Genomic DNA, 57,554 nt, shown 5'->3' on the forward strand with positions numbered 1-57,554 from the left:
GCCGGCATCTGGCACAACTGGGCCACCGACACACCCCGCAAACGATCACTAATCGCCTACGACCACTAACACCAGCTTCACGGAATCATTCATCTAGACTCGCATGCCGTGATGGCATCCGAACACCGACGCCTGCTGCTGATCGACGGCCACTCGATGGCCTACCGCGCCTTCTACGCCTTGCCCAAGGAGAACTTCCAGACCGGTACGGGCCAGCACACCAACGCGGTGTACGGGTTCACCTCGATGCTGATCAACCTGCTCCGCGACGAGCAGCCGAGCCACCTCGCCGTGGCTTTCGACGTGTCCCGCACGACCTTCCGTTCGGAGACGTTCGCCGACTACAAGGCCAACCGCAGCGCCACCCCCGACGAGTTCCGCGGCCAGGTCAGCCTCATTCAGGACATCCTCGGCGCGCTGAACATCCCGGCGTTGAGCAAGGACAACTACGAGGCCGACGACGTGATCGCCACCCTCACCACCCAGGCCACGGCCGAGGGCATTCCGGTGTCGATCTGTACCGGTGACCGGGACGCGCTGCAGCTGGTGACCGATCAGGTGACGGTGCTCTACCCGAGCAAGGGAGTCTCGGAGATGACCCGGTTCACCCCGCAGGCGGTCCAGGACAAGTACGGTCTCAGCCCCGCGCAGTACCCGGACTTCGCGGCGCTGCGCGGAGACCCGTCGGACAACCTGCCCAACATCGAAGGCGTCGGGGAGAAGACCGTCACCAAGTGGATCCAGCAGTTCGGCTCGCTGGCCGAGCTCGTCGACCGCGCCGACGAGGTCAAGGGCAAGGCCGGCGACAAACTGCGTGCCCACATCGCGCAGGTGCTGCGCAACCGCGAGCTCACCGAACTGGTCAGCGACGTGCCACTGGAGGTCACTCCCGACCGGCTGGTGCTGCAGCAGTGGGACCGTGACGCCGTGCACCGGGTGTTCGACGACCTGGAGTTCCGCGTGCTGCGGGAACGGTTGTTCGCCACGCTGTCCACCGCCGAGCCCGAAGCCGACGACGGGTTCGACATCTCCGGCGGGCTCATGGAGCCGGACACGCTGGCCGCGTGGCTGGACACGCACGCCCGGGACGGTGGTCGTGTCGGATTGTCCTTCACCGGAAGCTGGGCACAGGGCCGCGGGGATCTGACGGGACTCGCGCTGGTCAACGCTTCCGGCGTAGGCGCTTTCGCCGACGTCACCGCGCTCACGGAAGCCGATGAGCAGGCGCTGGCGGAATGGCTTGCCGATGCTTCGGTGCCCAAGGCCGCGCACGACGCGAAAGGCCCGTTGCACGCGGTCCGGGACCGGGGATGGTCGCTGGCGGGGTTGACCAGCGACACGGCGCTGGCGGCCTACATCGTGCGTCCCGGACAGCGGTCCTTCGACCTTCCCGACCTGGTGGTGCGCTACCTGCAGCGGGAGCTGCGCGCCGAGCAGGGCACCGGCAGCGGTCAGCTCTCGCTGTTGGAGGACGAGAACCAGGCCAAGGCCGATGCCGCCAGGGCCGAACTCGTCCGTGCCCGCGCGGTGGGTGAGCTCGCCGATGTGCTCGACGCGGAATTGGCAGGCATCGACAGCAAGCAGCTGCTGACCGAACTGGAACTGCCGTTGCAGGGCGTGCTGGGCACGCTGGAGGAAGCCGGAATCGCCGTCGACGCCGACCGGTTGGCCGAACTCGGCACGCATTTCACCGCTCGGGTCGACCAGGCCGCCCAGGACGCCTACTCGGTGATCGGCAGGGAGATCAACCTCGGCTCGCCCAAGCAGCTGCAGGGAGTGCTGTTCGACGAGCTGGGCATGCCCAAGACCAAACGCACCAAGACCGGCTACACCACCGACGCCGAGGCACTGCAGGGCCTGTACGGCAAGACCGAGCACCCGTTCCTGCGGCACCTGCTGGAACACCGGGACGCCACCAAGCTCAAAACCACCGTGGAGGGGCTGGTCAAGGCCGTCGCACCGGACGGCCGGATCCACACCACGCTGAACCAGACGATCACCTCGACCGGGCGACTGTCCTCCACGGAACCGAACCTGCAGAACATCCCGATCCGCACCGAGGAAGGGCGCCGGATCCGCGAGGTGTTCGTGGTCGGCGACGGCTACGCGAGCCTGATGACCGCCGACTACAGCCAGATCGAGATGCGGATCATGGCCCACCTTTCCGGCGACGAAGGCTTGATCGAGGCGTTCCGGACCGGTGAGGACCTGCACAACTACGTCGCCTCGCAAGCATTCGGCGTGCCGATCGACGCGGTCGACCAGGAACTGCGGCGCAGGGTCAAGGCGATGTCCTACGGCCTGGCCTACGGCCTGTCGGCGTTCGGTCTCTCCCAGCAGCTCAACATCTCGGCCGACGAGGCCAGGGAGCAGATGGACGCCTACTTCGCGCGTTTCGGCCGGGTGCGCGACTACCTGAACGAGATCGTGGAACGGGCGCGCAAGGACGGGTACACCTCGACGATCCTGGGCAGGCGCCGCTACTTGCCGGACCTCATCAGCGACAACCGGCAGCGCCGCGAGATGGCCGAGCGGATGGCTCTCAACGCGCCGATCCAGGGCAGCGCGGCCGACATCATCAAGGTCGCGATGCTCGGTGTGCACCGCGCGTTGGCCGAGGCCGGCCTGCGTTCCCGGATGCTGCTGCAGGTGCACGACGAGTTGATCATCGAAGTGGCCGAGGGCGAAAGCGACGAAGTCGAGCGACTGGTGCGCAGGCACATGGCCTCGGCCCACGAGCTGGAGGTCCCCCTCGAGGTCTCGGTGGGAATGGGCGTGTCCTGGGACACCGCTGCACACTGACCGGAGGACAGGAGCCGAACGCGGGCCACCGGCCGGTCGGATGAATCGTTGCGGATAGAGTCCCCTTCCCGGGCTTGCGTCATGAGAGGTCACCAAGACGATTCGAACGCGGAGGGTCGGCGCCTGTGCACAGCCCGCAGGCGCCGCCGTTCCTGAGGAGGGTCATGATCAGCATCGACAGAGTGGACCACCTGGTCCTCACGGTGACCGATGTCGATCGGGCAGTGGACTTCTACGAGCGCATTCTCGGGATGGAAGCGGTCACCTTCCCCGGTGACCGGCGTGCCGTTCGCCTCGGGCACCAGACGATCAAGCTGCACGCGGCCAGCGAGCTGGTGGAACCGACGGCGACGCATCCGGTGCCGGGCGCGGCGAACCTGTGCCTGGTGACGAACAATGCGATCAGCGAGGTTCAGGAACACCTGCGTGCCAACGATGTGCGGATCGAGGAGGGGCCGGTGAGCCGTACCGGCACCGACGGGTCGATCACGTCGCTGTATCTGCAGGACCCGGACGGGAACCTGATCGAGCTCGCCCGCTACGACGAGCCTGCCGAGGGCACCGGCTGAAAACGGTGCGGGTTGCGTGCGTGGGTGAAAGCGGCTGCATGCCGCTTGTCCCCACGACCGCACACAGCCGGCCGCCGATCCCATCCGCGCGGTCATCAAGCCCGAGCTGCCGGCGGTGCGGGACGGGTGGCTGTCGAAGCCACCCACCTCCCGCGAACGCCTACAGCGTGAGTTCGGGCTTGAGGCGCGCGGCAGTCCAGAATCGCTGCCGGAATGCCGCGACCGTGCTCAGTAGCAGGCCCGCGGCGAGATAGCACAGCAGCACTCCGGCCGAACCGATCGCGTTGCCGATCTCGCCCCCGTAGAGCAGGTGACGCAGCCCGTCGACGACATAGCTCAGGGGCAGCACCTGGTGCAGCGGATGCAGCGGTTCGGGAATCGTCTGCCACGGAAACGTCCCGCCCGCGGTGACCAGTTGCAGCACCAGGAACACCAGCGCGATGAACTTGCCCCGCGGCCCGAACGCGGCGTTGAGCGAGTGGACCACGGCGGTGAACGCCAGCGACGTGAGCACGAGGAACCCGAGCGTCCACCACGGGGAGGCCGGTCGGACGCCCACACCGAACACCACCGTCGCGTAGAGCAGCACGGCCTGCACCGTGCCGACTCCGGCGGCGGGGAACCACCCGCCGAGAGCGGTGCGCCACGGTGCGATCCCGGCGGCCAGCGCGCGATGGGACAGCGGGCGCATCAGCAAGAACAGGACGAAGCCGCCGATCCACAGTGCCAGGCCGAGAAAGTACGGGGCCAGGCCTTCCCCGTAGGTGCGCGCGCTGACCTGGGCGTGCTCGTCGACCGCGACCGGGTTGCCGATGGTCCGGGCGGTGGCGGCGCTCGTCTGCTCGTCGGGATGGGGAATGTCCCGGGCGCCGCGGTCGAGCTCGGTTGCCAGCGTCCGGGATCCGTCGGCGAGCTGTTTCGAGCCGCCGGCGAGTTCGTCGGTTCCCGCCGCCAGTCGTTCGGCACCGTCGGCCAGCTCTTCGGTGCCCCGGAGTGCTTGCTGCTGGGCACGGTGGAGGTGGTTCGCCCCGCTTGCGAGGTCGTCCGCCCCCTTGGCCGCCCGACCGGAGCCTTCGGTGAGCCGGGCGATCGCATCGGTCATCGCCGGAGTGGCATCGGCGAGTGTGCGCGCTCCCTCGGCCACCCGGCGCGCGCCGTCGGCCAGAGCGCGTTGCTGTTCCAGAGGTGTCCGCACCGCGTCGTCGGCCTTCTCGAGCGGTGCGTAGGTGCGTTCGAGGCTTTCCAGGGCCGCGTCGACGACGTCGTCGCCGACTCCCAGCCGGCGAAGCCGGTCTGCGAGGCGAGCCGTTGCCTCGTCGCGGTGGTCGGTGATCCGCGCAGAGACCTTCCCGAGGAGTTCGGCGTACCGGGCTTGGCGCTCGACACCGTCGGCGACGCGCTGCGCTCCCTCGGCCAGCGCCGCCGCCCGCTCGGGAAGCGATGCGGTTTCCCGCCGCAGCTTGCGCAACCCGTCGTGCACCTGCGCGGTACCGTCGGCGAGTCGCTCGGCGCCGTCGCGCAGCCGGCCGGCGCCCTCGAGCAGGGCGTGCTGGCCATCGAGGATCCGTTGCGCACCGGTGGAGAGCCGGTCGGCTCCCCGCTCGGCACGGCCGGCGCCGTCGCGCAGCTCGCGGGCCCCGTCGGCGAGTTTTCCGGCGCCCTCGGCCGCCTCGACGGTCTTGCCGTGCACGGTGGTGAACCCGAGCAGGAGCTGCTCGGCGGCCTGCGTCCCGGCATCCTCGGCGATGGCCTCGCGGACCTCGGATACCACCCTGCCTGCGATCGTGCCGACGAGGTAGTTGTTGGCGTCGTTGGTCACCAGCTGCAGACGTGCCCGGCGTGGCTCGAAATCGGCCGGGGAGAGCAGTGCCTCCGAGAACTGCTCGGGCACGATCATCGCGAAGGTGTAGCGCCCTTCGGAGACTCCCCGGGTGGCTTCCTGCCGCTCGACCTCGTGCCAGGTGAACGCACCGGACTGCTCGAGCCGCTCGCGGATCTCTCGTCCGGCATCGAGCCGGCTGCCGTCCTCGCGCGTGGCACCTCGGTCCTCGACGACGAGGGCGGCGGGAACCGAGTCCAGTTTCTCGTGGGGATTCCAGTTCGCGTAGATGTACAGGGCTCCGTAGAGCAACGGCACCAGGGTCACGCCGAGCAGGGCGAGCTTGGGAAGGCGCCCGGAGGTGAGGCGGCGCAGTTCGGTGCGGGCAAGGCGGAACGTGGTCATCGCGCGTCCTCGGTGCGTTGCCGGCCGGATGGGGACGTAGTGCCTGTGCGGCCGGGCGTCCTGGGGTCTGCTGTGGGCATTGCCGTGTCCGGCCGGTGTTCGTCGATGTGGTGTTCGCCGATGTGGTTTTTCCGCCCGAGGCGGGCAGGGGTGACGGACAGCGTGCCGACCGAGTGCGGTGCGCACAGCACGACGACGGCGTAACCGCGGCGGGCCTCCTGCTGCGCGGGCAGGCACCAGTCGAGCGGGTCTCCGCCGTGGCGGTCCGGAGAGTCCAGGACCAGTGCCCGGATGCCACTTCTGTGGCGAGCCAGCTTGATCAGCAAGGAGGTCCGGGTTGCCGTGGGCAGGTTCTCGAACCGCTGGGTCGCGTGGCCGTCGAGACGGTGCTCGGACAGCCACTCGCGTACCGCACGGCGGCCGGAACGGTGACCTGCGAGGCTCAGTTCCTCGGCGACCACGTGGTGAATCGGCACCGACGGCTCCGGTTCGGTGATCTGCGGTGCGTCCACGACCGCGACCGTGTCGCGGAGTGTGGCGGTTCCGGTGGTGCCGTCGAGGCGCACGGTGCCCCGCCGGGGGCGCATGCGACCGGACAGCACCAGGGCCAGGGCCGTGCGCCCGGACTCCGCGCGGCCGGTCACGAAAAGAAGCCGGCCGGATTCCACGCGCAGTGAGGTGGGCTCCAGCAGGGGGCCGTGCGGCCCGGTCACCTCGACGCCGTCAGCGACGATTTCCACGTCCTCGTCTCGCCTCTCCTCGTACGGCCGGCGCCGGCCGCACGAGTCAGCGCAGGGCAGTGGCCGGTCGCACCTCCCATATCGTCCACAGTGGTCGGTACCCCTGCCGGGGCCAGAACACCGAGGACAGCGGGTTGGCCGGGTTGTAATACAGGTAACTGCCGACGACACCGGCGGAAGCGAACTCATTGTGCACCAGTGCCATCAGCTGTTGCCCGACACCGGTGCCGCGTTCCTGCTCACGCACCGACACGCAATTGACGTAGGCCCACTTGCCGCCGGTGAGCCCGGGTCCACTGTGGTTCGCTCCACTGTCGACCCAGCCGCACTCGGCGAGTGCGATCGGTACCCCGTCGCGCTCGGCCAACCACACCGGGACGGCGCCCTCCCGGTCGTCCGCCGGGCGTCCGGCCGAGCGCAGGCGCAGGTGTACGGCATTGCGCTTGAGGCGTGCGGCGTCGGGGCGCAGCACCGAGCCACCGACGAGGGCGGCGTACTCGAGCTCGGCGAGCGCGAGCTCGAGCACGGTATCCACATCGGACGGACCGGCGCGACGCATTTTTACGGTACCACCCGGTTCCGCATCTGTGATGGGGGTCGGTGCCCGCACCGCCAGGCAGGCCAGTGGTGTGAATCCGTGGTCCAGCAGTGCCCGGCTGGCCTGCACGTCCCGGCTCGGCCAGGTGACCGTGCAGGCGGAGTCCGTGTCGGAGACGTCCCGATGTGCGAGCTGCGTGCGCCATGCGTTCAGCAGTGCGTCCATACCGTCGCGTGGACGGTTGCCGACCAGGGGGAACAGCTCGTGGGTCTCCGCGGCGGACCACAGACGTTGCACAGAACCCGGCGGATGACTGCTGCTCACCGTCAACCCGGCCACGGTCTCGCCGCCCGGCAGCGCCGCCATCAGGGGCTCACCGTGCCGGGGAAGCAGGTAGGAGTTCGGCAGCGCGCTGTCCAGGGCGGGAAATCGCACCCGCTGGATCTCCATCAGTTCCTGTGCGAGGGACACGAAAAGTAACTCCCCGAAAGTCGCCGCCTGCTCGGATCCGTCCCGGAGTGAATCCCGCACCCGGGCTCGGCCCGAGCGGATGACCCTCTCCGCATCCCAGTTTGCGGTATTGCCCGGCGGACGGTCGCGCGACGGGCGCAGGGCCGCCCGGTGTGGCCGTGCACCGCCCGCCGGGCCCTCGCGGGAGGACCGAAGCCGCCGGGGCGGCACGAGCGAGCGCCCTCCTGCGTCAGGTTCCCGCCGGGGCCTGCTGATCGAGCAGGCAGCGGAAGATGGCGGTGCCGGGAAACAGCGCACCCCGCAGCGGGCTCCACTGGCCCCACACCTGGGTGTGCCCCTCGGGCCATTCCGGTTCGACGAGGTCGACCAGCCGCATTCCTGCGGTCGTGATCTGGCGGACGTAGTCGCCGAGGGTGCGGTGGTGCTCGACGTAGGTTGCTCTGTCCGCGCCGTCGACCTCCACGTAGGGCGTGCGATCGAAGTAGGACTGCGTCACGGTGAGCCCGTCCGGCCCGGGATCGTCGGGAAACATCCATCGCATCGGGTGAGTGACGGCGAACACCCAGCTCCCGCCCGGCCGCAGCACACGGGCGACCTCACGCATCACCGCGCCGGAATCGGCGACGAAGGGCACACCACCGAAAGCCGAGCAGACGAGATCGAAGGAGTCGTCGGCGAACGGGAGGAGATCCGCACTGGCCTGAACCAGCGGTACCTCGACTCCGCTGCGTTCGGAGTCGGCGGCCGCATGCCGCAGCATCCCGCCCGAGATGTCCAGTGCCACGGCCCGGGCGCCCTGCTCGACCAGCCAGCGCGAACACGAGGCCGCACCGCAGCCCACTTCGAGCACCCGCTTGCCGTGCACCGCACCGAGCAGCCCCGCCTCCTCCTCGCGGAGGCCCTCGGGGCACCACACGAAATCGTCGCGGCCGAGGAACGGCCCGTGCTCGGCCTGGTAGTCGTCGGCGTCGGCGTCCCACCACAGCCGGCTCGCCGTGCGGGACTCGGCCGCACCGGCGGCGCGTTTGGTCGCCCCGGCCGTACCGAGGACCCGTTCCGCCGTGCTGAGGTCCGAACCATCGGGATCCGGCATGGTGCCGGCTCCCTGCTGCGTCTGCGGCGACGTGTCGCCGCTGGGTGCGGGGTGAGCGTTCACCGTGTCCCTCCGGTGGCGTAGAGGCGGCGTCCGGTTGTGGCACGAGCCTGCACCCGGTACGTTCGCAACGGCTGCTCCTCGACTCGATTTGCCCGTCGATTTGCCCGGCGATCGAGAAAACGCGTACGATACCGTCCGCGCCGTGGGTCTTTCATCGTCCCGGTATCTTGCCTGGATTCCCACCTTCGGGGTTTTCCCACCCCCCGGTCGGGTATCCGGAAGGGATGCGAGCGGGGCCAACCAGCAGCTCGCCGGTTTTCCGTCGGCTCGGCGACGGGTGGTCCCGAGCGGCTGGGTACCCCCCGGGGTTCGGGAGATCCCAGGGTGCGCTCACAATGTAGAAACGACAACCGACCTATCCGTACCGGAGCAACCCACCTGATGTCCACCGACACCACCACCGTCCCGACTGCAGCCGCCACCAAGCCGCAGGTCGCAGTGAACGACGTCGGGACGGAGGAGGACTTCCTCGCCGCCGTCGACCAGACCATCAAGTACTTCAATGATGGCGATATCGTTGAAGGCACCATCGTCAAGGTCGACAAGGACGAGGTGCTGCTCGACATCGGCTACAAGACCGAGGGAGTCATTCCTTCGCGTGAGCTGTCGATCAAGCACGATGTCGACCCCGCCGAGGTCGTGGCCGTCGGCGACTTCATCGAGGCGCTTGTCCTGCAGAAGGAGGACAAGGAAGGCCGTCTGATCCTGTCCAAGAAGCGTGCGCAGTACGAGCGCGCCTGGGGCACCATCGAGGAGCTCAAGGAGAAGGACGAGCCGGTGCGCGGCACCGTGATCGAGGTCGTCAAGGGCGGTCTCATCCTGGACATCGGGTTGCGAGGCTTCCTGCCCGCCTCTCTGGTCGAGATGCGCCGGGTGCGCGACCTGCAGCCCTACGTCGGCCGCGAGCTCGAAGCCAAGATCATCGAACTGGACAAGAACCGCAACAACGTGGTGCTGTCCCGCCGCGCCTGGCTGGAGCAGACCCAGTCCGCGGTCCGCAGCGAGTTCCTCAACCAGCTGCAGAAGGGCCAGGTCCGCAAGGGTGTCGTGTCCTCCATCGTCAACTTCGGCGCTTTCGTCGACCTGGGCGGAGTCGACGGTCTGGTCCACGTCTCGGAGCTGTCCTGGAAGCACATCGATCACCCGAGCGAGGTCGTCGAGGTCGGCCAGGAGGTCACCGTCGAGGTGCTCGACGTGGACATGGACCGTGAGCGTGTCTCCCTGTCGCTGAAGGCGACCCAGGAGGACCCCTGGCGCCAGTTCGCCCGCACCCACGCGATCGGTCAGATCGTGCCGGGCAAGGTCACCAAGCTGGTGCCGTTCGGTGCGTTCGTCCGTGTCGACGAGGGCATCGAGGGCCTGGTGCACATTTCCGAGCTGGCCGAGCGGCACGTGGACATCCCGGAGCAGGTTGCCCAGGTCGGCGACGACGCCATGGTCAAGGTCATCGACATCGACCTGGAGCGCCGCCGTATCTCGCTGTCGCTGAAGCAGGCCAACGAGGGCTTCACCCCGGATTCGGAGTTCGACCCGACGCAGTACGGCATGGCTGCCGAGTACGACGATCAGGGCAACTACATCTACCCCGAGGGCTTCGACCCGGATATCGGCGAGTGGAAGGAAGGCTACGAGGCGCAGCGCGACGAGTGGGAGCGCCAGTACGCCGCTGCCATGTCTCGCTACGAGCAGCACATGAAGCAGGTCGCCAAGGCTGCCGAGGCCGACGCGGAAGCCGCTGCGCAGGGCGGCGAGGAGCAGCCGCAGGGCGGCAACTACTCCTCGGAGGGCCAGCCCGCCGAGCAGCAGCAGCAGCAGGAGGAGGAGCAGGGCGGCTCCATGGCCAGTGACGCCCAGCTCGCGGCGCTGCGGGAGAAGCTCTCCGGCGGCGCGTGATCCACACGGCAGCTTCCTCCGGTGGCTGACAAGGGCCCCGCTCCTCGCGTCGAGGAGCGGGGCCCTTGCCGTATGGATTTCGTGTACCGGTCCACGGTCCGCGCAGCCGGAGAGCGGGCGTTTCCGCGCGTGCCCGCGACTGGCAGGATGGCGCGGGTGTTGCGGATAGGACTCAGTGGTGGCATCGGATCCGGGAAGTCCACGGTCGCGAGGCGGCTGGTCGAGCACGGTGCGGTGCTCGTCGACGCGGACGTGATCGCTCGTGAGGTCGTGGCGCCGGGTACGGAGGGACTCGCCGAGCTCGTCGACTGCTTCGGCCGGGAAATCCTGGATGCCGAGGGAGCACTGGACCGGTCGGCCATGGCGCGGCGGGTGTTCGCCGACGACGAGGCGCGTGCCGAACTCAACGGGATCGTGCATCCGAAGGTGGGCGCGCGGACCGCGCAGTTGATGGCCGAGGCCCCTGAGGACGCGATCGTCGTGCACGACATCCCGCTGCTGGTCGAGGCGGGTTACGCGGCCGAGTACCACCTGACCGTGATCGTCGACGCCCCGGTCGAGGACCGGGTGCGCCGCCTGGTCGAGCGCGGTTTGGAGGAGTCCGACGCGCGCGCACGGATCCGCGCGCAGGCCGACGAGCAGCAGCGCCGGGACGCTGCGGATGTGTGGCTCGACAACGGCGGACAGGTCGACGACGTGCTGGCCGAGGTCGACCGGCTGTGGACCGAGCGCCTGGTGCCGTTCGAGTCGAATGTGCGGTGGGGGCAGCGCGCCCCGAAACAGGCGCCGGAGCTCGTCGAGCACGACCCGGAGTGGCCCCGCCAGGCGCGGCGCCTGTGCGCCCGGATCGAGAAGGCCGCAGGTGATCTGGCGCTGCGCACCGACCACATCGGCTCGACCTCCGTGCCGGAACTCGCGGCCAAGGATGTCGTCGATGTTCAAGTGACCGTGCGTTCCCCGGGCGACGCCGACGCGCTCGCCGGACCGCTGGGCGCGGCCGGATTTCCCGTGATTCCGGAGATCCGCGGCGACAACCCGCACAGCGTGGAGCCCGATCCGGCGCAGTGGCACAAGCGTGTGCACGCCTCCGCGGACCCGGGACGCCGTGCCAACGTCCACCTGCGCGTGGCGGGTTCAGCCGGGTGGCGGTATGCGTTGCTGTTCCGTGACTGGCTGCGTGACGACGCGCAGGCGAGGGCGGAGTACGAGACGCTCAAGCGCGAGGTGGCCGGCCGGTTCGCCACCGATCCCGACACCGATCGCTATGCCGATGCCAAGGAACCGTGGTTTACCGAGGCATTCCTGAGGGCGGAAGAGTGGGCGCGGCAGACAGGCTGGACTCCGCCGGAGCTTCCGGAACGGTGATTACCACTGCTCGGCCACTCCACGATGTGCCAACCACTGGTTGAGGTCGTGGTGCAGCCGGAGCTCGTCGAGCGTGCGCAGCACGGTGTGCAGTGCATAGTCGGCCTCGCTGAGACGGATGGTCCCGTCGGAGACGGCGTCGGCGAAGTCCTCGGAGCGGATCACGCGTGTGGCGCCCTGTTCCGGAATCTCCAATCCGAGCAGCAGATCGGTGGTGGTCCACGACCGGGTGTCCCACTCGATGCGAGCCGCGGTCACCAGGCTGGAACCCCGGCGAGCGTGGCGACTGCGCGGCCGGTACTGCGTCAGGCGCAGTCCGAGTTCGGGCAACAGCCACGTGATCTCCCCGGCATGGGCCGGGTCGTCCGGCGTCGGACACTCCAGGGACAAGCCCCAGCGTTGCAGGCGGCAGGCCTCCAGTTGCTGGGTGATCCCGGAGGGCAGGTACCTCTGCGCGTTCACGACATCAACAACATCAACCGGCCGGGAAGCGATCATCGTGCTCACCCCCGTGAGCATATCTCCCGGAAGGCTGAATGTGATCAACATTATTATTTCGTTGTGTAACATTTCGAGCCGGTTCGATGCGCGGTTACCTGCTCGACGGGGTGTCACCCGTGCGGGGCGATATTTTCGGGCTGCCTCGAAAGCGCCTGTGGAGCCGTGCCGCTACGAGGGCTGCCGCCACGACAGCTCGATACCGCTCTCCCGGAGCCACTCGGACAGGTCGTAGCCGTGTCGTGCCAGGCCGTCGAGCGTGGTGTGCGTCGCCGTCATGGCATGCTGAGCGGTTGCATCGTCGAGCAGGCCCGCGCGGAGGGCGGTCAGGAACTCGTCGACATCGAGAACCTCGGCGTATTGCCCGGTTCCCACGGCGATGTCGAGGTAGAGATCCACGCTGCGCCAGCGTGCCTGCCCGGTCTCGATGCTGACGATGTCGACGTAGAAGTCCTGGGCACGTTCGCATCCCGGGCGCCAGCTGAAGTCGGTGATCCGGATGCCCAACTCGGGCAGCAGCCACGACTGCATGTAGGTCAACTTCGGATGATCGACCATCGGTCTGGCCATGTACAGGCCGAACGGTTCCACGTGGTACTCGTCCACGGCGCGTGTCCGCTGCTTGGAATCGGTGTTGGTGCGGGGGCCGAGGTCGAAGGTCTCGATTTTCGGCGGATGGATGGGCAATCCGAGCCGGTCGGCGATCTCGCGTTGAGTCGTCACGGTGTCACTCTATGCGCTTGCCACCGCTGAACCCCAGTGTCGGAGTCGAGATCGAAGGGCGCGACGCCCGTTCGCCGGGCGCCGCGCTTCGTGTGACCGATGTCCGGTGATGCACCTTCTCTCGTCAAGTGGTTTCCGCTGCTTTCGGCGAGAACATCATGGCGGCCATGGCTCCGAGTCCGGTGAGGACGACGACACCGCCGCCGATCACCAGGCTCAGCACCGAGGACAGCGTGAGCACGCTGCCGCTGACGACGAACACCGACACGATCGCCCAGACGCCGAGTAGCGGGCAGGTCCAGGCAATGCCGTATGTGCGGTCGTGGGCGGTCGCGAACGCCAGGGCGAGCAAAGCTATGGCCAAACCGGTGATCAAACTGTTCACCGCCAGGGTTCCCACGCCACTGAATCCCGTGATCCAGGGCGCGAGTGCCACGAACAACCCGGCCAGCATGGTCAACCCGCTGACGAGCTGCACCATGGATGTCCGGGGAGACGGGGCGTAGCGCTGTCGCATCTCCGATAGGTCCGGATGCCCGCTGATGGGCATGCTGCCAGTTGACATCATCCACCTCCACATGGGAGAGCCAGCACTTTCATTATTGACCTGCGCGGCCATGGTCACAGCGGATAAGAATCGGTCCAGATGTTTCGAGTGCGCGCTTTCGTGGGACAGCGACTGCCGTGAGCAGCTTCGCGGGACGGCGGCTGCCGTGAGGTGTCGGGGCAGCCTCGTACGCTGGAGACGTGGCATTCGCGACTGAGTATCCTGTCCTGGCCCATTCGGAGTTCCGGCCGGTCGGCGACATCCCTCGCTCGGACGGCCGTTTCCGCGTGGTCAGCGACTACGAGCCGGCCGGTGACCAGCCCGAGGCGATCGCCGATTTGGAGCACCGGATCAATGCGGGCGAAGGCAACGTGGTGCTGCTGGGCGCCACCGGTACCGGCAAGTCCGCCACCACGGCGTGGCTGATCGAGCGTATCCAGCGGCCGACCCTGGTGCTGGAGCCGAACAAGACGCTGGCCGCCCAGATCGCCAACGAACTGCGCGGGTTCTTCCCGGACAACGCCGTCGAGTACTTCGTCAGCTACTACGACTACTACCAGCCCGAAGCCTACGTCCCGCAGACCGACACCTTCATCGAGAAGGACTCCTCGGTCAATGAGGACGTGGAACGCCTGCGGCACTCGGCGACGTCGAACCTGCTCAGCCGCCGTGACTGCGTGGTGGTCTCGTCGGTGTCGTGCATCTACGGTCTCGGCACCCCGCAGTCGTACCTGGATCGCTCGATCGAGCTGAAGGTCGGTGGTGAGGTCGATCGGGACCTGTTCCTGCGAGCGTTGGTGGACGTGCAGTACCAGCGCAACGACATCTCGTTCCAGCGCGGCACCTTCCGCGTGCGCGGGGACACCGTCGAGGTCATCCCGGCCTACGAGGAACTGGCGGTGCGCATCGAGTTCTTCGGTGACGAGATCGATCGGCTGTACTACCTGCATCCGCTGACCGGCGATGTCGTGCGCGAGGTCGAGGATGTGCGCATCTTCCCCGCGACGCACTACGTGGCGGGACCGGAGCGGATGGAAAAGGCCATCGGCGGTATCGAGGCCGAGCTGGAGGAGCAGCTCGGCAAGCTGGAGAAGCAGAACAAGCTGCTGGAGGCGCAGCGACTGCGGATGCGTACCCAGTACGACATCGAGATGATGCGCCAGGTCGGGTTCTGCTCGGGGATCGAGAACTACTCGCGGCACATCGACGGCCGCGAGGCCGGATCGGCGCCCGCGACGCTGCTGGACTACTTCCCCGACGACTTCCTGGTGGTCATCGACGAGTCCCACGTGACGGTGCCGCAGATCGGTGGCATGTACGAGGGCGACGCCTCCCGCAAACGCACCCTGGTCGACCACGGTTTCCGCCTGCCCAGCGCACTGGACAACCGCCCCCTGACGTGGGAGGAATTCAGTGATCGGGTCGGTCAGACGGTGTACCTGTCGGCCACTCCCGGCTCGTACGAGATGGGGCGGTCCGGGGGCGAGTTCGTCGAGCAGGTCATCCGCCCGACCGGGCTGCTCGACCCCGAGGTCGTGGTCAAACCCACCGAGGGGCAGATCGACGATCTGGTCGGCGAGATCCGCGGGCGCGCAGAGCATCAGGAGCGGGTCCTGGTCACGACGCTGACCAAGAAGATGGCCGAGGATCTCACCGACTACTTCCTGGAACTGGGGATCCGGGTGCGCTACCTGCACTCCGAGGTCGACACCCTGCGCCGGGTCGAACTGCTGCGGCAGCTGCGACTGGGGGAGTACGACGTGCTGGTCGGTATCAACCTGCTCCGGGAGGGGCTGGACCTGCCGGAAGTGTCCCTGGTGTCGATCCTGGACGCGGACAAGGAGGGTTTCCTGCGTTCGGAGACCAGTTTGGTGCAGACCATCGGCCGTGCGGCCCGCAACGTCTCCGGCCAGGTGCACATGTACGCCGACGAGGTCACCGACTCGATGCGGCGTGCGATCGACGAGACCAATCGTCGCCGCGCCAAGCAGATCGCCTACAACACCGAGCACGGCATCGACCCGCAGCCGCTGCGCAAGCAGGTCGCCGACATCCTCGACCGGGTCTACACCGAGTCGGCCGACACCGACGAGAACGTCGCGGCGGGTTCGGCCCGCAACGCCACCCGCGGCAAGAAGTCCACGGGCGAGCCCGTCGCGCAGACCGGTTCCGGTGTGCTGGAGGACCGCGACACCACGTCGATGCCCCGTGCCGAGCTGGCCGATCTGGTGCAGCAGCTCAACGACCAGATGATGAACGCCGCCCGGGAACTGCAGTTCGAGCTGGCGGCCAGGCTGCGTGACGAGATCCAGGACCTGAAAAAAGAACTCCGGGGCATGGACGAGGCCGGCATCGAGTGATGGTGTAAAGGTTCCAAACAAGGTACCTTTACACTATGGCTTTGAACATCAAGGACCCTGCTACCGAGAGTATGGCTACGGAAGTGGCCGAACTCGCAGGCGAAACGAAGACGCAAGCAATCCGGCATGGCCTGGAAGAACGGCGGGAGCGCCTGCTGAAGGAGCGCAGCCGTTCCGAGCGCGGCACTCGGCTGGCTCGTTTCCTGGAGTATGAGGCGTGGCCGCAAGTACCTGCCGACGTGCTCGGGCAGCCGGTGACACGGGACGAGCGGGAAGAGATACTCGGCTACGGCCCGGAGGGCGTGTGATTATCGACAGTTCGGCGATCGTGGCCATCCTGCTCAAGGAAGATGGCCATGAACGTTTGCAGGAGCGAATCGTACAGGCTTCCGAAGTCGGCGTCGGCGCCGCTACTGTCGTCGAAACAGGCATTGTTCTGGTAGCCCGTATGGGGGTGCGCGGGAAGACCCTGCTGGCGCGGTTCTTGCAGGAAGGTGGGATCGAGGTCGTTCCCATGACGCAGGACCACTGGTGGATTGCGGTGGATGCCTACGAGCGATTTGGAAAGCGTAGGCATCCTGCCGGCTTGAACTTCGGTGACTGCTTGACGTACGCGACAGCGAGTGTTGCCGGTGAACCGTTGCTGTGTACCGGTGATGATTTTCCGGAGACGGACCTGGCGTTGGCGTGAGCGGACGAGGAGTGAGCCCGAGGACTACCGGCGGCTCACCGAACTCGAGGCCCGATACGATCCGCATGCCCTGTTCCATTGCCACCACGCGATTCCGTCGTCGGCACGATGACCAATCCGCGGACCCTTTAAACGAAAGCGCTGTGGCCGGTGATGGACTTGCCGACGATGAGGGTGTTCATCTCGCGGCTGCCTTCGAAGGAGTAGACCGCCTCGGCGTCGGCGAAGAACTTCGCCACCTCGTAGTCGAGCACGATGCCGTTGCCACCGAACACTTCGCGGGCCCAGGACACGCACTCACGCATCTTGGTCGTGGTGAAGCTCTTGGCCAGTGCGGCGTGGTCCGCGCCGGCCGAGCCCGCCTCCATCTTCTGCGCCAGCCGGGTCACCAGTCCGAACATGGCGGTGATGTTGCCGAGCATCTTGACCAGCAGGTCCTGGATCATCTGGAAGGAACCGATGGGTTTGCCGAACTGCTCGCGGGTGACCGCGTACTCGCGGGCGAGTTCGTAGGCGCGGATGGCCACCCCCAGGGCCTGCCACGCGACGTTGCCGCGCGTTTTGGCCAGCACCTTGGCGGTGTCGCGGAAGCTGTCGATGTTCTGCAGCCGGTTGCTTTCCGGGACCCGTACGTCGTCGAAGGAGAGATCGGCGTTCTGCACGCTGCGCAACGAGATCTTGCCCTCGATCTTGCTCGCGGAGAAACCGGGCACGCTCTTTTCCACCACGAACGCCTTGACGTTGCCGTCGGCCTCGTCGCGTGCCCACACGACGACGAGGTCGGCGAAGGTGCCGTTGCCGATCCAGCGCTTGGTGCCGTTGAGCACCCACTCGTCGTCCTCGCGGCGAGCCGTGGTGCGCATGCCTCCCGCGACGTCGGAGCCGCCCTCCGGCTCGGTCAACCCGAACGCGCCGATCTTGTTCCACGCGACCATGTCGGGTATCCAGCGGTCCCGCTGCCGCTGGTCGCCGCCGCCGTGGATACTGCCCATCGCGAGCCCGGTGTGGACGCCGGAGGCCACTGCCAGGGACGGGTCCACCTTGTTCATCTCGATGCCGAGGAAGCCGTTGAACAGTGGTCGTCGCTGCTGTCCATCGCCGTACTCGGGATACTGGAATCCCGCGATCCCGAGCTCGGCGAACTTGCCGATGACCTCGAAGGGAAACTCGGCACGCTCCCACGCGTCCTGGGCCAGCGGCTTGACCTCGCGGTGGAGGTACTCGGAAATTCCGGCGAGCTCGTCGCGCTCGGCGTCGGTGAGCAGATCGGCGAAGCCGAAGAAGTCGGGATTCGTGTTGGCCTGCCCGGCCATCGTGATCACCTGGCTACGGTCGAGTGGCTACTGCCACGCGGCTACCCGCATGCGGCGTCGCGCACGCGCCGACCGCGCCGGCGATGGTGAACCGCGGTGCGCGGAAACCGGCCGGGAGGCGACGACGGGTGGTCAGCTCGTGATGTCCTTGCGGTGGAAGCGATACAGCGCGAGCAGCACGAACACCGTCGCATAGGCCATTCCCGCGAATATCCCGCCTGCCGGTGCTGCCCACGCGACCTCGTTGCCGAGCAGGTCGAACCATGCGGTGGAGTGGTGTGTCGGCAGGTACCGTCGCAGTTCGCCGAGCGCGGTGGCCTCGTCGAGGATCTGCGAGCCGATCGCGACCACGACCGTCCCCCCGACGGCTCCGAGCGGCGCGTCGGTGGACACGCTGAGCCACAGGGCGAGACCGGCGATCCACATCAGGTGCACGGCGAGATAGACGACGGCACCGGCGAGGCGGACCACCCCGGCGGGAAAGGGCACGACCTCGCCGCCCGGGGCGTGCAGCGCGCCGCCGCCGTACCACCACACACCGACGACCAGCGCCACCACGGTCAGCAGCACAAGCCCGGCTGTGGTCAACAGCGTGGCCACGATTGCTTTTTGCCGCAGCAGCCTCGCGCGCGGAACCGGTGCGGCGAGCAGGTACCTCAGGCTCGACCACGATGCCTCACCTGCCACGGTGTCCCCGAAGAACAGCGCGACCATCGCGATGAGCAGGACATTCGTGGCGATGAACAAGGTGAACACGGCGAAGTTCAGGCCGCTGGAGGTGGCGTTTTCGAGCAGGCTCTGTGTCTCGGTTCCACCACCGTCGCCGCCACCGCCGAGTTCGAAGGCCACCAGCAGGAACAACGGCAGCGCGGCGAGGAAGGCGAGCATCGATCGCGTTCGACGCCTCGTGAACTGGCGCCACAGCTCGACGGACACCGGCAGTGTCCGCTGGGCGTGGTAGCCGGCAGCGCTGCCGTCCGATCGGCCGCGGACGTCCCCACCTGCGGCTACGTGGCCGGCCACCGGTTCCGGGGCCGTTTCGACGTCGTGCATCAGCGCCGTTCCTCTCCGAGCAGTTGCAGGAAGGTGTCTTCACCTCGGCGCGGGCCGACCCGGCTCACCGAAACACCGGCTTCCACCAGTGCGTTGACCGTGGTCGCAGCGGTGTGTCCGGCGAGCTCGACATGCACCGTGTCGCCGTCGGTTTCCACGGATCCGATCCCTTCCAGTGAGCGCAGTGTCTCCGCGGCGTCGGCCGGTTCGTCCACTCGGAAGGTGATCCGGCCATCGGTGGCCAGCACATCCTCGACACACCCGGCCGTGGCCTGCCCGTCCCGATGTATGGCCACGACGTGAGTGCAGGTCTGTTCGATCTCGGTGAGCAGGCGGCTGGACAGCAGCACGGAGCGGCCCGCGGAGACGTAGTGCCGCAGCACCTCACGTATCCGTTCGCTCTGCGGGGAGTCCAGGCCGTTGGTGGGTTCGTCGAGGACGAGCAACTCCGGCATGCCCAGCATCGCCTGCGCGATGGCCAGGCGTTGCCGCATGCCGTGGTCGTAGGTACCGGCCGGTCGGCCCGCCGCCGATTCCAGCCCGGTGATGCGCAGGGCCTCCTCGAAACACGCGTGTTCCTCGGGCCTGCCGGTGGCTGCCCAGTGGGATTTGAGGTTGTCCATACCCGACAGGTGCGGCAGCAGGCCCGGGCTTTCCACCAGAGCACCGACACGGGAGAGTACCGGTGAGCCGGGTGAGACCCGATGTCCGAACACGCGGATCTCACCGCGGTCGGGTCGGAACAACCCCAGCACCGTCCGAAGAACGGTGGTCTTACCGGCGCCGTTGACTCCGAGCAGACCCACGATCTGGCCACGCTCCACGCGCATCGACAGCTCCCGGACGACGGCTGCCTGGGAGCCACGGGACTTGGACAGCCCGGAGACCACCAGGGGAGTGTCGGCGAGGTCGGTGTCGATATCGGTGCCGAACCGTCTGAAGAGCGAGGTCACCCCCCATCCGAGTGCGATCACCAGCAGGATCGCCCCCATACCGGCCAGTGCCGGGAGAGGTGAGGAGGAGCTGGACGTTGTCGTGCCCTCGACCGAGGGCAGTGACAGGGCACGCTTACCGGTGAGCCCGACGAGATGTACGGCCGGGGCGTCGGGTGTCGCGTAAGCACGGTCGGTGGTCGTCACCGCCAGTTGCAGGTGATGCCCGGTCTGCAGGGTGTGCACCACGCCGGGCAAGGCCACATCGACCTCGATCGGTGTGCCGTCGGAAGGAAGCTCGGTGATCCGCAGCGGCGCGGTGCCGTTGCCGATCAACTCGCGTTGCCCACCCGGTCCCACGTCGTAGAGCTTGGCGAACAGGACGGCTTCGCCCGTGCTCGCCTGTCCCGGTATGGAGGACACCGACAGCCGGGTCTGCGGGACGCCGGTGATGAGTACTCGTTGGTCGACCGGGCTGGTCCGGAAGGTCGCCACCTGCTCCGAGGCGCCTCCGGTGGCCCGATCGTCGACCGCGCCGGCCGCGTCCGGTGCGGTATCGGTGGCGGACAGCGAACCGATCGAGGCGGTGCTGCCGCCGGGAGGGTTGATCACTCGAGCCGGCGCCCCGTACAACGGCAGTGAGCGGCGCCGGGTGGATTGCGTGGACAGACCCGGGTAGGCGGGGGCGACCACGGTGCGCGATGTGGCCTCTCCTGCCGCCTGCCGCCCTTCGACGACGTGGTACTCGAAGGCCGTGCCCGGATCGGGAGCCCGGGGCACGCCGGGACGCTGGAGGTGGTGGGCGAACCAGTCGCCCACGCGGGACCACAGGGCAGGATCCGAGGCAACGTCGCCGTGCTCACCCGCGTACCAGACCATCTTGACCGTGCCGCCGGCCGCGGAGATCTGACGTGCGTTCGCGTCGGCCTGGGCAAGCCCGAACAGGGGGTCCTGCCGGTCCTGCACGAGCAACGTCGGCACGTTGATGTTGTCGGTCACGCTCGCGGGTGAGGCGGCGGCGAGCAGGTCGAGGGTTTGCCTGCTTGCTTTGCCGGTGCGAGCGAGCTCGGTGTAGGCGGCACAGACCTCGGCGATGAAGTTCCCGCAGATCGCGGACTCGAGATCCGGCCGGGAGGACATCGAGGTCTGAGGGTTCGAAGTCCCGAGGTCCGCGGCCGGAGCCGTGGAGCGAGGAATCGAGGGAGGAGTCGCCGGTGCGCTTTCCCGGGGTGCGAGCTCTTCGCGTGACGGGCTGGGAGATGCGGAGGGTTCGGCGTCGCGGGGGGTGTTCGCCGCGGCCGAACCACGGGTTCCTGCGGCGAAGAGCAGTGCCGCCCACGCCCGTTTGAACACTCCGTCATCGGCGAAGGAACCGCGCGCGGGCGTGTCCGAGGGGATCGGCTCGGGAGAGGCCGAGTTCGGCAGCAGCGCCTGCGTCAGGTCGTTGTAGGTCGTGATCGGCGCGATCGCATCGACCCGGGAGTCGGTTCCCGCCAGCAGCAAGCTCAGGGCACCGCCGTAGGACACACCCGCGACCCCGACGAGAGGATCGCCGGAGTCCTCGGTGACCACCTCGGGTTGCCGCGCGAGCCAGTCGAGGATCTGGCGGGCATCGGTGACTTCGTACTCCGGCGCGTTCAACGCGATCTTGCCGGTGCTGCGACCGAAACCTCGCGAGGAGTAGGTCAGCACGGTGAAACCGCGTGTGGCCAGCTGCCGGGCGGGCCCGGCAAGACTGCTCTTGTCATCGCCGAACCCGTGGGAGAGCACGACGACGGGTGCGGGCGTTTCCGCCGGGGCATACAGCATCAGGTCGATCTGGACACGCTGCTGTTGACCCGGGCCGTCCAGCACGTCGATCCGTACGTGCCTGCTGGTGATTCCCGGAGAAGCCGCCGCGGATCGCTCCTCGGTGGGCCACAGGACGGCACCGGTGACGACGAGCACGACCAGGGCGAGGCAGACGAGCAGGAAGGTCCTGCGGAAACGGGGAATCGGACGCACGCGCCCGACAGTAGGTGACATATGCGCTGCGAGGCGCCTTCACAGGCGAGGTAACACCGAGACGCTATGAATTGGATATCAAAGAGCAATCCGGCGGCCGCCTGAAGCGGTGTGTGGCGGCATGCGTTCGTGTCGGGGCGTCGTGGCGCATGCTCATGTCCCTGTGGTCACGAACACGGTACCGGTGATCACCGTGGTGGCTGTCGTTCCCGTTACGGTGCACAGTGCCCCTCGGCCGGCGTGGTGGCGTGGTGGTGGCGTCGGGCGATTCCACGGTGTCGATCATCACCCCGGGTGGTGCCCCGGAACGCGCATCGGTGACAATCTTGGCCGGGTTGTTGGAGGGGAGTATTCCTTCGCGGCAGCATCGTCATCACGGAACTCTTCCTCCTGCGGACCAGGCTGGCGGGGCCCGGTGCTGTCGGCCGGCGTATCCGGTGGGAGAGACCTCCGGTCACCGGCATGTGCCCTGAACCGGAGGAGATCGATGGGTGTCGAGACGAACGTGCTGGCGCAGCAGGCCCAGGTGGACACGCTGAGCGTGCCGTGGTGGGTGTGGCTGGCCACGCTCGGCGGGCTGGCCGTGCTCCTGCTGCTCGACCTGGTCGTCGTCGACCGCAAGCCGCACGAGGTGACAACCGGCGAGGCCGCCAAGTGGGTGTCCTTCTACGTTGGCTGCGCGATCCTGTTCGGTATCGGAGTCTGGCTGTTCGGCAGCTACCACTTCGCCGTCGAGTACTTCACCGGTTACATCACCGAGTATTCGTTGAGCGTGGACAACCTGTTCATCTTCATGGTGATCATGTCCAGTTTCGCGGTGCCCTCGATCCACCAGCATCGGGTACTGCTGATCGGTATCGTGCTCGCGCTGGTCATGCGCGGTGCTTTCATCGCCGTCGGCGCCCAGCTGATCTCGCGGTTCTCCTGGGTCTTTTTCATCTTCGGAGCGTTCCTCCTCTGGACCGCGGTCAGCATGGTCCGGAAGAAGGACGAGGACGAGCAGTACCAGGAGAACCGGGTCGTGCGCTGGGTGCGCAAGGCGTATCCGGTGACCGAGGACTATCACGGCACTCGGATGACGGTGAAGCTCGAGGGCAAGCGCTGGCTGACCCCGATGGCCGTGGTCATCGTCGCGATCGGCAGCGCCGACCTGCTGTTCGCGGTGGACTCCATCCCCGCGATCTTCGGTATCACCCAGGATGCGTTCCTGGTCTTCGCGGCCAACGCGTTCGCGCTGATGGGGCTGCGGCAGCTCTACTTCCTGCTGGGTGGGCTCGTGAACAAGCTGGTGTACCTGTCGGTGGGCCTGGCGGCGATTCTCGGGTTCATCGGCGCCAAGCTGATCATCCATGCGCTGCACGAATACCACCTGGTGCCCACCTGGCTGGAGATCGGCAACTTCCTGTCGCTGGGCGTGATCGTCGTGATACTCACCATTACCACCATCGCCAGCCTGGCGAAGTCGAAGAGGGACGAACAGGCCTTTCAGAACGGGTGAGCTCGTCCGGCGCCGGCAGTGGCCGGGTGGTGACGCCGCCCGTCAGTCCAGAAGGGTGTAGCCGAGTTCCGTGCAGATACGCCCCAGCGGCAGGTCGAGGCCGGGGTCGTCCAGGGGCAGCAGCACATCCGGTGCGTCCGGCAGCGCGCTGGCGCCGGGCGGGTCCCACAGGCACAGCGAGGGATTGCCCGCATCCATCGACGAGGGATACCAGAGTCCGTCGAGCTCGGGGTGGGCAGCCCGGATGCAGCGTGCCCATGCCTGGGTGCGTTCCTTGGGGCCGTTGTTGATCGCCTGTGACGCACCGGCCCGCGTGGGCCACAGCCCGGACAGGTCCAGCAGACGCAGGGTCCGCTTCGGCCGGAACACCACCAGCTGCGGAGCACGCGTCTTCCTGTCCACGGTCGATGTGGCCTGATACACCTCGGCGATGCACGTGCGTACCGACAGCGAGAAGTACAGCACCCCGTGTTCCCGGGTGACCGTGGGGCCACCCTGGGCATGGGGCAGGTGCGGATCGAACCGGGCGTGCGGCAGCGGACCCGCGTACCGGAAGGTGTCCCACTCCTGGGGATGGTTGCCCCCCGAGGTGAACACGCGAGCGAGCCGGGTCCCTGCGGGCAGTGCGATGACGTCTTCCGTACGCCGGAGCATCGCCTGCAGTGCCGCCGGCGCAGGCGGCTGAGGAAGCCGAGCCATGTGTGTCCTGGTCCGTGTGGTCGCCGGAGTTCCGATGCGGGAAGGGGTACCTAGGCGGGAGTGCCGATGGTGGAGGCGAGATCGGCGACGCGCCGGGCGTTGCCACCGGCCATCAGCCACTCTCGCGGGCTCACCGGGCGGTCGCCGATGGCGAGGTCCTCCTGCGGTGTGGTCATGAAGTTCGCCACGACCAGGGCGGGCTGATCGCCGGGCAGCGCGGTCAGGACCGTTTCCAGGCCCGGGAGGACGTCGTTGTCGGTGAATTGCCATGCGGGCAGACGCCATCCACCGCGGCCCTTCCAGCCGATGAGGCGGCGCGCGGCGACACGATGCCGGATGCGACTGGTGTCCACGCCCACACGGTCGGCGGCCTGAGCCACGGACAGCGCGGTGTCCCACAACACGGCTTGCTCGGCGACGGTCCGTGCTCGAGGGTCCTCTTCGCCGTCGTCGTAGGGCGCGAGGTCCAGACCGACTTCGGTCAGTGCCGCACGCTCGGATTCGGTAAAGCGTGCGGCGGGATCCTTCTGGGGTGGGGTGAGCCGGTTGGCGGCGTCCTCGACGAGGGAGAGAAACTCATCGGCCGTGACCTTCAGCCCAGCCCTGGCGAGCACCGTCTCCAGCGCGACTGTCATACGCCCAGAATAACGCGTTCCGGCCTGCCGTGTGCGCAAGCGTGCGCACCCGTCTCCGTGATGTCCGGGGTTGACGAGACTCGGGGACGACCCTTTGACTGTACGTACCGACTGGTCGGTCTTGTCGGAAGTCGTGTCGGAAGTGCTGTGTGGTCGGCCTCGACGAGGGACGAGGTTCTGCGGTGCCGGGGACACAGCGATGTCTGTCGGGTGAGAAGGGGAGCGAATGAGCAAGCGTTTCGACGGCCGGGTGGCGATCGTGACCGGTGCCAGCCGGGGGATCGGGTTCGCGATCGCCCAGCGGCTGGTGGCCGAGGGCGCCCAGGTGTGTCTCACGGCGCGCAAACCCGAGGCGCTCGACGAGGCGGTGGACAGCCTCGGCGGTGCCGAGCACGCGATCGCCGTGGCGGGCAAGGCCGACGACACCGAGCACCAGCAGGAGGCGGTCACTCGCACGCTGGAGACCTTCGGCCGGGTGGACATGCTGGTCAACAACACCGGGATCAATCCCGCCTACGGGCCGCTGATCGAACTCGACCACGGCGTCGCACGCAAGACGTTCGAGGTCAACGTGCTCGGTGCGCTGGCCTGGACCCAGCGGGTGCACCGTGCCTGGATGGCCGAGCACGGTGGAGCGGTGCTCAACGTGTGCTCGGTGGCCGGGCTCAAGCCCGCACCCGGCATCGGCTATTACGGCGCGACCAAGGCCATGCTGACCCACATGACCCAGGAGCTGGCGGTGGAGCTCGGCCCCACCGTGCGGGTCAACGCCGTGGCCCCGGCCGTGGTGAAAACGCAGTTCGCCACGGCTCTCTACGAGAACAACGAGGACGAGGTCGCCTCCCAGTACCCGATGCAGCGTCTGGGGGTCCCGTCCGACGTCAGCGGTGCGGCGGCGTACCTGCTGTCGGAGGAGGCCTCCTGGGTGACCGGCCAGATCCTCACCCTGGATGGTGGCGTGGCCCTCACCGGAGGTGTCTGAGATGGACTCGCTTGCCGATGCGGTGGTGGTGATCACCGGTGCCGGCAACGGCATCGGGGCGGCCATGAGCAGAAAGTTCGCGGCCCGGGGAGCGACCGTGGTGGTCAACGACCTCGATGCGGATGCCGCCCGCCGCGTCGCGACCGAGGTCGGCGGCCTGGCGGTTCCCGGTGACGCGGCCGCCGACGAGGGTGTGCGTGCACTCGTCGACACGGCCCTCGGGCAGTACGGCCGGATCGACCTGTTCTGCGCGAACGCGGGTGTGGCCACCGCCGGGGGCCCGGAAACCTCCGACGAGCTGTGGGACCGGACGTGGGAGATCAATGTGATGGCCCACGTCCGTGCGGCCCGCGCGGTGCTGCCGCACTGGCTGGAGCGCGGCAGTGGTCACTTCCTCGCCACCGTGTCGGCGGCGGGCCTGCTGACGATGCTCGGATCGGCGCCCTACTCGGTCACCAAGCACGCCGCGCTCGGCTTCGCCGAGTGGATGTCGGTCACCTATGCCGACCGTGGCGTGACGGTTCAGGCGCTGTGCCCGCAGGGCGTGCGCACGGACATGCTCGAGGGCAGCGGGGAGGCGGGCCAACGTCTGCTGGCCGCCGAGGCCATCGAGCCCGAGCAGGTGGCCGACACGGTCGTCGACGCGCTGGGTGACGAGCGGTTCCTGGTCCTGCCGCATGCCGAGGTCGCCCAGCGCTACGCTCAGCGGGCCGCGGATCCCGACCGGTGGCAGGCGGGGATGCGCAAGCTGCAACGCGGCCTCGAGCAATGAGAAGATACGAAACCGACCGGTCGGTGCCCCGAAGAGGGTGATACGAGACGGACACCGCGAAGGCAGGAGGGCGACAATGGCGCGGACGGGTGCCGGCGGTGCCGAGGCGGCTCATACCGTTGACGGGGATGCCGAGCCGGTACCGCAGCGGCTGCTGAGGGTGGCGACCCGCCTGTTCGCCGAACAGGGCTTCGAGACCACCTCGGTGCAGCAGATCGTGGACACGGCCGGTGTCACCAAGGGGGCCATGTATCACTACTTCGGCTCCAAGGACGATCTGCTGTACGAGATCTATGCGCGCGTGCTGCGCGTGCAGACGGCGCGCATGGAGCAGTTCGCCGACAGCTCCGAGCCGGTGCAGCGGCGCCTGCACGCGGTGGCCGCCGACGTGGTCACCACGACCGCGGCCAACCTCGACGACACGGTGATCTTCTTCCGCTCGATGCACCTGCTGCATTCGGAGAAGCAGGCCGAGGTCCGGGCCGAACGTCGCCGCTACCACAAGCGCGTTCAGCAGCTGATCGAGGAAGGGCAGCGCGACGGTGTCTTCCGCTCCGACAAGCCCGCCGACCTCGTGGTCGACTTCTTCTTCGGTGCGGTCCACCATCTGGGTACCTGGTTTCACCCCGGGGGTGAGCTGACCGGTGAGCAGGTCGGTGAGCACTTCGCCGACCTGCTGCTGGACTCGCTGCGCCCGTGAGGCTGTCCGGACGGTGTACAGCGAGCTGTGTGCGCGCTAGCATACCGACCAGTCGGTACACAGGAGGTGGCGAGTGCAGGGATGGCAGCTTCACGAACTCGGTCAGCCGAACGAGGTGTTGCGGCTGGAGGAGCGGCCCGATCCGCGCCCCGAGTCCGGTCAGATCGTGGTCCGGGTGCTGGCGAGTCCGATCAACTTCCCCGATGTGCTGCTGTGCCGAGGGGAGTACCAGCTCAAGCCGGAGCTGCCGTTCACTCCCGGTGTCGAGCTGTGCGGTGAAGTGGTCGAACTCGGTGCCGATGTCACCGGCATCTCGCCGGGCGACCGGGTGATCGGGGGAGCCGCGCTGCCGCACGGGGGTTTCGCGGAGTTCGCCGTGATGGACGCGAACCGGGCGTTTCCCGCTCCCGAAGCGCTCTCCGACGCCGAAGCGGGTTCGATGTTCATCGGATACCAGACCGGGTGGTTCGGCCTGCATCGCCGCGCTGCTTTGCAGCCGGGGGAAACGCTGCTCGTGCACGCTGCGGCAGGAGGTGTGGGCAGTGCCGCCATCCAGCTCGGCAAGGCCGCAGGGGCTCGGGTGATCGGAGTTGTCGGCGGGGAGAAGAAGGCCGAGGTGGCGCGGCAGCTCGGTGCCGACATCGTCGTGGACCGGCACAGCGAGGACTTCGTCGGCGTGGTCAAGGAGGCGACCGGCGGACGCGGGGCCGATGTGGTCTACGACCCGGTCGGCGGCGAGACCTACACGCGTTCGACCAAGTGCATCGCTTTCGAGGGCCGGATTCTGATCATCGGATTCGCCGGCGGCACGATCCCCACGCCCGGCCTCAATCACGCGCTGATCAAGAACTACTCGATCGTCGGGCTGCACTGGGGCCTGTACAACGAGCGCGATCCCGAGTCCGTCCGGCGAGCGCATGCCGAACTCGTGGGGCTCGCGGAGAAGGGCGCGGTGCGCCCGCTGGTCAGCGAGGCACTCCCGCTGGAACAGCTCGCCGAGGGTGTTCAACGGGTCGGCGACGGCCACACCGTCGGCCGGGTTGCCTACGCCCGCGGATGAGCGCCACGAGGCAGCAAGGACGAGCACCGGCCACGTGCCGAACCCCTGTGCGAAGAGGATCTCCTCGCGGGCATGCGGCAACGGTTCCTCGAGCGAAATGATCCCGTGCTCGGACTTTCCGGGTGGTGCTGACCCAGGCGGCGCGGGAGTCGACTCGGTCTACTCCTCCCTGCCGAAGACGTTCTTCCTCTGCTCCTGGTAGTACTCGGCCTCGGCCGGTTCCGGACGGTCCTGGCCGGTCATCATCCGATGCCACAGCGGGTAGTAGGCGGGGAGCTGCGATGCGGACGTGATGCGATCGCGGGCCTGCTGCGGCAACGTGAGTTCTGCGGCGTCGAGGTCTTCCTTCAGGTGTTCGAGGCTGCGCGCCGCGATCACGGTCCCGTTGACGCCCGGGCGGCCCAGGATCCAGGAGATCACCACCTGCGGGATCGACCATCCCAGGTCCGTGGCCACCTCGCCGAACAGGTCGATCAGGTCGTAGGCACGCTCCCGGTCCGCCACGTGCGGCTCCGGCCACCCCGCGCCCTGACGGGTATCGGGCGGCGTCTCGACGCCGCGGCGCACCTTGCCGTTGAGCAAGCCCTCACCGAGGGGGCTCCACCCGAAGGTCGCCACCCCGAGGTCGCGGGCCGCGGGGATGATCTCGTACTCGATCTCCCGGGCCTCCGGCGTGTAGTAGACCTGCTGTGCGATCGGACCTTCCAGTCCGGACAGCTTCGCCTCGTAGACCGTCTTCGCCAGTTGCCATCCGTTGAAGTTGGAGACACCCCAGTACAGGATCTTCCCGGCCTTGATCAGCTCGTTGGCGGTGGCGATGGTTTCGGTGATCGGGGTTCGCCCGTCCCACTGGTGGATGTAGAGCAGGTCGAGGTGGTCCGTCCGCAGGCGGTCGAGGCTGTTCTCGACCGCGCGGGTCAGGTGGTGCCGAGTGGCGCCGGAATCGTTGGGGCCGTCGCCCACGGGCATCCGTGCCTTCGACGTGAGGATGACGTCGTCGCGCATGCTGCCCAGCACCTCGCCCAGGACGCGTTCCGCGTCTCCGGCCGAATACATGTTGGCGGTGTCGATGAAGTTCACGCCGCGGTCCACCGCTTCGCGGATCTGACGGCCGGCCTCCTCTCCTCGTACACCTGCGATCTTCTCGAACCCTCCCCCGGACCCGAAGGGAATGGTGCCCAGTGCCAGTCTGGAGACGTAAAGGCCCGAATTGCCAAGTCGTGTGTGTTCCATGTGCAGGCTCCTCGCTCGCAATCCGTTCGGTGTGCCCGGGAGCAGGGGTGATGGCCACTCGGCTCACTGCGCACATGCGCTCGGCTACGTCGTGGACGGTTGGGTACGTGCTCGCCGTCTCTCCGAGACAGAGCATAGTGACGATCGGGCACCAACGCGGTGTGGAGACCGAGCAGAGGGCGGGGCGCCAGGACACAGCCGGCCCGGCGCGCACCCCGGCGGCCCACACGATCCTCGACCGGTCGTGATACCCCCGTCGCGTCGAGTACGTGCGGCAGTGGCGAGTTCCCGCACCGACCCGGTCACCGGCGTCTCACTGCGGGAAGAACAAGACCCGGCTGCGGATGCTACAGCTCGGACTCGCCCCGGCAGGTGACGGTGAGCTCGTCGCCCACGGACAGCCTGCCGGCCCGTGTCACGGCGAACTTGACCCCGAAGGCGACGCCGCCCCGTCGTGCCCGCCGGTGGTCGGCGAGTGAGCGGAGGGGCTCCGGGCCGGCCTTCCTGCCGGACTCCTGATCGATCAGCGTGACGGCGCAGCGGATCGCGAGCTTGCTGTAGCCCAGTTCCGCCTCGCCGGCGTGGAGTCGGCGCGCCCGGTCCTCACCGTACGGTTCGTCCCAGCCGTCGATCACGATGTTGGGACGGAAGCGGTCCATGGGGACCGGATCACCGCCTCGGGCGGTGATCCGGTTGTTCAGGTCCTCCAGAGAGGACAGTGCGGTGACGAGCACCGGGCTGCTGTCGGCATAGCCGGAGGTGCCCGGAATCCAGCCGTCGGCGACACGGTCGTGCTCCGGTGGGACCCGCACGAGCCTGCTCGGTGTGCCGAGCACCTCCGACAGCCACCCGGCCACCGCATCGCCCTGATCAATACCCCGGTAGGACGCGCCGAGCAGATTCACGTCGCGCCGGGCGGTGGCCGTGTCCACGTCCACGTTCACCGCTTCGATCTCGGGGGCGTGCAGGGTGAGCCGCTCGCCGTCCGCACCGATCTCGGGACGAACGAGCGCCAGCCGCGGATGCCGCCGCTGCGTGCGGGACGCTCCGTCCTCGCCGACGACCATGAAGCTGCGGTCGTGCGCCAGACCTGCGGGTGTCACGAGTGCCTCCGCCGTCGAGGTGCCTGCGCATCCCTTGACGGGGTAGTGGTTCAGTTCGACGATCCCGGCCACGCACCGACGCTACCTGCCGGCATGACCCGAAATCCGGCACGTTCTCGAATGCGCCACGGCCGGATCGTTCCGGCTACGGGTTCTCTGCCGGGGCCGCCGACGGCCACACCAGATGCACGGTGCGGATCAGGGAGAACATCTCGTGCGCACCGGCGGCGGAGCCGCAGTGCGCCAGCGGGCGGCCGTCGGCGGTGAACACGCTCGCACGGTCGCCGACCTCCACGCCCCAGGCGTACAGACCCGCGCACTCGCGCTCGCCGAACTCCTCCACCAGCGCGAACACGCGCGGCAGGTCTTCCTCTGCGATCTCCCGCATCAGCTCGGCGAACTCCTCCTCGCTCAACCGCGACGGCTCCGGACCGTCGTCCCGCGACTCCCCTGAGGACCCGTCCCCGGCTCCGGCTAGCATCGCCACCTCCTGCACTCGGTACTTGCCCGTGTACTGACTGTCGGGGATAGACTGAATCTAGACGTCCATTTTTAGAAGTGAACGTCCAGTTTTTCACTCGTATTGGCTAATGCGTGAGGGTCTTGTCGGAGGTTGCGGATGCCCCAGGACAACCATCTCGCCAGCACGACGGTGCGGCGTTGGCAACTTGCTGAAACGCTCCGGAAGCTCCGCGAGGAAGCAGGCTTCACGCACGAGCAAGTGATAGCCGAGGTGCGCAAGGGTCAGGGCAAGTGGTCGCGCCCCAAGCTTTCCCGCATCGAGAACCGCGAACAGGGCATCAAGTCGAGTGAAGTCGAGCAACTACTCGATGTCTACGGAACAGAGGACCAGTCCTTGCGAGCCTGGCTGGTCGACCTGGCCCGCACTGCGCACACCCGAGGCTGGCTGGTCGACATCCGCAAGAACCTCCCGGAGGACTTCCACACCTTCCTCAGCCTGGAGGTCGCGCTTGTTGCCTCGCGGCAGTTCGAAACTCTTCTGGTCCCGGGACTGCTACAAACACCCGAATACGCGCGAACGGTGATCAGCGGCATCAATCCGGGCCTCGCTGAGGACGAAATCGAACGCCGTGTCAGCGCGCGTATCACACGGCAGCAGATTCTCAGCCGTAGCGATCCACCTCACCTGCACGTCATTCTGGACGAGGGGCTTCTCGAACGACCCGTCGGGCCGGCCTCGATGATGCGCCGCCAACTCCTCCACCTCGCTGAGGCAAGCGCTGAGTCTTCCAACATCACGTTGCAGGTTCTTCCCAAGGCAGCCGGAGCCATCCCCGCGCTGGAAGGCCCTTTCTCGATCCTGACACCGCCCGACCCCATCCCGGACATCGGCTACGCCGAGGGTCCCGGGCGCGGTGTGTACATCGAAGATCGAGATAACGTGAGAGCTTACACTCTGCGATTCGGTATCCTCATGGAGCGAGCACTGTCTCCGGAAAAATCCACCGAAAGGATCGAGCAGGCTGCTCAGCAGTACACGCGAACCGCAACAGAGGGGAACACCCAGTGAGTAGCGATGAGCTCTTCCACCTCGTCGAGTGGCGCAAGAGTAGCTTCTCCGGCGGTGGCGGCACAGGTGGCGGCAACTGCGTGGAGGTCGCCTTCGGTGACGGGGTGGTGGCCGCGCGGGACTCCAAGTTCCCGGACAGCGGCATGCTGACCGTCCCCGCCGAACGCTGGTCCGCGTTCCTCGACGGCCTCCGCGCGGGCCGCTTCCGGAGGTGACGGCCCGCACGGGGCGGGGTGGGAGCGGCCTGCCGAGCCCGGCCGGTCGACGCGCTCACGACCCCTCGAGCCGTCAGAACATCACGCGGGTGAGCACCTCCGCGACGCAGGCGGGCTTGTCGCCGCCTTCGATGTCCACAGTGGTGTTGACCGTCAGCTGCAGCCCGTTGCCGGTCTCGACGACATCGGCGAGTTCGGTGTGCGCGCAGACGCGGGAACCGACACGGACCGGGCTGGGGAACCGGACCTTGTTCACGCCGTAGTTGATGCCCATCTTGATGCCCTCGAACCGGTAGATCTCGGCGTTGAGGGCGCTGACCAGGCTCAGCGTCAGGAACCCGTGCGCGATCGTGCCGCCGAACGGTCCCTGGGCGGCGCGTTCCGGATCGACGTGGATCCACTGGTGGTCCAGGGTGGAGTCGGCGAACCGGTCGACCTGCTCCTGGGTGATGGTGTGCCACTGGCTGCTGCCGAGCTTCTCGCCCTTGGCGGCGAGGATCTCCTCCTGACCGGCGAACACGCGCATGTGTGACTCCTTCGCTTCCGTAGTGGGTGGATCGGTTCTCATGCTGCGGGCAGACCACCGCGGGCGGCGATCGTGGCCCGATGCCGCTCGGCCGTGCCGAGGGCGAGCTGGGTGCTCTTCGCGCGGCCCAGATACAGGTGCGCGGGATGCTCCCACGTCATGCCGATCCCACCGTGCAGTTGCAGATGCTCCTCGGCGGCCAGCACGACCGTGTCGCAGCAGTACGCCTGTGCCAGCGCCACGGGAATGTCCACGTCGCCACCGGAGGTGGCCAGCGCGTCCGCCGCACCGCGCGCGGTCGCGCGGGCGGTGCTCACCCCGGCCCAGAGATCGGCCAGGCGGTGCTTGACGGCCTGGAACGAGCCGATCTGCCTGCCGAACTGGTAGCGGGTCAGCACGTACTCCACCGTGGAGTCCAGGCACAGCTGGGCCAGCCCGGTCTGCTCGGAGGCGAGGATTCCCGCGGCGGTGGTCAGGGTGTGCTGCAGGACCTCCTCGGCGCTGTCCGAGGAGGCGATGCGCCGGCCCGAGGCGCCGTCGAGACCGAGCGTGCCGATCCGCCGGGTGAGGTCGAGCGGGGTCACCGGTGTCCGCCTCACCCCGGAGGAGGAAAGATCGAGCAGGTACAGCGCCGGCCCGTCCTCGTCGGTGGCGGGAACCACCACGAGGTCGGCGACCTCGAGATCCACGACCGTGCGCACGGTCCCGGTGAGTGCTCCGCCGCGGGCACTCACCGACGTCGGGAACACGCTGCCCGGAGCCGTCGTCATCGGCACCGCCACGGTGCCGATGCGGGAACCGCCGGCCAGCGCCGCCACCGCCTCGCGCGCCTCGGAGGAGGGGCATTCGAGCAGTGCCGTGGTGGCCAGCACCGCACTGCCCAGGAACGGCACCGGGGCGACGCCGCGGCCGAGTTCCTCGGCGAGCACGGCGAGTTCGCGCGCGCTCGCCCCCGCCCCGCCGAGTTCCTCGGGCACCACGAGTCCGGCGACACCGAGTTCACCGGCCAGGGTGGCCCACAGGGCGAGATCGTAGGGTTCGTCGCTTTCGCACCGCGCGAGGACCGCGCTCGGATCACAACGTTCCTGCAGGAGCCTGCGCACATTCTTGCGCAGGTCCTCCTCGGCCTCGCCGTAGAGCAGGTCCGGCGTACTCATCGGGGGAGCTCCTTCCAGGCAACGTCCTTGTCAACACGGGGTTCGGCGGGCAGGCCGAGCACTCGCTCGGCGATGACGTTGCGCAGGACCTCCGAGGTCCCGCCCTCGATGGAGTTGCCCTTGGCACGCAGATACCGGTAGCCGGGGCCGCGTGCGGTCATGTCCGTGACCTCGGGGCGGCGCATGGTCCAGTCGTCGTACTCCAGACCCTCGTCGGCGAGCAGTTCCGTCTCGAAGCCGGAAATCGACTGGTTCAGCCGTGCGAAGGCGAGCTTGACCGCGGAGCCCTCCGGTCCGGGAGCGCCCGCCGCGAGTTGCTGCCGGAGACGTTCGCCGGTCAAGCGGGTGGCCTCGGCCTCGACCCACAGTCGCAGCAGGCGGTCGTGCATCCCGGGAGTGCGCAGTTCCGGCCGCTGCCGCCAGGTGTCGGCCACGACGCCGATCATCCCGTCCTCACGGGCGGTGTTGCCGCCGCCGATGGCCACGCGTTCGTTCATCAGCGTCGACATCGCCACCTGCCAGCCCTGACCCACCTCGCCCAGGCGCTGCGAGTCGGGGATGCGCACGCCGGAGAAGAACACCTCGTTGAACTCGGCCTCGCCGGTGATCTGACGCAGCGGACGTACCTCCACCCCCGGCGCCGTCATGTCGCAGACGAAGTACGTCAGCCCGCGGTGCTTGGGCACGCCGGGATCCGTCCTGGCGACGAGCAGGGCCCACCGCGCGGTGTGCGCCAGGGAGGTCCAGACCTTCTGGCCGTCGACCACCCAGTCGTCGCCGTCGCGGACCGCGCGGGTCGACAGCGCCGCCAGGTCCGATCCCGCACCGGGCTCGCTGAACAGCTGGCACCACACTTCCTCGCCGGTCCACAGTGGCCGGAGGAAGCGATGGCGCTGCTCGTCGGATCCGTGCTGCAGGATCGTCGGGGCCGCCATACCGAGACCGATGCCGTTGCTGCGTGGATCGTTGTCCGGGGCGTCCGCCGCCGCGAATTCCTCGTCGACCACGGGTTGCAGGGCGCGGGCGGCATCGAGCCCGCCGAAACCGGGCGGGTAGTGCACCCAGGCCAGTCCGGCGTCGAAACGGGCACGCAGGAACTCCAGGCGATCGAGCTCGCCCGGATCGTGGTGGGACAGGAACTCGCGAACGCGATCGCGCAGCTCGTCAGCCGTGATCATGGGAACTCCTCACTGCTCGCGCGGATTGATGCGGCGAGAGGTACCGGCTCTCCGGTGGCTGTACCGGATGCCGGGTGAGCGGCGTCAGCCGCTTCCATCGACGGGAGCAACCGGCACCGCGGCGGGTTCTCCGGCACAGCCTCGCGAGGACAGTGCCGACGTGATGTAGTGACTACCTGATGTCGGGGCTACCGCAGCGAGGCGCAGCCGGAGGTTCCGCCACCCGCACCGCCACTCACGCCGACCCGCGCACTCTGCTATGCCTTCGGGCCGCCGGCGACGTAGATGACCTGCCCGGAAACGAACCCTGCCTGCTCACCGACGAAGAACGAGACGGTGTTGGCGATGTCCTCGGGGCGTCCCTCCCTGCCGACGGGAATGCTGCCGATCGCGGCCTCCTTGAAGTCCTCGAAGGACATGCCGACCCGCTCGGCGGTCGCGGCGGTCATCTCCGTGGCGATGAAGCCGGGCGCGATCGCGTTGACGGTGACACCGAACTTGCCGAGCTCGATGGCCAGGGTTTTGGTGAATCCCTGCAGACCGGCCTTGGCCGTGGAGTAGTTCGCCTGCCCGCGGTTGCCGAGAGCCGACGTGCTGGAGAGGTTGACGATGCGCCCCCAGCCCGCCTCGGTCATGTGCTTCTGCGCTGCGCGGCTCATGAGGAAGGACCCGCGCAGGTGCACGTCCATGACGCTGTCCCAGTCCTGCTCGCTCATCTTGAACAGCATGTTGTCCCGGATGACACCGGCGTTGTTGACCAGCACCTGCGGCGGACCGAGTTCGTCGGCCACGCGGGTGACGGCGGCCTGCGCCTGCTCGGCATCGCTGACGTCGGCACCCACCGCCAGCGCCCGGCCTCCATCGGCTTCGATGGCCGAGACCGTGTCGGCGCACTGCTTCTCGTCGAGATCGACGACACCGACGGCGAAGCCGTCCGAGGCCAGGCGTCGCGCGGTGGCGGCACCGATGCCGCGCGCTGAGCCGGTGACGATGGCGGCGCTTCGGGGGGATCGGGTCATGAGGGGCTCCTTACGGAATCGGGTGTCGCAGTGGCGCGAAACGGGCGCTGCCTGCGGGGTCAGCGGTGCTTTTTGAGTTCCTGCCGGGCCAGCGAGCGCCGGTGCACCTCGTCCGGCCCGTCGACGATGTGCAGGGTGCGAGCACTGGCGTAGAGATTGGCCAGCGGGAAGTCCTGGCTGACCCCCGCTCCGCCGTGGGCCTGGATGGCACGGTCGATGACCCAGGTGGCCATCTCCGGTGCCGCGACCTTGATCGCCTGGATCTCGGTGTGCGCGCCCTTGTTGCCGACGGTGTCCATCAGCCACGCGGTCTTGAGGACCAGCAGGCGGGTCGTCTCGATTTTCACCCGTGCCTCGGCGATCCAGTGCCGCACCATCCCCTGGTCGGCGAGTGCTCCACCGAAGGCCTCGCGCTGCGAGACGCGGCGGCACATCAGCTCCAGCGCGCGCTCGGCCATCCCGATCGCGCGCATGCAGTGGTGGATGCGCCCGGGGCCGAGCCGTGCCTGGGCGATGGCGAAGCCCTCACCTTCTCCGGACAGGATGTTCGCCGCGGGCACGCGCACGTTGCGGAACTCGATCTCGGCGTGGCCGCCGTGGTCGCCGTCGGTGTAGCCGAAGACGTGCATGCCCCGTTTGATCTCGATTCCCGGAGTGTCGGTGGGAACCAGGATCATGCTCTGCTGCCGGTGGCGTTCGGCGTCCGGATCGGTCTTGCCCATGACGATGAGAATCCGGCAGTTCGGGTTCATGGCCCCGGAGGACCACCACTTGCGGCCGTTGATGACGTACTCGTCGCCGTCGCGCTCGATGCGGGTGGAGATGTTGTTCGCGTCCGAGGAGGCGACCTCGGGCTCGGTCATGCAGAACGCCGAGCGGATCTCACCTTCCAGCAACGGAGTGAGCCACTGGTCGCGCTGCTGCTGCGTGCCGAACAGCGCCAGAGTTTCCATGTTGCCGGTATCCGGTGCCGAGCAGTTCAGCGCCTCCGGTGCCAGCCGGGGACTGCGCCCGGTGATCTCGGCCAGCGGCGCGTACTGGAGATTGGTCAGGCCCGCACCGTGCTCGCCGGGCAGAAACAGGTTCCACAGCCCCTGACTGCGGGCGGCGTCCTTGAGCTTCTCGACGATCGGCGGGGTGGTCCAGGGATTCTCGGCCTCGGCGACCTGCTCGGCGAGCACGGCTTCGGCCGGGTACACGTGGGTGTCCATGAACTCCGTGAGCTGTTCACGGAGGCGCTCGGTGGTCTCGTCAAAGGCGAATTCCATTTAAGTTCCTCCCGAGAAGGGCGCCTTGTCGCTTGAGTGATCGGCTTGAGCAGAGTGACTGGCTCCGACGGTTCGGCGAACCCTGTGCCAGGTTGTTCTCGAAATTCCCAAGGGGCCGCGCTGATTGGGGAACCGGCTGTTCCGGTCGTACCGGCCGTCGAGTAAGTGGCGTCAGCCACTTCCGCCACGCCAAGCAACTGGCACCGCCGCGGGTTCTCAGGCGTCGCCCTCGCGAGGACAGTTGGCACGTGGCGTAGGTGGCTACTCGATGTGCCGACTCCCGGAGCCGAGGCGACGCCTGAGGTTCCGCCGCCGGCACCGCGATCCAAGCCAATCCGGGCATTGCCTAAGAAGCCTCCTTGAGGGTGGCGAGTCCCTGTTCGACCAGCGGTGCGACGAGCGCGCCGACGTGGTCGAATCCCTCGCCGACGGTCTGGTTGTGGACGTAGCGGTAGTGGATGCCCTCCAGGATCACCGCGATCTTGAAGAAGCCGAAGGCGATGTACCAGTCCATTTCGGACAGGTCGATGCCGCTGCGCCGCGTGTAGCGCTCCAGCAGCTCGCGTGCCGGCGGGAAGCCGTACTCGGGACCGATGCCCTTGGCGATCGGGTTCTGCTCGATCCCGTTGAAACCTTCCCAGTACACGACGAGCAGTCCGAGGTCGGTCAACGGGTCGCCGAGGGTGGCCATCTCCCAGTCGAGCACGGCCCGGATGTGCTCGTCGTCGCCGACGAGGACGTTGTCCAGCCGGTAGTCGCCGTGCACGATCGCCGCGCGCCGGGTGGTGGGAACGCGGGTGGCCAACTGCTCACGGAGCTCGCCGATGCCGGGGATCTCGCGGCTGTGCGAGGCCTCCAGTTGCTTGCCCCAGCGGCGGACCTGGCGTTCGAGGAACCCGTCGGGGCGTCCGAAGTCGCCGAGCCCGATCTCGGCCGGATCGAGCGCGTGCAGATCGGCCAGCACGTCCATGAGCCGCAAGGCCAGGCTCTTGCGCCGGGCGAGCTCGAGGGACTCGGTCTGCTCGGCGCTGCGGAAGACGGTGCCGGAGACGAAGTCCATGACGTAGAACGGGGCCCCGATCACGTCTTCGTCGTCACACAGCAACTCCGTCCGGGGAACGGGGACGTCGGTGCCGTCCAGTGCCGTCATGACGCGGTACTCGCGGCTCATGTCGTGCGCGGTGGCCAGCACGTGGCCGAGCGGGGGTCGCCGGACCACCCACCGGTTGGTGCCGTCGCCGACGACATAGGTCAGGTTCGAGCGCCCGCCCTGGATGAGTTCGCCGGTCAGCGGCCCCTGCACGAGGCCGGGACGCTGCTTGTCGAGGTACTCGTGCAGTCGGGTCGGATCGAGGCCGGGCAGGTCGGCGGCGGAGGCGTGGTCGGTCATGCGGTCTCCTGGGGGAGTTCGGCTCTGAGGTCGGGAACCAGTTCGGCCAGGTTCCGGCGGGTCTGCTCGGCACTGTCGTGCAGCACCGTGTGCATGCCCAGTTGCCGGGCGGCCTCGATGTTCGGAGCGCCGTCGTCGACGAACACCGCCCGCTCGGCGGGGAGGCCGAGGCGTTCCAGGGTGATCCGGTAGATGTCCGGATCGGGTTTGCGCCTGCCGACCTCGCTGGAGATGACAGCCACGTCGAACAGCGTGTCGAGCTGTTCCCACGGGTAGTTGTTCCCCCAGCTGTTGGACAGCAGGGCGGTCGGCAGTCCGAGCCGCCGCAGGTCTTCCACCAGCCGCAACATCACCGGATCGCTGCGCATGAAGGAGAACAGACGGGCGAGCAGACCGTCCGGCTCCACCGGACGACCGTCCTCGGTGCGCAGGCGGTCGGCCAGCACCCGGTTGAACTCCTCGACCGGCATCTCGCCGGTTTCCAGCCGGTGGAGAGGGTTCCCCGGGGCGGCGCGGCGGGACAGCCAGTTCTTGAGCACGGCCGAGAACGTCTCCGGGTCGATGCGTTCCGCCTGCGTCCAGGCAGCAATGGCGGTGCGTCCCGGTGTGGTGAGGACACCTCCGTAATCGAAGATCACCGCGTCGATGTGGGCATCGGGGGAGGCCATGTCCACGGACCATACCGACTGGGCGGTATGTGCGCCAGGGTCTCCGGTACTCACCGACGGGATGCCGTGCGGGCAGGCAGCGCCCACCCGATCGGTGAAGGTCTCCCGCACCGACGCCACCCCGGGCATCGGCGTCCTGGCACCGGCAGACCCTCGGCAATCACCACAACCGCTCGACCGCACGGCCTTGGTGCTAGCCCGCGGTGGTCTCGTTGAGCCGCAGGAACTCCAGGTGAGCCTCGTACTGATCGAGGACGTCGTCGATCAGTTGGCCGTGCGTGTACCCCATCACGTCGTATCCCTGTCCCCCCTCCTGCAGGTGCACCTCGAGCCGGTAGTAGACCTCGCTGCCGCGAGAGCCGTAGGCCGGCATGGTGGCCTCGTGGGGCCGGATCTGGTACCGGAACGGATGTTCCTCCCCGATGTCGGCCACCAGTTCGAGGTAGGAGACTCCCGCGTGATCGGTTTCCCGACGTGCGTGTGCCTGTACTCCTTGGGCGTGCATCTCCTGCGCCACCGTGTCGAGGGCGGGCTCTGCCACCCGGGTGAGGAACTCGTCGATGCGGACCCGGTCGGGAAAGGTCAGGGCGCGGGTGAGGCGGTTCCGCCAGGTCCTCTCGGCGGCACCTTCCTCCGCGGTCGTGCTGCGTCCGGACAGCATTGTGGGCAGGCTCTGTCGCTGGCTGTCGGCGCGGGTTCCCTCCATCCGCAGCGCCTTGTACAGGCCGACCATCACGAGGATCATGACGAAGGCGAACGGCAGCCCCATGATGATGGTGGCGTTTTGCAGTGCGGGAACTCCGCCGACGATGAGCATCGCCATGGTGAGCAAGCCGGTGGCCATCGCCCAGAAGATCCGCACGCCGCTGCGCGCATCGGCCTCCGGCGTCGGCAGGTGGGATGTGAGGTTGGCCATCACCAGCGCGCCCGAGTCGGCCGAGGTCACGTAGAAAAGCAGCCCGACGAACGTGGCGAGCCCGGCGATGACGAGAGTGGCGGGAAACTGCGCCAGCAGCGAGTAGAACCCCTGTGCGGGCTGGTTCACGGCGACTTGCCCGAAGTCTCCTCCGCCGGTGCGGACGATGTCCAGCGCGGTGTTGCCGAAGATCGACCCCCACATCAAGATGTACAGGAAGGGGATGATCAGCGTCCCGGTGACGAATTGACGAATGGTCCGGCCGCGCGAGATCCGGGCCAGGAACAGTCCGACGAACGACGCCCACGCGATCCACCAGGCCCAGAAGAACAGCGTCCACGCGTTCAGCCAGTCGACGGGCCGGTCGAAGGCGAAGGTTTCCAGCGTCATGCCCGGAAAGGAGCGCACGTAGACTCCGAGGTTGAGCACCAGCGCGTTGAGCAGGAACACGGTCTTGCCGGTGACCAGGATGAACCCGGCCAGCCCGAGCGCGAGCAGCACGTTGAGCTGGGACAGCCGCTTGATGCCCTTGTCAACACCGCTGACCGCCGACAGCGTCGCCATGATCACCGCAACAGCCACCAGGCCGATCTGGGACGCTGTCCCCGTGGGAATGCCGAACAGGAATTCGAGCCCGTAGCTGAGCAGGACCACCCCGATTCCCAGCGAGGCCGCGATGCCGAAGATGGTGCCCAGCACAGCAGCGAGATCCACCCCGTGCCCGAGCCCTCCGTAGATGCGTTTGCCGAAGATCGGGTACAAGGCGGAACGGATGGCCAGCGGCAGTCCCCGCCGGTAGGCGAAGAAGGCCAGTGCTATGCCCATCAGCGCATACATCCCCCATCCGCTGATGCCGTAGTGAAACAGCATCCACACGGTTGCCTGCCGGGCGGCCTCTATCGTCTCCCCCTGGCCGTGCGGTGGGGAAAGATACTGCGTGACCGGCTCGGAGACGGCGAAGAACATGACGTCGGTACCGATGCCGGCGGCGAACAGCATCGATGCCCACGTCAGCGTGCTGAACTCCGGCTGCGAATGCTGCGGCCCCAGCTTCGTCCGCCCGTAGCGGGAGACACCGAGGAAAACCACGAACACCAGGATGATCGTGGTGAGCAGGATGTAGAACCACCCGAACCACGTGGAGATCCAGCTCACCACTGTGCCGATGACCTCAGCGGCCGCTGCCGGTGTCACGACCGCCCACAGGGCGATCGCCAGGATGACGACGGCCGAACCGTAGAAGACGATCCGATTCAGTCTCGTCTGTTGCGTGGACTCGGCTGCCAGGCCGGTCGGTGTGTCATCGCTCATGGGAATGCTCCGTTGCGGACATGTGCCGGCGAGGCCACGGGCAGCCCGGGTGGGCCGAAACCGGCCGACGACGAGCTTCGGCTTCCGCCGGCTGTTCGGTCAGCGGATGCGGGTTGGCGGTGTTGAGTCAGCAGCGTCCCCGCTGCGGTGCTGCCCACTCAACGGCCGGTTCCCTGCTCCTCGTGGAACTCCCGTCCTGAACCAGTCTCGTGCATCGTGCGGTGGTACTCCAGTGATAGTTCGTGATGTCGTCGCTGGTAATGGGCGTGCTGGGCTTGTGTTTGGCGGTGTCGGTGCCAGGCTGACCAGGTTGGGGCGTGGCGCCGTGCCGACGCTGTGGGTCTGCCAGGCCGAGGCAGGCAGCTCGGCGGCGATGCCGTCCACCGTCAGCCGGGTCCCGTTCGCTCCGACGGGCAGGCGATCACCGCAGGACACTGCCGGCACGAAGCCGATGCCCCGGGCCGTTGGCCAGGCGCGCAGGTGGGGGCTTTGTCCGCCGACCTCGTCGGCGGCCACCCGGGAGAACGGCAGCCCGGCCCGCTGAGCACGGGTGATCATCTGCTGGGCCGGTCGAGTTTCGTGGCGAACTCATGTGCGTACGGTATCCCGGCCGCTTCGCACCGCGCAGGATCGGCGCACCCGGCCTGCTCGGGCAGATACAGCTCCCGGTCGATCACGGGCGCCTGTCCTCCCTCATCCGAGTGACGAGGATCGGATTTGCTCGGCGGAAATACCTCTTCCGGTGAGTCTTGGGCGTTTCGCCCGGCGGCAACCATCTCGGACCGGGAAACATGGCCGTGAAGTAGCGGGGCATGGGGAATACGGGGTGTTTCCGACCGGACCTGCCGAGCTGTGGTGTCCGGACGAGTCGCGCTGCGATGAGAAGTTCGTCCGTCGGCATGTGCGGAAAAGTTTCCGAAAACGCCACTGCCGGCGAGTGCCTGTGGTGAGGAAGGGCGATGGCAACGCGCGAGATCGGCGCACTGGATACGGCATTTCTGTGCCTCGAACAGCACGACGCACCGATGCACATCGGCGCTGTCGCGGTCTTCGATCCTCGAGAGGAGGTGGACCCCGCCAGGCTGAAAGCACTGCTTGCCGAACGTGTCGAGCGCATACCGCGCATGCGCAGGCATGTCGGCGACTCCTGGCTTCCCGCCGGGGCCGCGCAATGGGAGGAGGATCCCGACTTCCGGGCCGAGGAACACATTCACAACCACGGCGTTCCCTGGCCCGGCGGCCCGGACGAGCTGGCCACCCTGGTTTCCGAGCTGGTGGCCGAACCCCTTGATCTGACCCGCCCGCTGTGGGAGCTGCACGTGCTCACCGGTCTGCACGGCGGGCGATTCGCCATCCTGGTGAAACTGCACCACGCCCTCGCCGACGGGGCCGGAGCGGTCGAGCTCGGTCTCGGCCTGCTCGACGGTTTCGAACCCGTTGCCGACACGCACGAGCCCGATCCGGCGGGCACCGAGCGGGGTGTGTTGGGGTTCGCCCGCTCGATGCTGACATCGATCTCCCGGCCCGACCGGCTGGTGCGCACCACCCTCACCGCCGCCGACGAACTCCGCCACACCGTGCAGCAGGCCGGTGAGGCACTGAACATCGGTTGGTCCGTACTCCGCAACGTCCAGATGCCGCGGCCGGCCTCGCCCTTGCTGGCACCGCGTTCGGCGAGCAAGCGGATCGAACTGTTCGCACTGGAGATGGGCGACATCCGCCGGGTCCGCAAATGCCACGGCGGTACGACGAACGACATCGTGCTGGCCATCGTGACCGGAGCGCTGCGCCGGTGGCTCACCACGCGCGGATACCCCGTCGACACGCTGCGGCTGCGCGCTCTCGTCCCGGTCAGCCACCGCTGCCGCGATCGGCAGCCCGCGGGGAACAACCGGCTTTCCGGCTACCTGTGTGATCTACCGGTGAACGAGCCCGATCCGCGCCTGCGGCTGGATGTACTGCGGTCCTCGATGCGGGACAACAAGAGTGCGGGACCGCTTCGCGGACCCGGTGCGCTCCCGGTACTGGCCGATCGGGTACCTCCGGCGCTGCACCGGCTGGCCACCCGCACCGCGGTCCGCGGTGCCCCGCTGCTGTTCGACACCGTCATCACCAACGTGCCGTTGCCCGACATGCCGGTGTCGCTGGACGGTGCCGGACTGCGCGAGCTGTACCCACTCGTGCCGCTGGCCGCGGGACATGCCCTGTCCATCGCGGCGTCCCAGTACCGCGATCGCGTCCATGTCGGACTGCAGGCCAACCGGGCGGCGCTGCCCGACATCGAGAAGTTCAACGAAGCGCTTCCGCATGCTCTGGCCGAGCTCGACGGCTCGGAGGCGTGAGCCACGGAGCCTCACCTCTCGGGCGGCGTGCGGCCGGCCGAGAGAAGGGTGAATCTGCTCGAAACCCGTTCGGCGGCAATTTCGTCGCTCTGCGTCAGTACTCGTGGCGGGACAGCTCCGATCGGTTGTAGCGCGGAGTCGGAGATTTTCGGTCTCGTGGGGGTAGACACGGTCCGCCGGGTCACCGGCCGTGGCGATGTGCGGGTATTCGCACGAGCCGCCTCGTCGGGCCACCGTTGACGATGACTTTACTCACCAGTAACTATTGCCGGGTCGCGCGACACGTCCACGTTCCGTAATTCAGACCCGAGGTGATTCGGCGATGAGTACCGCATTGCGCCGACGCGGCGCACGGATGATGGCCGCCGCTGCCTTTGCCGTCCTGCCGATGCTGGCCGTGGCTTCCCCTGCCGCCGCCGCGACGTTCGAGCACAACTTCGACTGCGCCGGTGATTCCCCACTGGGCACTCAGCACTTCAGCCTCCAGCAGACCACCGACATCACCACCCCGGCGACGGTCGCGCCGAACTCCGCGTTCGACGTCGTCATCGACCCGGCGCCGAACACGGCGCCCACCGATGTCAACGGCTACACCGTCGAACGGATCGAGAACATCGACCTGAAGATCCCGGTGCCGCCCAACTCCACCCTGACCGGTACCGAACTGTCCGGCGGCGAGAACCTCGGACCGAACCCGCCCGCGATCACCGTCGACGGTCGTGTCGCCACGCTGCACATCGACGGTCCGATCGGCGGCGGTGAGGCCTACGAGCTGCCGACCGTCACGGCACACCTGACCTCCGCCGACTCCGGCGTGATCGAGACCCGGCTGCACGGCACGGGCTACGACGACCCCGGATTGACCCTGGACGCGACCGTCTCCACGTTCTTCGGCGACACCCAGGTGCCCAGCCGGTGCTATCCCAACCCGAACCCCGTCCTGACCACAACCACGATCGAGTGACCGACCGGCAGAGGTGAAAGCCCGGTGACCGTGTCCGGCGGTCACCGGGCTTTTCTACTCTTGCTCGATCCCGTGCCGGCTCGGCTCGCTCAGTGGGACAGCGGCCGTTCCACCGCCACCCTCCAGCTCTCGTGGCCGCCCGAGGGCTCAACGGCCGGGGATCCGCCGAGCCCTCGGGCAGCCGGGGAACGGCTCCGCGGTTCGGGGGCCGCGGAGACGCTCGGTCCCTTCGGGGCAGGAGTGCTCGTCAGCGAGCGTCCTCGGCGAGCATGTCGGAGCACTTCTCGCCGATGGCCATCGTGGTGATGTTCGGATTCACCGCGACCAGGAAGGGCATCACGGACGCGTCGGCCACCCGAAGCCCCTCGACTCCCTTCACGCGCAGGCGCGCATCCAAAGGCGCGTTGACGTCGCCGTCGGCCCCCATCGGCACCGATGCGGCCGGGTGGTAGACCGTGTTGTGCGTCTTGCGCAGGTAGTCGGCGATCTCGTCGTCGCTGCGCACGTCCGGCCCGGGATGCAGTTCGGCGCCCTTCCAGTCCCGCATGGACTCCTGATCCACGATCTGCCGGGCGAGTTTGATGCCGTAGGTCATGACCCGGATGTCGTGCGGGTCGGTGAAGTAGCGGGGATCGACGGCGGGCTTGTCCCGGTAGTCGCGGGTGCGCAGCCGCACCGTGCCGATCGACCGGCTGCGCGTGACGTTCGGGGTGAGGCAGAACCCGTTCTCGGTCGTGGGGAATCCGTGCCGTGCCGTGTTCATGTCGAACGGCACCGAGCCGTAGTGGAACATCAGGTCGGGCCGGTCCAGGCCCTGTTCCGTGGTGGTGAAGATGCCGATCTCCCACCACTGCGTGGACTCGGTGACCATCGGTTTGGCCGCGTCCCACCCGATCACGCCCTCGGGGTGGTCCTGCAGGTTCGAGCCGACACCGGGTGAATCCACCAGGACGTCGACACCGACCTCGCGCAGGTGCTCGGCCGGACCGATTCCCGACAGCATCAGCAACTTCGGAGTGTCGATGGCGCCTGCGCTGAGCACGACCTCACGGCGTGCGTCGATCCGCTTGCTGCGGAACTGGTCGCCATCGACGTACTCGACACCGGTGGCGCGTGTGCCGTCGAAGAGGATCCTCCTGGCGCGCGTCTCGGTGCGCACCTCCAGGTTGGGGCGCCTTCCCATGATCGGATGCAGGTACGACACCGACGAGGAGGAACGGGTGCCGTCCTCGCGCGCGTTGATCTGGAACCAGTTCGCGCCGTGTGTGACGGTGCTGCCCGAGTTGAACTCGGTGATCGGGATACCGGCCTGCTCGCAGGCCTGCAGCAGTGCCACTCCGCAGGGATCCTTCGGCGGCACACTGCGCAGGGTCACCGGGCCGCTGCGACCGTGGTGCTGCCCGGGACCGTCGTTGGTCTCCAGTCGCCGGTACAGCGGGAAGACATCCCGCGATCCCCACCCGGGAAGACCCATCGACTCCCACTCGTCGAGGTCCTCGGCCGGGGCCCAGAACGCGATGCAGGAGTTGTGGGACGAGCAACCACCGAGGACCCTGGCGCGGGCGTGCCTCAGGTAGGAGTTGCCGTATTCCTGCGGCTCCACCAGGTAGTCCCAGTCGTAGCCGGACTCCAGCAGACTCATCCAGCGGTTCAGTTCCAGGACCGCGTTCGCGTCCTGGTCGGACGGTCCCGCCTCCAGCAGGCAGACGGTGACGTCCGGATCCTCGGACAGCCGCGCCGCCAGAGCGGCACCCGCGCTGCCACCCCCCACCACGACATAGTCGAACCGGGCGGAGTCGTCATCGGTCATGGTTGTCTCTCCTGAATACGTGAAGGAAAGGCGAAACGGGCGTCTTCGGCGGTTTCCGGTGCCTGCCGCGGCCGTCAGGCCGAGAACCAGTGCTGCGGTCCCGGACGGATGTTCTGGTAGATGTGCTTGGCTTCCTGGTATTCGCGCAGTCCGGCAGGCCCCAGTTCACGCCCGACGCCGGACTGCTTGAACCCGCCCCATTCCGCCTGCGGCAGGTAGGGATGGAAGTCGTTGATCCACACCGTGCCGTGGCGCAACCTGCCCGCGACACGCTGCGCCTTGCCGGGATCGGACGTGAACACCCCGGCGGAAAGCCCGTAGTGGGTGTCGTTGGCGATACGCACCGCGTCGTCCTCGTCGGTGAAGCGCTCCACGGTGAGTACGGGACCGAAGGACTCCTCACCCACGGCGTGGGTGCCCTGCTGGACCTCGTCGAGAACGGTCGGGAGGTAGTAGTAGCCGTTGGTGAACCGATCACCCTCGGGGCGGCGGCCCCCGGTACGCAGGACCGCTCCTTCGGCGACGGCCTCGGCGACGTAGTCCTCGACCTTGCTGCGGTGCTCGGCCGAGATCAGCGGACCCGTCTCGGCCTCCTCCTCGAAGGGGCCGCCCAGCCGGATGAGCTCGACGCGGCGGACGATCTCGTCGACGAGCGCGTCGTGCATCTCGTCCTGCACGACCAGGCGCGCCCCTGCGGAGCACACCTGACCGGAGTGCAGGAAGATCGCGGTCAGCGCGTAGTCGACGGCGGTGTCGAAATCCGCGTCGGCGAAGACGACATTCGGGTTCTTGCCACCCAGCTCCAGGGCCACGCGCTTGACCGTGGCCGCGGCGGAGGCGGCGATGGTGCGGCCCGTGTGCAGGCCACCGGTGAACGACACCATGTCGACGTCGGCGTGCTCGGCGAGAACGGCACCGGTCTGCTCCCCGGCGCCGAGCACGAGGTTGCCCACACCCGCGGGCAGCCCGGCCTCGGCGAGCGCGCGCATCAGCAGGATCGCCGTGCTCGGGGTGAGCTCGCTGGGCTTGAGCACGAAGGTGTTGCCCGCGGCGATGGCCGGGGCGACCTTCCAGGCCACCTGCAGCAGCGGGAAATTCCACGGTGTGATGAGCCCGCACACGCCGACCGGTTCGTAGCTGACGCGGCTGATCGCGTCCGGCAGCCCCGTGTCGACGACATGGCCGGGGTCGGTGCCTGCGATCTTGCCGTAGTACCGGAAGCAGGCGGCGATGTCGTCCATGTCGTAGCCGCTCTCGACCAGCCGCTTGCCGGTGTCCAAGGATTCCGCTCGGGCGAACTCGTCCCTGTCGCGGACGAGGATGTCGCTGACGCGCAGCAGCAGATCGCCTCGTTGCCAGGGGGAGCTGTTCGCCCACGTGCCGTCGTCGAAGACCCGGCGGGCGACGGCGATGGCACGCTCGGTGTCGCTGCGCTCGGCCTCGGCGACCGTGGCCACGGCGGTTCCGTCGGCGGGACAGCGGATCGTCCGGGTGTGCCCGGACGCGGCCGGCCCCCACACGCCGTCGATGAACAGGGTGTGCCCCGCTTCCGACGAGGCCGGGCTCCTGTGGTCGGTGCCGTCCGGAGGTACCTCAGTGTGCGGCATGGCGGCTTCCTCGATGATCGCGTTTACCGGCGTGTGGTGTCGGTATCGGGCCGCGAGTCCTGACACGCTCGGTGCAGCGGCCCCCGACACCGTTCTTGTACAAATGTACACCAAGAGGATCGAGGGCGCACGAAACGGAGTTCTTTTACCGCTGTAGCCAGCATAAACGGGCTGACGATGAGCTGAAACACACCATCGAGTGGCCGACTCGTGGCACTCTGGATCGGGTGCCCGGGTCGCTGTTTCGGATCTCGAGGCGAGGAGGGGCACGGATTTCGGTGGGGAGGTTCACGACACGCGATGACGACCACGGATTCGGGCGCGCAGCACACGGTCCGCAGCCGACGTGCTGCCTCCTCCGGCAAGGATCCACAGCGGCGTGAGCGCATCGCCCGCGCCGCCATCACCGTCGTCGCCGAGCGCGGCGTCGACAAGGTGACGCATCGTGCCGTGGCCGCTGCCGCGGGCGTCCCGCTGGGATCGACGACATACCACTTCGCCACGCTCGACGACCTGCTCGCGGTCGCCCTCGAACAGGCCGCGCAGGACAATGTGGCCCAGTTGCGGGAATGGGCGAAGGCACTGCCCGCGGGACAGGATCTGGCTGCGGCGTTGAGCGATCTGGTCCTGCACTTCCTCGGTCCCGAGCGCAAGCGCACCGTGGTGGAACACGAACTGTACGTGGCGGCGTTGCATCGTCCGGCTCTGCAACAGGCCAGCACCGAGTGGGACGCGGCCCTGCGGGACCTGTTCACCTCCTATACCGATCCGGTTACCGGTCGCATGCTTTCCGCGGTCTTTTGCGGTCTGCTGCTGCAAGGTGTCGTTCGTGATCCGATGCCGGAGCGAGATGAGATCGAAATGATTTTTCGCCGCGCATTGGGACATTCCGGTCGAACATGAGCTTTCGCGGCGAATCCGGCGCACCTTGCGGATACCGGATCGTCGCTGATTCTTTTCCCGCCGGGGCCGTTGATCTCCCCTGTGGTCCGGGGGACAATGTCCGCCAGCGATCCGCCAAACGCCTTTTGCGCGCGACCATGTGTCCCGGAGTGGTTCAGTCCGGTGGAGCACATCGCAGGGCGCTTTTCAGGTGTACAACGGAAATTGCCGCGTCGGGGCGTGGCTCGCTCCCAACAGTTCGAACATGATCAACCTGAGTGGGGTGAGACCGTGGGGCACAACGATGACCGGGAACTCGTGCCGCTGAAGTCGGATTTCGATGTCGTGTGGCGTGGATTCCGACGATCGCAGGTGCAGTTCTACATCCAGCAGACGGACAACGAGCTCCGCATGCTCACCGAGGATCGTGACTCGGCGCTGAGTCAGGTCGCCGACCTCAACGCCGAATTGGAGCAGGCCAGGGAGGAGATCGCCTCGCTGCGCAGGCAACTCGACGAGGTGTGCCGGACACCGATCGACGAGGCGGCACTGTCGGATCGGCTGCGGCGCATGGTCCGGCTGGCCAACGACGAGGCCGAGGAGATCCTCACCTCCGCCCGTGCCACCGCCGAACACGAGTGGTCCCGCTCGGAACAGGCCGCCTCGGAGTTGCGCAGCCGCTACGAGCGTCTGGTCGCCGAGGCCGACGAATGGCGGCAGCAGTGCGAGGTCCAGCGCAGGGAAGCGCTGGAGCAGACCCGCCAGGAGATCGAGCGGATGTCGCGCGAGAGCGAGCAGCAGCGGCGCAAGCTCGATCTCGAGGCCGAGCAGCGGCGCAATCAGGTCGAGGAGGACTTCGAGAGTTCCATGGCCGAGCGGCGCCGGGAAGCGATGCGTGTTCTCGCAGAGCGCGACCGGGCAAGTCGTGAGGAGGCCGAGCGCCGTGTCCGGGAGGCTGCCGCGGAGGCCGAGCGCCGCACCGTGCGGGCCACCCAGCAGGTCGAGACCATGCGCGAGATACGCCGGACCGTGGCCGAGCAGGTGCGGTCGGCCCAGCACGCGCTGACCGAGGCCGAACCGCTGTTGGCCGCTTCGGTCGCGGGTACCGAGACCGAGGGAGCCGACGAGTACGTGGCCGCGAACGTCCGACAGGGACAGAAGCGATCCAACGGTTCGGAGGCGCAGGTCGAGGTGCCCAGGCAGCGCGAATCCGACTCCGACGACGACCCGGTGCAGTCGGACGGCAGCGAGTCCCCGGCACAGGAAGCGACGGCCGGGAGCTCCTGATCAGCGGCCGCCGGTCGGCGTGGACGGGCCTGCGGGCCCGCGCCGACCGGCGGCCGCTGCCGGGCCGGCGAGCGGTACGGCCTCGTTGCCGGCGGGCTCCGGTGTCAGCCCTTGGGACTCGCGGTGTGCCATCGGGTGTGTACCCGATCGTAGGCATCCATCAGGGCTCGGTGTGCGGGTTGCTCCACGATGCGGGTGAGCAACCATCCGAGCAGCACACCCGTGGTGAGCATGGCGAGGGTCTGCAGTGTCGCTCCGGCTCCCAGATCCTGAAGCCGCCGCGAGACGATGTAGCCGATCGTCTGGTGCATCAGGAAGACGCCGTAGGAGATTCCCGCGTACCACTGGATCGGCCGGTTGGCCCAGTCCGGCACCACCTTGTTCCAGTCCGGTCCGCGAGCGGTCAGCGCCACGACCACCAGGCCGATGCAGACGGCGATCGTCGACCCCCAGTCGGCGGTCAGCCCCTCGGGAGTGACCTCGTGGTTGTGCAACGCCTGCGCGCTCATGCAGGTGGCCAGCAGGCCCAGGAAGTGCGGTGTGGTCAATCGCTTGCTCGACCACATCCAGATCGCCACACCGGCCACGAAGAGATGCCAGCGGTGGAAGCCGAAGCCGTCGATGAGCATGCGATACAGCTCGGACGGGTCGGAGATGCGCAGCGGCCACTGCAGCATCGGCAGGAGTACCGCGGTCCACAGCACCACGGTGATGCGGTGGCTGCGCCCCCACCTCGACTTGTACAGCACCGCTGCGGCGGTGAACCCCATGAGTTGCAACGGAACCGTCCAGTGTGAGCCGTCGAGGAAGTAGTAGTCCTCCGGCTTCCAGTGCCACAGCATCAGCAGGTGGGCCGCGAGGTCGCTGCCGTCGGGCAAGAACCAGTCGTCGACGGCCGCCAGTCGCATCACCAGGAAGATCACCAGCACGGCGCCGATGAACGGTGGCACCAGCCGTGCGATCCGGCTCCACCAGTAGCGCAGCACCGTTCCCCGTCCGATGGTGACGCAGGCGAAATAAGCCGAGATCACCAGCAGGAGGCTCGCACCGACCTCGTACGGGAACACGAACGTGCGCGGTTCCAGCTCGGGGTGCAGGTCCACGCTGAGGAACGTGGCATGGTAGAGCATGATCAGCGTGACGCAGCCCACCCGGACCACATCCCAGCTGATCTTGCGGCGGCTCTTGCGCTGCGTGGTGGTCTGCGGTGATGCGGGTGTTCCGAGCACGGTAGGTGACGCTATCAACGGCCGTATCCCGTGATCGCGTTCCGTGCTACCCCGTGAAGTGGTAAAGAAGTAACTTTCGGTGATCACGCTGCCCCTGCGATACAGCGCTGCGTGTCGTACAGCGCTGCCGCGCTCTGCCCGGAAACGACGGGGCCGCGTCCCGGCCGGCCGGGGCTGCCGTGGTGCACTCGCACCTCGGTTCGGTCCGGAGTGCGAGGCACTCCGGATCAGGACCGGGAGATCGACCGCCGTCCGCAGAGCCGGTTACCGCCGTCCCGTGCTGCGCCGGCGTCCGGTGAGTCCGTGGTATCCGGGAAGACCCGTCGTGGCACTTCGTCCTCGTCGCCGATCGCAGTCCCGCAGTTCGGGCAGACCGTCACGTCCGCCTCGTCCGGAATCCGCCCGCAGTCGGTGCAGACCCTGTCGAGCCAGCACGCTGGATCGCCGGCGTCCTGCCTGCGGTCATCACCCATGTATCCGGTCCTTCCCATGGCGATCCGGCGGTTTCGTGCTCGACGTGGTGGGGCGGGGAAGCGCGGCCATCAGCGGTGGCTGTGCGGGTGCCTCAGGTGAGGGCGCTCGGGTCGGCGGGAACGTCGACGGCGTGCTCCCGGAGAGTGGCGAGCGGCACGACCTCCACAGCGCGCTCGTGGGTGGAGGCCAGCACGACCGGCGGGGCCACACCGGCGTCATAGGCCTCCTGCCACCGGGAGGCGCATACGCACCAGCGATCTCCGGGCTGCAGACCGGCGAACCCGAATTCGGGGCGCGGCGTGGTCAGGTCGTTGCCGACCGACGCCTGGTGCGCGAGGAACTCGGTGGAGACCACCGCGCACACGGTGTGGTTTCCGAGGTCCTCCGGTCCGGTGTTGCAGCATCCGTTCCGGTAGAAACCGGTCAACGGGTCGGTGCCGCAGGTCTCCAGCTCCCCGCCGAGCACGTTGCGATCGGTCGTCATGGTTCCAGGATGGCATCCACCCCCTGTGCAGGCCGAGAGCTGAAAGCGTCCGAACAGCGAAACCGCTCCACTGCTGTGGTGCGGATCACTGTGCTTCGGGCGCTGTGGCGCCCGTGGCGACATCTCTCGGAGCCGCGCGGCTGGTCGCCGATCTGCCCCGCGGGAGACAAGGTCGGTACGGCGCGGCCGTGACACAACGCTGCCGGAGGCGCCTCGGGGCCGACCGCGGTGGTTGTGCGACACCGGCGACCGGACGGAGGGGGAGACCGGGTATGGTGCCGCCCGGCTTCGTCTCGCCACCGCGGCAGGTTGCTTCCGAAGACGAGTGGGCCACGTGGCAGCGCAACCCCGTGTCGCTTACACAACGTGCTCAATAGGGCCGCTTCAAAGCACCGGTTCGGGTGAATCTAGGTAGTTGCGTACGTATTTTCCGCCATGCACGTATACGCGGAGTATCAGGACCCTGGGGTCTTGTGGCTTCCCCCGACTCCTACGAGCCCCCCGAAGAAAATCCCCGAACTCAGGCCGGTACCCCGAACCCGGCCAACACAGAACCTATGGATCAACGCAATTCGACGAACTCCCCGGAAGAACCGAACGACCATCGTCGGCAGTCTGCGACTCACAAGGGCGCACGATTCGCCGACCGTGTGCAGCCCGCCGCGCAGCGCTTCGGCAGGCAGGTGATGGTGCTGCTCCAGCGGTTGTGGTTGTGGCTGGCGCCATTCCTGCAGCGCTTCAGCCGGAGAGTGGCCCTGCTGGCCCGGCGTGGAGAGGAATGGCTCTCGCCGCGGATGCAGCGCTTCGGACGGCAGGTGGCGCTGTGGGTACAGCGCCTTCAACGGCGCGCCGCCCCCTACGTACAGCGGCTCCACCAGTGGGCCGCCCCGTATGAACAGCGCATCCAGCGGTGGGCCGCGCCGTACGTGGAACCCGTCCGCAAGCGGGTGGCGCCGCACGTGGCAGCCGTCCGGGCCAAGCTGCCGGTGATGCGTACGGGCCGTCACCACCGCGTTTCGACCCGGACACGGTCGGTGCAGATCGGTGCCGCCGTGGCCGCGTTCGGCGTTCTCGCTCTCGTGTTCGGCAGCACCGGCGCCCAGCACCGCGCGGTCGATCCGGCGGTGCAGGCCGAGGACATGGCACCCGCTGCGGCTCCCGCACCGCAGCAGGCACTGAAGGACACCTTCGACGGCAAGTCGAAGTCGGGCTCCGCCGACGAATCCGAGGAGAACTCGGACCAGCCCAAGATGAAGATCGGTCCGAACGCCTCCGGTATCGACGTCTCCAACCACAACGGCAGCGTCGACTGGAACAAGGTCGCGGCATCGGGCAAGAAGTTCGCGTTCGTGCTGGCCACCGATGGTCAAAGCTTCACGAACCCGATGTTCGAGGAGCAGTTCCAGGGCGCCAAGGAAGCGGGCCTGCTCACCGGTGCCTACCACTTCGCCCGTCCGACCGGTTCGGCCGTCGCCCAGGCCGACCGGCTGGTGAACACGATGGGCAACACCGAGGACGGCAAGACCCTGCCGCCGGTGTTGGACATGGAGGTCTCCCCGAGCGGTGGCAGTTGCTACGGCAAGAGCTCGGGTGAGATGCACACATGGATGCAGACGTTCCTGGACCGGGTGAAGGAGCGCACCGGCGAGAAGGGCATCGTCTATGCCAACCCGTCCTTCTGGAGCAACTGCATGGACGGTTCCGACGCCTTCTCCGAATACCCGCTGTGGGTGGCGGCCTACCAGGTGGACCAGCCTTCCATCCCGGGCGGCTGGGACAAGTACACCTTCTGGCAGTTCACGCACAAGGGCAGCGTTCCGGGCGTCGATGGCTACACCGACATCAACAAGTTCCAGGGAAGCGGTGAGGAACTGCTGGAACTCGCCGACTGATCTCGGTCACGGGACAGCACCCACGGGGCCGCCTGCCACCGGCAGGCGGCCCCGTTTCTCGTGCGCCGAGCGCGGGATGCCCCGTCCCGCAGCGGGCGAGGTGTCCCGGCGTATCTTTCCGGCATGGCCACCATGGTGTCGTTCCACGCTCATCCCGACGACGAGTCCATCGCCTGCGGTGGAGTCATGCGCAAGGCCTTCGAGGAGGGGCACCGCGTGGTGCTCGTGGTGGCCACCCGCGGTGAGCAGGGGGAAGTCGTCGACGGAGTCCTGGCCGACGGTGAGCCGCTGTGGCAGCGCCGAGTGGCCGAGACGCACGCCGCTGCCGAGGTCCTCGGGGTGCACGCACGGAGTTCCTCGGCTATGTCGACTCCGGGATGATGGGAGAGGTCACCAACGAGCTGGCCGGGTCGTTCTGGACGGCGCCGGTCGAACAGGCCGCCGGGAAGCTGGCCACGATCCTGCGTGAAGAGCAAGCCGACGTGCTGACCTGCTATGACGACAACGGTGGGTACGGGCATCCGGACCACATCCAGGTACATCGGGTGGGGATGCGTGCGGCGGAGCTGGCGGGGACTCCGCGGGTGTATCAGAACACCATGAATCGTGACCACTTCCGCCGCGGCCTCGGCGCGTTCGCCGAGCAGGCCACCGCCGCAGGCGTCGAACTGCCCGACATCGGCGAGGACGAGAATTTCGGCAAACCCGAGTCGGTGATCACGACTGCCGTCGATGTTGCGGCATACAGCGAGTACAAGCGCAGTGCGATGCGCGCGCACGCGAGTCAGATCAGCGAGGAGTCGTTCTTCCTGGCGCTTCCGGAGGATGCCTTCCGGTACGCGTTCGGCACCGAGTGGTTCATCCGCGACGGCCAGGGCCCCGGCGTCACCGAGACCGACCTGCTCGCGGGGCTCTGAGTCGCTGCGCCGGTTGCGTGGTACTCCGGAAGCTCCGAAGTGACGACGGATCGAAGGCGCTCGGTTGCCCGCTCCGGTTCGGTCAGGCTGTCGCGGGTTCGATCGCGCTGCTCAGGCTCGGTTGCGTGCCTGGTCGTCGAGCGACTCCGTGATCAGCTCCACGACCAGGTCGGGGCGGCTGAGAAACGGAGAGTGCCCCGTCGGCCATACCCGGGTCGCGGCACAGCGCTCGGCCATTTCCCGCTGCCGGTCCGGGCTGACGGCCTGATCCTCCGCGCAAACCACATAGGTGGAGGGGGTCTCCCGCCAGGCATGCCGCCGGGGGACACCCTTGGTGACCTCGGGGCGTTGCGGGCGCAGCCGTGCCACGGCCCACGCGGCCGAGTCCGCGGAGCAATCGGCGTACAGCGCGTCCGCGGCTTTCGCGGGATCGAGTTGTGTCGCGCCGTCCTCGCGGCGCGTGACCGCCGAGTTGAGCGCGGGGGTCGTGGCCCGAAGACCGGCCACGCTCTCGCCCTCGGCGAGCACGAAAGCCGCCAGGTACACGAGACCACCGGTGCCGGCCAGCCCGGTGATCACCGAGCCCCCGTAGGAGTGGCCGAGTACGAGCGGCGGTTCGCTCATCCCGTCCACGGCGGCCTGCACCACCTCGGTATCGGCGTGCAACGACCCGCGGTGCAGTTCCGGAACGGCGACCGTGATGCCGCGATCACGCAACTCCCGTGCGACGGGGTCGAAATGCTGCGGGCCGTGCCACAACCCGTGTACCAGTACCACGCCGGTCACCGTGCCTCCTCCGCTCCGCGAGGACCTCGGTAGCCTCCTCGGGAACGGCCCACATCATGCCTGATCTTCGTCGAAGCCGGATATGGTGGTCGCTTTCGTGGCGCCGAGCCGGTGTCGAGGGCGCCTTCCCGCGGGATTGCGAAGGTGCCGATCAGCGCTGAGGAAAGTGGTCGACAGGAAGGTGTGTGTGATGATCGAGCGTTCGCAGACGACCGCTTTCGACTACGACCTGCACGGCGGGACCGACCTCACTCGGATCCAGTGGCACTTCTTCGACCGTTCGCGGCTGCCGGTCGCGGTCCAGACGTGGGAACTGCCACCCGGGGGTGCGGAAGGGATGCACGCGCACCCGCACGAGGATCCGCTCGAAGAGCTGTACCTGGTCGTCGACGGATCCGCGGTGATGCGGGTCGACGGGCAGACGTTCGAAATGGGGCCGGGAGACGCCGTACTGGCTCCGGTGGGTTCGGAGCACGACGTGCGGAATCCGGGAGAGACCACGCTGAAGCTCGTGGTGGTCTGGGGACGACCCGCGCCCGCGGACTGGTCCCACTACGGGACGGCGAAAGCCGCCCGTCGGGCGGTCGACCGGCGCGAGGGATGAGCCGCCGCTCGCAGGGCGCGCTCCTCGGGCCGGACGGTGCCGGCGAGAGGGAGCGACGACGATGTGAACGAGCACGTTCGGTATGACGCCGAACGAGCTTTTCGCCCGTTTTTCGGATTGTGCTGTGGCTTCCCTCATGCGAGAGCGGGCAGCGGGCGAGGTAGTCACCACGTGCCGTGATCGTCACAATGCCGGGCATGAGCCATTACCCGCACCAGGGCCCTCCTCCCGGACCTCCGCCCGGCCGCGCCCCCGACCCGCACCAGCCTCCCGGGCAATCCCCTCCGCACTCCGGTCCACCCCAGCAGCCCCCGCCACAAGGGCCACCCCAGCCTCCTGGGCCTCCCGGCCCATACCAGCAGCCTCCCGGTCCGCCCCAGCAGCCTCCCGGCGTTTACCAGCAGACCCGGCAAGTTCCCCCGACGGAGCCGTATCCCCAGCAGCCTCCGGGCCCGTACCAGCAACCTCCGGACCCGTACCAGCAGCCTCCCGGCCCGTATCAGCAGCAGCCTCCGGACCCCTACGAGCCGCGCCCA

Annotated in this window: 49 protein-coding genes and 1 pseudogene (1 of these 50 running past the window's edge); 22 read left to right on the plus strand and 28 right to left on the minus strand. The window is 67.9% G+C overall.

The features are described from left to right. Nucleotides 1-111: 111 nt before the first annotated feature. Nucleotides 112-2,802, plus strand: a complete 2,691-nt coding sequence (gene polA / locus DFQ14_RS19255) for a DNA polymerase I (RefSeq protein ID WP_114454741.1) — start codon at nt 112-114, stop codon at nt 2,800-2,802. A gap of 164 nt (nt 2,803-2,966) precedes the next feature. Next, nucleotides 2,967-3,371, plus strand: a complete 405-nt coding sequence (locus tag DFQ14_RS19260; protein ID WP_114454742.1) for a VOC family protein — start codon at nt 2,967-2,969, stop codon at nt 3,369-3,371. Between the two features lie 160 nt (nt 3,372-3,531). On the opposite strand, the gene DFQ14_RS19265 is transcribed toward DFQ14_RS19260, so the two are convergent. From DFQ14_RS19265 to DFQ14_RS19280, 4 genes are all read right to left on the minus strand, one after another. After that, entirely contained in the window at nt 3,532-5,595 is a 2,064-nt protein-coding gene (locus tag DFQ14_RS19265; protein WP_114454743.1) for a YhgE/Pip domain-containing protein, read from the minus strand. Continuing rightward, nucleotides 5,592-6,335, minus strand: coding sequence for a hypothetical protein (locus DFQ14_RS19270; protein WP_114454744.1), 744 nt, complete (start codon nt 6,333-6,335; stop codon nt 5,592-5,594). Before DFQ14_RS19270 ends, DFQ14_RS19265 begins: the two co-directional genes overlap by 4 nt. A gap of 46 nt (nt 6,336-6,381) precedes the next feature. Then, nucleotides 6,382-7,344 (minus strand): GNAT family N-acetyltransferase, encoded by a 963-nt coding sequence (locus DFQ14_RS19275; protein WP_114454809.1) that lies wholly within the window; start codon nt 7,342-7,344, stop codon nt 6,382-6,384. A 229-nt stretch (nt 7,345-7,573) separates the two neighbouring features. Beyond that, nucleotides 7,574-8,437, minus strand: a complete 864-nt coding sequence (locus DFQ14_RS19280; RefSeq protein ID WP_114454810.1) for a class I SAM-dependent methyltransferase — start codon at nt 8,435-8,437, stop codon at nt 7,574-7,576. Nucleotides 8,438-8,881: 444 nt separating this feature from the next. Between DFQ14_RS19280 and rpsA the strand changes: the two genes are divergently transcribed. Both rpsA and coaE read left to right on the plus strand, forming a co-directional pair. Next, the gene (rpsA, locus tag DFQ14_RS19285; protein ID WP_114454745.1) at nt 8,882-10,393 is read left to right on the plus strand and encodes a 30S ribosomal protein S1; all 1,512 of its coding nucleotides are present in this window, start codon (nt 8,882-8,884) and stop codon (nt 10,391-10,393) included. A 156-nt stretch (nt 10,394-10,549) separates the two neighbouring features. Beyond that, nucleotides 10,550-11,758, plus strand: a complete 1,209-nt coding sequence (coaE, locus tag DFQ14_RS19290) for a dephospho-CoA kinase (protein ID WP_114454811.1) — start codon at nt 10,550-10,552, stop codon at nt 11,756-11,758. On the opposite strand, the gene DFQ14_RS19295 is transcribed toward coaE, so the two are convergent. The 3 genes from DFQ14_RS19295 to DFQ14_RS19305 form a co-directional block, all read right to left on the minus strand. Beyond that, entirely contained in the window at nt 11,759-12,256 is a 498-nt protein-coding gene (locus DFQ14_RS19295; RefSeq protein ID WP_246195554.1) for a ribonuclease FAU-1 family protein, read from the minus strand. Nucleotides 12,257-12,427: 171 nt separating this feature from the next. Next, a complete protein-coding gene (locus DFQ14_RS19300) occupies nt 12,428-12,979 on the minus strand; it encodes a ribonuclease FAU-1 family protein (protein WP_114454746.1) in 552 nt (183 codons plus the stop codon). Between the two features lie 124 nt (nt 12,980-13,103). Beyond that, nucleotides 13,104-13,544 (minus strand): SPW repeat protein, encoded by a 441-nt coding sequence (locus DFQ14_RS19305; RefSeq protein ID WP_114454813.1) that lies wholly within the window; start codon nt 13,542-13,544, stop codon nt 13,104-13,106. A gap of 182 nt (nt 13,545-13,726) precedes the next feature. Between DFQ14_RS19305 and uvrB the strand changes: the two genes are divergently transcribed. From uvrB to DFQ14_RS19320, 3 genes are read left to right on the plus strand one after another with little or no spacing between them, the layout of a single operon-like run. Next, the gene (gene uvrB, locus DFQ14_RS19310; RefSeq protein ID WP_114454747.1) at nt 13,727-15,886 is read left to right on the plus strand and encodes an excinuclease ABC subunit UvrB; all 2,160 of its coding nucleotides are present in this window, start codon (nt 13,727-13,729) and stop codon (nt 15,884-15,886) included. A gap of 35 nt (nt 15,887-15,921) precedes the next feature. Further along, nucleotides 15,922-16,194 (plus strand): type II toxin-antitoxin system VapB family antitoxin, encoded by a 273-nt coding sequence (locus DFQ14_RS19315; RefSeq protein ID WP_114454748.1) that lies wholly within the window; start codon nt 15,922-15,924, stop codon nt 16,192-16,194. Next, a complete protein-coding gene (locus DFQ14_RS19320) occupies nt 16,191-16,577 on the plus strand; it encodes a type II toxin-antitoxin system VapC family toxin (protein WP_114454749.1) in 387 nt (128 codons plus the stop codon). The genes DFQ14_RS19315 and DFQ14_RS19320 overlap by 4 nt, the downstream gene beginning before the upstream one ends. 128 nt (nt 16,578-16,705) lie before the next feature. Here the strand turns inward: DFQ14_RS19320 and DFQ14_RS19325 are convergent, their stop codons facing one another. The 3 genes from DFQ14_RS19325 to DFQ14_RS19335 form a co-directional block, all read right to left on the minus strand. After that, the gene (locus tag DFQ14_RS19325) at nt 16,706-17,890 is read right to left on the minus strand and encodes an acyl-CoA dehydrogenase family protein (protein WP_114454750.1); all 1,185 of its coding nucleotides are present in this window, start codon (nt 17,888-17,890) and stop codon (nt 16,706-16,708) included. 132 nt (nt 17,891-18,022) lie between these two features. Next, nucleotides 18,023-18,943 carry an ABC transporter permease gene (locus DFQ14_RS19330; RefSeq protein WP_114454751.1) on the minus strand — a complete coding sequence of 307 codons (921 nt, stop codon included), beginning with the start codon at nt 18,941-18,943 and terminating at the stop codon, nt 18,023-18,025. Continuing rightward, on the minus strand, nt 18,943-21,879 hold the full coding sequence (locus DFQ14_RS19335; protein ID WP_338072637.1) for an alpha/beta fold hydrolase: 2,937 nt from the start codon (nt 21,877-21,879) through the stop codon (nt 18,943-18,945). The genes DFQ14_RS19330 and DFQ14_RS19335 overlap by 1 nt, the downstream gene beginning before the upstream one ends. Before the next feature lie 487 nt (nt 21,880-22,366). On the opposite strand from DFQ14_RS19335, the gene DFQ14_RS19340 reads away from it, so the two are divergent. After that, nucleotides 22,367-23,377, plus strand: coding sequence for a TerC family protein (locus tag DFQ14_RS19340; RefSeq protein WP_114454753.1), 1,011 nt, complete (start codon nt 22,367-22,369; stop codon nt 23,375-23,377). A 42-nt stretch (nt 23,378-23,419) separates the two neighbouring features. Here DFQ14_RS19340 and DFQ14_RS19345 read toward each other — a convergent pair whose 3' ends face one another. Together DFQ14_RS19345 and DFQ14_RS19350 are read right to left on the minus strand one after the other, a co-directional pair. After that, nucleotides 23,420-24,076: an RES family NAD+ phosphorylase gene (locus DFQ14_RS19345; RefSeq protein WP_179951623.1), complete on the minus strand. Its 657-nt coding sequence runs from the start codon at nt 24,074-24,076 to the stop codon at nt 23,420-23,422. 50 nt (nt 24,077-24,126) lie between these two features. Then, complete coding sequence (locus tag DFQ14_RS19350) at nt 24,127-24,711, minus strand: DNA-binding protein (protein ID WP_114454754.1); 585 nt, start codon at nt 24,709-24,711, stop codon at nt 24,127-24,129. A gap of 226 nt (nt 24,712-24,937) precedes the next feature. Between DFQ14_RS19350 and DFQ14_RS19355 the strand changes: the two genes are divergently transcribed. From DFQ14_RS19355 to DFQ14_RS19370, 4 genes are all read left to right on the plus strand, one after another. Then, nucleotides 24,938-25,693 (plus strand): SDR family oxidoreductase, encoded by a 756-nt coding sequence (locus DFQ14_RS19355; RefSeq protein ID WP_114454755.1) that lies wholly within the window; start codon nt 24,938-24,940, stop codon nt 25,691-25,693. Between the two features lies 1 nt (nt 25,694). Further along, on the plus strand, nt 25,695-26,465 hold the full coding sequence (locus tag DFQ14_RS19360; RefSeq protein WP_114454756.1) for an SDR family oxidoreductase: 771 nt from the start codon (nt 25,695-25,697) through the stop codon (nt 26,463-26,465). A 76-nt stretch (nt 26,466-26,541) separates the two neighbouring features. After that, complete coding sequence (locus DFQ14_RS19365) at nt 26,542-27,165, plus strand: TetR/AcrR family transcriptional regulator (RefSeq protein WP_114454757.1); 624 nt, start codon at nt 26,542-26,544, stop codon at nt 27,163-27,165. Nucleotides 27,166-27,238: 73 nt separating this feature from the next. Further along, nucleotides 27,239-28,225, plus strand: a complete 987-nt coding sequence (locus tag DFQ14_RS19370; RefSeq protein ID WP_114454758.1) for an NADPH:quinone oxidoreductase family protein — start codon at nt 27,239-27,241, stop codon at nt 28,223-28,225. Between the two features lie 159 nt (nt 28,226-28,384). Here the strand turns inward: DFQ14_RS19370 and DFQ14_RS19375 are convergent, their stop codons facing one another. From DFQ14_RS19375 to DFQ14_RS19390, 3 genes are all read right to left on the minus strand, one after another. After that, nucleotides 28,385-29,458, minus strand: coding sequence for an aldo/keto reductase (locus DFQ14_RS19375; RefSeq protein WP_114454759.1), 1,074 nt, complete (start codon nt 29,456-29,458; stop codon nt 28,385-28,387). A gap of 347 nt (nt 29,459-29,805) precedes the next feature. Next, a complete protein-coding gene (locus DFQ14_RS19385) occupies nt 29,806-30,633 on the minus strand; it encodes an MOSC domain-containing protein (protein WP_114454761.1) in 828 nt (275 codons plus the stop codon). Nucleotides 30,634-30,706: 73 nt separating this feature from the next. Continuing rightward, nucleotides 30,707-31,042 (minus strand): hypothetical protein, encoded by a 336-nt coding sequence (locus DFQ14_RS19390; RefSeq protein WP_114454762.1) that lies wholly within the window; start codon nt 31,040-31,042, stop codon nt 30,707-30,709. Nucleotides 31,043-31,180: 138 nt separating this feature from the next. On the opposite strand from DFQ14_RS19390, the gene DFQ14_RS19395 reads away from it, so the two are divergent. After that, nucleotides 31,181-32,092, plus strand: a complete 912-nt coding sequence (locus DFQ14_RS19395) for a helix-turn-helix domain-containing protein (RefSeq protein WP_114454763.1) — start codon at nt 31,181-31,183, stop codon at nt 32,090-32,092. Next, nucleotides 32,089-32,307 (plus strand): DUF397 domain-containing protein, encoded by a 219-nt coding sequence (locus tag DFQ14_RS19400; protein WP_114454764.1) that lies wholly within the window; start codon nt 32,089-32,091, stop codon nt 32,305-32,307. Before DFQ14_RS19395 ends, DFQ14_RS19400 begins: the two co-directional genes overlap by 4 nt. Nucleotides 32,308-32,380: 73 nt before the next feature. On the opposite strand, the gene DFQ14_RS19405 is transcribed toward DFQ14_RS19400, so the two are convergent. The 8 genes from DFQ14_RS19405 to betT form a co-directional block, all read right to left on the minus strand. Continuing rightward, complete coding sequence (locus tag DFQ14_RS19405) at nt 32,381-32,833, minus strand: MaoC family dehydratase (RefSeq protein ID WP_114454765.1); 453 nt, start codon at nt 32,831-32,833, stop codon at nt 32,381-32,383. A 38-nt stretch (nt 32,834-32,871) separates the two neighbouring features. Next, a complete protein-coding gene (locus tag DFQ14_RS19410; RefSeq protein WP_114454766.1) occupies nt 32,872-33,990 on the minus strand; it encodes an acyl-CoA dehydrogenase family protein in 1,119 nt (372 codons plus the stop codon). After that, nucleotides 33,987-35,168, minus strand: a complete 1,182-nt coding sequence (locus tag DFQ14_RS19415) for an acyl-CoA dehydrogenase family protein (RefSeq protein ID WP_114454767.1) — start codon at nt 35,166-35,168, stop codon at nt 33,987-33,989. The genes DFQ14_RS19410 and DFQ14_RS19415 overlap by 4 nt, the downstream gene beginning before the upstream one ends. A 257-nt stretch (nt 35,169-35,425) precedes the next feature. After that, nucleotides 35,426-36,187 (minus strand): 3-oxoacyl-ACP reductase FabG, encoded by a 762-nt coding sequence (gene fabG, locus DFQ14_RS19420; protein WP_114454768.1) that lies wholly within the window; start codon nt 36,185-36,187, stop codon nt 35,426-35,428. 59 nt (nt 36,188-36,246) lie between these two features. Then, complete coding sequence (locus DFQ14_RS19425) at nt 36,247-37,455, minus strand: acyl-CoA dehydrogenase family protein (RefSeq protein ID WP_114454769.1); 1,209 nt, start codon at nt 37,453-37,455, stop codon at nt 36,247-36,249. A 346-nt stretch (nt 37,456-37,801) separates the two neighbouring features. Beyond that, a complete protein-coding gene (locus DFQ14_RS19430; RefSeq protein ID WP_114454770.1) occupies nt 37,802-38,845 on the minus strand; it encodes a phosphotransferase family protein in 1,044 nt (347 codons plus the stop codon). Then, entirely contained in the window at nt 38,842-39,513 is a 672-nt protein-coding gene (locus DFQ14_RS19435; RefSeq protein WP_114454815.1) for an HAD family hydrolase, read from the minus strand. The genes DFQ14_RS19430 and DFQ14_RS19435 overlap by 4 nt, the downstream gene beginning before the upstream one ends. A 193-nt stretch (nt 39,514-39,706) precedes the next feature. Next, nucleotides 39,707-41,740, minus strand: coding sequence for a choline BCCT transporter BetT (betT, locus tag DFQ14_RS19440; protein ID WP_114454771.1), 2,034 nt, complete (start codon nt 41,738-41,740; stop codon nt 39,707-39,709). 959 nt (nt 41,741-42,699) lie between these two features. On the opposite strand from betT, the gene DFQ14_RS19445 reads away from it, so the two are divergent. Together DFQ14_RS19445 and DFQ14_RS19450 are read left to right on the plus strand one after the other, a co-directional pair. Next, complete coding sequence (locus DFQ14_RS19445; protein WP_114454772.1) at nt 42,700-44,082, plus strand: wax ester/triacylglycerol synthase family O-acyltransferase; 1,383 nt, start codon at nt 42,700-42,702, stop codon at nt 44,080-44,082. Between the two features lie 322 nt (nt 44,083-44,404). Then, nucleotides 44,405-45,046: a cyclase gene (locus DFQ14_RS19450; RefSeq protein ID WP_170206313.1), complete on the plus strand. Its 642-nt coding sequence runs from the start codon at nt 44,405-44,407 to the stop codon at nt 45,044-45,046. A gap of 247 nt (nt 45,047-45,293) precedes the next feature. Here the strand turns inward: DFQ14_RS19450 and DFQ14_RS19455 are convergent, their stop codons facing one another. Continuing rightward, the gene (locus DFQ14_RS19455) at nt 45,294-46,856 is read right to left on the minus strand and encodes a GMC family oxidoreductase (protein WP_114454773.1); all 1,563 of its coding nucleotides are present in this window, start codon (nt 46,854-46,856) and stop codon (nt 45,294-45,296) included. A 74-nt stretch (nt 46,857-46,930) separates the two neighbouring features. After that, on the minus strand, nt 46,931-48,463 hold the full coding sequence (locus DFQ14_RS19460; RefSeq protein ID WP_114454774.1) for an aldehyde dehydrogenase family protein: 1,533 nt from the start codon (nt 48,461-48,463) through the stop codon (nt 46,931-46,933). A 300-nt stretch (nt 48,464-48,763) separates the two neighbouring features. Between DFQ14_RS19460 and DFQ14_RS19465 the strand changes: the two genes are divergently transcribed. Then, on the plus strand, nt 48,764-49,366 hold the full coding sequence (locus DFQ14_RS19465; RefSeq protein ID WP_114454775.1) for a TetR/AcrR family transcriptional regulator: 603 nt from the start codon (nt 48,764-48,766) through the stop codon (nt 49,364-49,366). 270 nt (nt 49,367-49,636) lie between these two features. Continuing rightward, nucleotides 49,637-50,632: a coiled-coil domain-containing protein gene (locus tag DFQ14_RS19470; protein ID WP_114454817.1), complete on the plus strand. Its 996-nt coding sequence runs from the start codon at nt 49,637-49,639 to the stop codon at nt 50,630-50,632. A gap of 104 nt (nt 50,633-50,736) precedes the next feature. Here the strand turns inward: DFQ14_RS19470 and DFQ14_RS19475 are convergent, their stop codons facing one another. Continuing rightward, the gene (locus DFQ14_RS19475; RefSeq protein ID WP_257233770.1) at nt 50,737-51,861 is read right to left on the minus strand and encodes an acyltransferase family protein; all 1,125 of its coding nucleotides are present in this window, start codon (nt 51,859-51,861) and stop codon (nt 50,737-50,739) included. Nucleotides 51,862-52,426: 565 nt separating this feature from the next. Further along, nucleotides 52,427-52,819, minus strand: a complete 393-nt coding sequence (locus tag DFQ14_RS19485; protein WP_114454777.1) for a DUF2237 family protein — start codon at nt 52,817-52,819, stop codon at nt 52,427-52,429. A gap of 557 nt (nt 52,820-53,376) precedes the next feature. Between DFQ14_RS19485 and DFQ14_RS19490 the strand changes: the two genes are divergently transcribed. Together DFQ14_RS19490 and DFQ14_RS19495 are read left to right on the plus strand one after the other, a co-directional pair. Continuing rightward, nucleotides 53,377-54,711 (plus strand): GH25 family lysozyme, encoded by a 1,335-nt coding sequence (locus DFQ14_RS19490; RefSeq protein ID WP_114454778.1) that lies wholly within the window; start codon nt 53,377-53,379, stop codon nt 54,709-54,711. Between the two features lie 123 nt (nt 54,712-54,834). Next, nucleotides 54,835-55,628 (plus strand): annotated as a pseudogene (locus tag DFQ14_RS19495) (PIG-L family deacetylase). Between the two features lie 111 nt (nt 55,629-55,739). On the opposite strand, the gene DFQ14_RS19500 reads toward DFQ14_RS19495, so the two are convergent. Continuing rightward, nucleotides 55,740-56,414 carry an alpha/beta hydrolase gene (locus DFQ14_RS19500; RefSeq protein ID WP_114454779.1) on the minus strand — a complete coding sequence of 225 codons (675 nt, stop codon included), beginning with the start codon at nt 56,412-56,414 and terminating at the stop codon, nt 55,740-55,742. Between the two features lie 190 nt (nt 56,415-56,604). On the opposite strand from DFQ14_RS19500, the gene DFQ14_RS19505 reads away from it, so the two are divergent. Then, complete coding sequence (locus DFQ14_RS19505) at nt 56,605-57,018, plus strand: cupin domain-containing protein (RefSeq protein ID WP_114454780.1); 414 nt, start codon at nt 56,605-56,607, stop codon at nt 57,016-57,018. Nucleotides 57,019-57,215: 197 nt separating this feature from the next. After that, on the plus strand, nt 57,216-57,554 hold the 5' portion of the coding sequence (locus DFQ14_RS22465; RefSeq protein WP_246195464.1) for a hypothetical protein. The gene runs 321 nt beyond the window's last position; only the first 339 of its 660 coding nucleotides appear in the window; the start codon lies at nt 57,216-57,218; the stop codon falls past the right edge of the window.

This window comes from Halopolyspora algeriensis, assembly GCF_003337235.1.
Lineage (GTDB): Bacteria > Actinomycetota > Actinomycetes > Mycobacteriales > Pseudonocardiaceae > Haloactinomyces > Haloactinomyces algeriensis.

Coding starts and splice junctions, on each gene's coding strand:
- polA (WP_114454741.1), top strand. CDS start 112: ATGGCATCCGAACACCGACGCCTGCTGCTGATCGACGGCCACTCGATG.
- DFQ14_RS19260 (WP_114454742.1), top strand. CDS start 2,967: ATGATCAGCATCGACAGAGTGGACCACCTGGTCCTCACGGTGACCGAT.
- DFQ14_RS19265 (WP_114454743.1), bottom strand. CDS start 5,595: ATGACCACGTTCCGCCTTGCCCGCACCGAACTGCGCCGCCTCACCTCC.
- DFQ14_RS19280 (WP_114454810.1), bottom strand. CDS start 8,437: ATGCCGGATCCCGATGGTTCGGACCTCAGCACGGCGGAACGGGTCCTC.
- rpsA (WP_114454745.1), top strand. CDS start 8,882: ATGTCCACCGACACCACCACCGTCCCGACTGCAGCCGCCACCAAGCCG.
- DFQ14_RS19295 (WP_246195554.1), bottom strand. CDS start 12,256: ATGATCGCTTCCCGGCCGGTTGATGTTGTTGATGTCGTGAACGCGCAG.
- DFQ14_RS19305 (WP_114454813.1), bottom strand. CDS start 13,544: ATGTCAACTGGCAGCATGCCCATCAGCGGGCATCCGGACCTATCGGAG.
- DFQ14_RS19315 (WP_114454748.1), top strand. CDS start 15,922: ATGGCTTTGAACATCAAGGACCCTGCTACCGAGAGTATGGCTACGGAA.
- DFQ14_RS19325 (WP_114454750.1), bottom strand. CDS start 17,890: ATGGCCGGGCAGGCCAACACGAATCCCGACTTCTTCGGCTTCGCCGAT.
- DFQ14_RS19330 (WP_114454751.1), bottom strand. CDS start 18,943: ATGCACGACGTCGAAACGGCCCCGGAACCGGTGGCCGGCCACGTAGCC.
- DFQ14_RS19340 (WP_114454753.1), top strand. CDS start 22,367: ATGGGTGTCGAGACGAACGTGCTGGCGCAGCAGGCCCAGGTGGACACG.
- DFQ14_RS19345 (WP_179951623.1), bottom strand. CDS start 24,076: ATGGCTCGGCTTCCTCAGCCGCCTGCGCCGGCGGCACTGCAGGCGATG.
- DFQ14_RS19350 (WP_114454754.1), bottom strand. CDS start 24,711: ATGACAGTCGCGCTGGAGACGGTGCTCGCCAGGGCTGGGCTGAAGGTC.
- DFQ14_RS19355 (WP_114454755.1), top strand. CDS start 24,938: ATGAGCAAGCGTTTCGACGGCCGGGTGGCGATCGTGACCGGTGCCAGC.
- DFQ14_RS19360 (WP_114454756.1), top strand. CDS start 25,695: ATGGACTCGCTTGCCGATGCGGTGGTGGTGATCACCGGTGCCGGCAAC.
- DFQ14_RS19365 (WP_114454757.1), top strand. CDS start 26,542: ATGGCGCGGACGGGTGCCGGCGGTGCCGAGGCGGCTCATACCGTTGAC.
- DFQ14_RS19375 (WP_114454759.1), bottom strand. CDS start 29,458: ATGGAACACACACGACTTGGCAATTCGGGCCTTTACGTCTCCAGACTG.
- DFQ14_RS19390 (WP_114454762.1), bottom strand. CDS start 31,042: ATGCTAGCCGGAGCCGGGGACGGGTCCTCAGGGGAGTCGCGGGACGAC.
- DFQ14_RS19395 (WP_114454763.1), top strand. CDS start 31,181: ATGCCCCAGGACAACCATCTCGCCAGCACGACGGTGCGGCGTTGGCAA.
- DFQ14_RS19405 (WP_114454765.1), bottom strand. CDS start 32,833: ATGCGCGTGTTCGCCGGTCAGGAGGAGATCCTCGCCGCCAAGGGCGAG.
- DFQ14_RS19410 (WP_114454766.1), bottom strand. CDS start 33,990: ATGAGTACGCCGGACCTGCTCTACGGCGAGGCCGAGGAGGACCTGCGC.
- DFQ14_RS19415 (WP_114454767.1), bottom strand. CDS start 35,168: ATGATCACGGCTGACGAGCTGCGCGATCGCGTTCGCGAGTTCCTGTCC.
- fabG (WP_114454768.1), bottom strand. CDS start 36,187: ATGACCCGATCCCCCCGAAGCGCCGCCATCGTCACCGGCTCAGCGCGC.
- DFQ14_RS19425 (WP_114454769.1), bottom strand. CDS start 37,455: ATGGAATTCGCCTTTGACGAGACCACCGAGCGCCTCCGTGAACAGCTC.
- DFQ14_RS19430 (WP_114454770.1), bottom strand. CDS start 38,845: ATGACCGACCACGCCTCCGCCGCCGACCTGCCCGGCCTCGATCCGACC.
- DFQ14_RS19435 (WP_114454815.1), bottom strand. CDS start 39,513: ATGGCCTCCCCCGATGCCCACATCGACGCGGTGATCTTCGATTACGGA.
- betT (WP_114454771.1), bottom strand. CDS start 41,740: ATGAGCGATGACACACCGACCGGCCTGGCAGCCGAGTCCACGCAACAG.
- DFQ14_RS19445 (WP_114454772.1), top strand. CDS start 42,700: ATGGCAACGCGCGAGATCGGCGCACTGGATACGGCATTTCTGTGCCTC.
- DFQ14_RS19450 (WP_170206313.1), top strand. CDS start 44,405: ATGAGTACCGCATTGCGCCGACGCGGCGCACGGATGATGGCCGCCGCT.
- DFQ14_RS19455 (WP_114454773.1), bottom strand. CDS start 46,856: ATGACCGATGACGACTCCGCCCGGTTCGACTATGTCGTGGTGGGGGGT.
- DFQ14_RS19460 (WP_114454774.1), bottom strand. CDS start 48,463: ATGCCGCACACTGAGGTACCTCCGGACGGCACCGACCACAGGAGCCCG.
- DFQ14_RS19465 (WP_114454775.1), top strand. CDS start 48,764: ATGACGACCACGGATTCGGGCGCGCAGCACACGGTCCGCAGCCGACGT.
- DFQ14_RS19485 (WP_114454777.1), bottom strand. CDS start 52,819: ATGACGACCGATCGCAACGTGCTCGGCGGGGAGCTGGAGACCTGCGGC.
- DFQ14_RS19490 (WP_114454778.1), top strand. CDS start 53,377: ATGGATCAACGCAATTCGACGAACTCCCCGGAAGAACCGAACGACCAT.
- DFQ14_RS19505 (WP_114454780.1), top strand. CDS start 56,605: ATGATCGAGCGTTCGCAGACGACCGCTTTCGACTACGACCTGCACGGC.